Consider the following 55,705-nt stretch of genomic DNA (forward strand, 5'->3'; position numbering starts at 1 on the left):
TACCGCGGCAGCGTGGTGACCGTGAGCCACGACCGGGCATTCCTGGACCGGGTGGTCACCCGCATGGTCGAGCTCGATCGCGGCCGGCTGCTGAGCTACCCCGGCAACTTTGCCCAATACCAGTTGCTCAAGGAAGAACAACTGGCGCAGGAGGCGGTGATCAATGCCCGCGCCGACAAGCTGCTGGCGCAAGAGGAGGTCTGGATCCGCAAGGGCGTGGAAGCCCGGCGCACCCGCGCCCAAGGCCGCATCACCCGGCTGGAACGCCTGCGTGAGCAGCGCGCCCAGCGCCGCGACGCGGTCGGCCGAGTGCGCATGGAGGTGGCCAGTGGCGGAGCCAGCGGCAAGATCGTTGCCGAGCTCGACCGGGTGAGCAAGGCCTTCGCCACCACCGACGGAGGTCTGCGCACGGTGATCCGCGATTTCAGCGCCACCATCCTGCGCGGCGACAAGATCGGTCTGATCGGCCCCAACGGCGCGGGCAAGACCACCCTGCTCAAGATCATCCTGGGCGAGCTGGCACCGGACACCGGCACCGTTCGCCAGGGCAGCCAGATGAACGTGGCCTACTTCGACCAGATGCGCGACCAGGTGGACCTGGACGCCACGCTGGAGGACTTCATCAGCCCGGGCAGCGAGTGGATCGAGATCGGCAGCCGCCGCACCCACGTCAAAAGCTACCTGTCGGACTTCCTGTTCTCACCGGCCCGTGCCAACGCCCCGGTGCGCACCCTCTCGGGCGGCGAGCGCAACCGCTTGTTGCTCGCACGCCTGTTTGCGCGCCCGGCCAACGTGCTGGTGCTCGACGAACCGACCAACGACCTGGACATCGACACGCTGGAACTGCTGGAAGACCTGCTGCAGCAGTTCGAGGGCACGGTATTCCTGGTCAGCCACGACCGCCGTTTCCTGGACAACGTGGTGACCAGCACGCTGGTGAGCGAAGGCGACGGTGCGTGGCGCGAATACGTGGGCGACGTGCAGGACTGGCTGACCCAGTCGGCGCGGGCCCAGGAGCTGCGGCTGAAAGCCACACCGGCCGCCGCCCCCGCACCAGCCCCTGTCAGCGCTTCACCAGCCGCTGTGCCCGCCACGCCGGCGCCCGCCAAACGCAAGCTCAGCTACAAGGAGCAGCGCGAGTTCGACGCCCTGCCCGAACGGATCAAGGCGCTGGAGGCGGAACAGTCCGAGATCGACCGCTCGCTCAACAACGGCCAGCTTTTTGCCTCCGATCCCGCCCGTGCGACTCAACTGAGCGCCCGCCATGCCGAAATAGAGGAAGAATGGATGCTGGCTCTGGAGCGCTGGGAGGCGCTGGGCGGCTCCTGAACCCAGGGCAAACACACCCGCCCGGACCCAACATGTCTGACATTCCCCAACGTCTCGCCCTGGATCTCCAGCGCACCCAGCAGGAGCTGCAGCGCGAACGCGAGCGCACGCAGAAGCTGCTGACCGAGCTGGACCGGCAGAACGCCGAGCTCGACCGCCTGCGCAGCTCGGTGCACCGCGAATCGAACAGCCGCCTGCTGGCCGAAGAAGCGCTGGACGAAACGCGCGACCGCCTGCAGCTGGCCGTCGAGGCTGCCCGGCTGGCGCTGTGGGACTGGCAACTCCCCACGCAGCAGGTGTTCCTGACCGCCCGCTGGGGCGAGATGCTGGGCGATATCGCGATGGAGGGTTACTGGAGCAGCGCCGACCTGCAGGCGCGCATCCACCCCAATGACCGCGACCGGATCGACGCGATCAACCGCAGCCTGCTCAGCGGAACTCAGCAACACGCGGTGTCGCAGTACCGGGTGCGCACGGCCGACGGCTGGCTCTGGATCGAGAGCCATGCGATGGTGGCCGAACACGACACCCAGGGACGGCCGCTGCGCCTGATGGGCACCCTGGCCGACATCAGCGAACGCAAGCTGGCGGAAAGCGAATCCGAACAGGCGCGCGCCATGGCCGAGCAGGCCAGCCGCGCCAAGAGCGAGTTTCTGGCCAACATCAGCCACGAGGTCCGCACGCCGCTGAACGCGCTGATGGGCCTGACCCGGCTGCTGATGGATTCGCCGCTCAACCCGGAGCAGAAGAACTGGCTGGAGCTGATGGACAGCTCGGCCCATGCGCTGCTGGGCCTGCTCAACGACGTGCTGGACCTCTCGCGCATCGAGGCAGGCAAGCTCAGCGTCGAACAGGTGCGCTTCGACCTGCTCCAGGAATTGCGCGAAGTCGGGTCGCTGTACGCCGAACAGGCGCGCGCCAAGCCGCTGGAATGGTCGGTGGAGGTGTCACCCGCGCTGCCGGCGCAGATGCAGGGTGACCCCGGCCGGCTGCGCCAGGTGCTGACCAACCTGCTGTCCAACGCGCTGAAGTTCACGCCGCGCGGCGGCCGTATCCGGCTGGTTGCCGACCTGACGTCCTCTGCCGGCGGCGCGCGCCAGCTGCGGCTGCAGGTGCAGGACAGCGGTGTCGGCATCTCTCCCAAGCAGCAGGCCACCATCTTCGACGCTTTCACGCAGGCCGATGCCTCGACCGCTCGCCGCTACGGCGGCAGCGGCCTCGGGCTGGCCATCTGCTCGCGGCTGGTCAAGCTCATGGGCGGGGGCCTGGACCTGCAAAGTGCGCTGGGCCAGGGCAGCACGTTCACCGTGATCCTGCCGCTGGGCGACACCGCGCTGTCGGACCACACCCCGATGACGGCGCCGGCCGAGCTGGACGAACTGGCCCAGGCGGGCCAGCGCTTCGCCGGCAAGTGCGCCCTGGTGGCCGAAGACCACCCGGTCAACGAGCTGCTGATGACCCAGATGCTGCAGCGCCTGGGTTTCACCGTCCGCCATGCGCGCGACGGACAGCAGGCGCTCGAGCAATGGTCGCAGGGCGGCGTGGACATCGTGCTGATGGATGTGCAGATGCCCGGCACCAGCGGACTGGAAGCCACACGCCTGATCCGCGACCAGGAGATCCGCCGCAGCCTGCCCCACACGCCGATCGTGGCCGTGACCGCCAACGCGATGAACGGCGACCGCGAGGCCTGCCTGGCGGCGGGCATGGACGGCTACACACCCAAGCCCGTCAGCCCGCTGTCCCTGATCCGGGAGATGGACGACGCCTTGCTGCGCGCCTCCGGCATGCCCTCGCGCCTGCTGGCTTCCGAGCCGGCGCCACCGACCGCCAGGCACCACACTCCGGCCGCAGCCGGTGCGCTGGATGTCGACAAGCTGCGCCGCCGCCTGGATGGCGACGAAGAGACCTTGCGCCAGCTGGCACTGGCCATGCGCACCGACCTGGCAGAACGGCTGCACCAGCTGGGCCTGGCCTTGCAACGCCAGGACGCCGACCACGCCGTGGCCCATGCGCACGGCCTCAAGGGCTCGCTGGGCAGCATGACGGCCGAACGCGGCGCGCGGCTGGCCAAGGGCCTGGAGCTGGCGGCGCGCGCGAAAGACTGGAGCCTGTTCGGGCGCGCCATGCCGCTGATGCAGGCCGAGGCCCGCACGCTCGACGCCGCCCTCGGCGCATTGGTCAGCGGGACGCCGCCAGCCGCCTGAACACCTTCCAGAACGCCGCGTCCTGCGTGGTCGCGAAGTTGATGCGCATCAGCGTGGTGGGGGCCCTTGCGGCGTGGAACAGGGCACCCGGCGCAATCAGGTAGCCCTCGTCCAGCATGCGCTGCGCCAGCGCCTCGGTGTCGACGCCGGTATCGACCCAGCCGAACAGTCCCGAGGGTTCGGCCACGAATCGGCAGCCCGCCGCCTGCGCCAGCTTCACGCTGCGGCTGCGTGCTGCGTCCAGCCGGGTGCGGATGCGCTCGGCGTGGCGGCGCAGCTGACCGCTCTCGATGCACAGCGCCATCGCGCGCTCCAGCAGGCTCGGCGTGGTCAGTGTCGCCAGCAGCTTGGTGTCGAGCAGGCGCTCGTTCCAGGCCGGCGGCGCGACCAGAAAACCGACGCGCCAGTTCGGCGCCAGGATCTTGGCGAAACCGCTCACGTAGATCGTGCGCTGCAGGCCGTCGAGCACGCTCATGCGGGTGGCGTGTTCGGGCGCGATGTGGCTGTAGGTGTCGTCTTCGACGATGTGGAAGTCGTGCTGCTGCGCCAGCTGCAGCACGCGGTGCGCACTCGCCGGGCTCAGGCAGTAACCGGTCGGGTTGTGCAGCACGCTCACGCTGACGAAAAGCTTGGGCGCGTGCGCCTCGCAGTAGCGCGCCATCACCGCCAGGTCCGGCCCCAGCGGACCGCGCGGCACCGGCAGGATGCGCATGCCCAGCGCGTCCAGCCTTGCAAACTCCACCGCCCAGCCCGGCTCCTCGACCATCACCGCGTCACCCGGTTTGAGCAGGGTGCGGCTGACGATGTCCAGCGCGTGGGTGGCGCCGACGGTGGTGATGATCTGTCCCGGTTCGGCCGGCAGACCCATGCCCTGCAGGCGTGCCGCCAGCACGCGGCGCAGGTGACCGTCGCCTTGCGGTTCCCCATACCGCAGCGAGCTGTCGGACAGCGCCGCGCTGCCGGTCACCTTGCGCACCGCCGCGGCCATGAAGGTCGACTCCAGCCACTCCGGCGGGAACACGCCCATGCCCGGCTGCGGCTTGCCCCCCGTGGGGTGGAACATGCCGCGGATCAGCATGGCGGCGCTGATCGGCGCGGCGATGCGCGCGGCCTCGGCCGGTGCGGGCGAGGCCGCGATCTCGTTGCGCAGCGGCGCTCGCTCGCGCACGAAGAAGCCGCGGTTGCGCCGCGCCTCGACCAGCCCCTGCGCCAGCAGCAGGTCGTAGGCCGCCACCACGGTCGAGGGGTTGAGGCCGTGCTGGGCCGCACACTGGCGCACGCTCGGCAGGCGTGCACCGGGTGCGAGCAGGCGGTCGCGGATGCGCGCGGCAAAGCGGTCGGCGAGCTGTTCGGTCAGGGTCTGCGCGGCGGTGCGGGTGAGCGCGGGCTGGCTCAGCGGCGTGTCTTCCTCGGCGGGAGCGGCGGGATGCAGCATGGCGTGTATGGGCGTCGGGAGCCATACAGAAACCCCATCTGAACCGATGATCTGTATGGCTTGTGTATGGATACGAAAGGATAAAGTGTTCCCCATGTGCCCACAAGCCCCCACGGAGATCGCATGACCGCCAGCGAGTTCAGCGCCCTGCTGGTGCTGGCCACGGCCACCAGCTTCACACCGGGGCCGAACACCACGCTGTCCACCGCGCTGGCGGCCAACGGCGGTCTGCGGCGCGCGATGCGCTTCGTGTGCGCGGTGCCGGTGGGCTGGAGCCTGCTGCTGGCGCTGTGCACTGCGGGCCTGGGCAGCCTGGTGCTGGCCCAGCCGCTGCTGCGCAGCGCCATTCTGCTGGGCGGCTGCGCCTATCTGTTGTGGCTGGCGATCAAGCTCTGGGGCAGCCGGTCGCTGGCGCAGGTCGATGAAAAGCTCCTGCAGGTGGGTTTCGGCCAGGGCATCGCGCTGCAGTTCCTGAACATCAAGGCCTGGATGCTGGCGCTGTCCATCGTGGCCGGCTGGATCGCGGGACGGCCAGACGCCTGGACCCGTTTCGGCGAGGTGTTGCCGCTGATGCTCGTGTTCGCCTTCAGCAGCAACCTGCTTTACGCCACCGTCGGCTCACTGCTGCGCGAGTGGCTGGCCGGTCCGGCGATGGACGGCGTGGCCACCGGTGCTCGGCTGGCGGTATTCAACCGGGTGATGGCGAGTGCACTGGTGCTCACCGCCGGCTGGATGCTGTGGAACGGCCTGGGAGCACCAGCATGACCCACTCCACCGCCAGCCCGCACACCGGCATGAAACCGGAAACCCTGGGCCTGTGGCTCGGGCTGGTCGGCGTCACCGTGTTTGCGCTCACCCTGCCGATGACGCGCCTGGCCACCGGTACCACCGATGCGCCGCAGCTCTCGCCCTGGTTCGTCACCTGGGCCCGCGCCGCGCTCGCCGGCGGCCTGTCGGCGATCTACCTGCTGGCCACTCGCTCGCGCCTGCCGACCCGTGCCGAACGCGGGCCGCTGCTGCTCTCGCTGGTGGGCAACGCCATCGGCTATCCGCTGCTGCTGGGCTGGGCGCTGCGCCACGTGACGGCCAGTCACGCCGCCGTCATCACCGCCCTGCTGCCGCTGGCCACTGCGGCGGTCGCGGCCTGGCTGATGCACCAGCGCGCGCGCCTGGGCTTCTGGCTGTTCGCCGGGCTGGGCAGTCTGCTGGTGGCGGCCTACAGCCTGCTGCGCGCCGCGCAGGCCGGACATGGCTTCGGCCTGGCCTGGGCCGACGGACTGCTGCTCGGCGCCGTGATCGCGGCGGCGCTGGGCTACGTCGGCGGCGCCAAGGTCACGCCAGTCCTGGGCGCCGAACGCGTGATCAGCTGGGTCTGCGTGATGGCGCTGCCGGTCACCGTGCCGGGCGCGCTGCTGACGTGGCCTGAAAACACCATTGCCCCGTCGGCTTGGTGGGCGCTGCTCTATGTGGGCGTGTTTTCGATGTGGGCCGGCTTCTTCGCGTGGTTCCGGGGTCTCGCGCTCGGCGGCGCCCTGCGCGTGAGTCAGACCCAGCTGCTGCAGCCCTTCATCAGCATCCTGGCCGCCGTGCCGTTGCTGGGCGAGTCGCTGGACGCGCTGACCTTGCTGTTCGCGCTGGCGGTGGTCGCCACCGTGTTCATGGGACGGCGCATGGCCGCCCCACCCCGTCCGAAGGAGCACGCATGAAAGCCGACTTCCTGACCCACCTCGCGGCCCTGCCACAGGCGCCCGGCGGCGACTATCCGCACGGCACCCCATTCATCCGCGCGCTGGCGCATGGCAGCATGAGCGTCGAGCTGTTCGCGCCCGCCACGTCGGGCCTGGGGCGCGACATCCAGCAGCCGCACACGCAGGACGAGTTGTACATCGTGCAGCGCGGCCGTTCGGCGTTCCGGCTGCGGGACGAGCGCACCGAGGTGCAGACCGGTGACGTACTGTTCGTGCCCGCGGGTGCGCCGCACCGCTTCGAAGATTTCAGCCAAGACTTTGTGACATGGGTCGTGTTCTACGGCCCCCCAGAAGGAGAGAAACCATGACCTGGACGCTCGCGCAACGCGCCCACAAGATGAACCCGTCGGTGATCCGCGAGATCCTGAAGGTGACCGAGAAGCCGGGCATCATCAGCTTCGCCGGCGGCCTCCCGTCGCCCAAGACCTTCCCGGTCGACGCCTTCGCCGCAGCCTGCGAGACCGTCCTGCGCACCGACGGCAGCGCCGCGCTGCAGTACGCGGCCAGCGAAGGCCTGCTGGCCCTGCGCGAGTGGATCGCCGGCCAGCTGCCCTGGGACGTGTCGCCCGACCAGGTGCTCATCACCACCGGCAGCCAGCAGGGGCTGGACCTGGTGGCCAAGGTGCTCATCGACGAAGGGAGCAAGGTGCTGGTCGAGACGCCGACCTACCTCGGCGCGCTGCAGGCGTTCACGCCGATGGAGCCGGTGATCGCGAGCGTGGCCAGCGACGCGGAAGGCATCGACGTGGCCGACCTGGTCGCGAAAGCCACCGGTGCGCGTTTCCTCTACGTGCTGCCCAACTTCCAGAACCCGACCGGCCGCAGCATGAGCGAGGCGCGCCGCCAGGCTCTGGTGGACGCAGCGAAGGCTGCCGGCCTGCCCATCATCGAAGACAACCCCTATGGCGACCTCTGGTTCGACCAGCCGCCGCCCCGTCCGCTGACCGCGCGCAACCCGGAAGGCTGCATCTACCTGGGCTCGTTCTCCAAGGTGCTGGCGCCCGGCCTGCGGCTGGGTTACGTGATCGCACCCAAGACCATCATGCCCAAGCTGCTGCAGGCCAAGCAGGCGGCCGACCTGCACAGCCCCAGCTTCAACCAGCGCATGGTGGCCGAGGTGCTCAAGGACGGCTTCATCGACCGCCATGTGCCCACCATCCGCGCGCTCTACAAGGCGCAATGCCACGCCATGCTGGACGCGCTGTCGACGGAGATGGCCGGGCTGGACGTGCAATGGAACTCCCCCGACGGCGGCATGTTCCTCTGGGTGCGCCTGCCGGCCGGACTGAACGCGGTGGAGCTGCTGCCCAAGGCGGTGGACAAGGGCGTGGCCTTCGTGCCGGGCGCCGCGTTCTACGCCGACGAGCCAGATCCGCGCACGCTGCGCCTGTCTTTCGTGACGGCGAGCGAAGAACAGATCCGCATCGGCATCCAGGCGCTGGCCGATGCCATCCGCGACGCTGTGAAAGGCTGAGTCATGCTGCGGATCTGGGGTCGCATCAGCTCGATCAATGTGCGCAAGGTGGTGCTGTGCGCGCAGGTGCTGGGGCTGGAGTTCGAGCGCATCGACGCCGGTTTGGCCTACGGCGTCGTGAACACGCCGGACTACCGTGCAAGGAACCCGAACGGCCTGGTGCCGCTGCTGGAAGACGGTGACTTCACGCTCTGGGAGTCGAGCGTGATCGTGCGCTACCTCTGCTGCCGTGAAACCTCGGCCCTGTATCCGCAAGACATCCGGCAGCGCTTCGACGCCGAACGCTGGATGGACTGGCAGCAGACCGAGCTGAACCCGGCGACCAGCCCCGCCTTCAAGCAGTGGATCCGCACGCCGACCGAACAGCGCAATCCGCAGGTGATCGCCGCGTCGGTGGCGGCTGCGGAGCCGAAGTTCCAGCAACTCGATGATCACCTTGCGCAGCAGGCCTACATGGCCGGCGACGCGTTGACGATGGCCGACATCCCGATCGCTTGCGAGGTGCACCGCTGGTGGGGTCTGCCTCAGCCCCGCCCGGCCTGGCCGCACCTCGAACGCTGGTACGCGCAGTGGCTCGCCCACCCGGCCAGCCGTGGCGTGCTCGACCTGCCTTTGTCCTGACTCCGGAGACTGCCCATGTCCCAACAACGCCCCTTCAAACAGGTCGACGTCTTCACCACCACGCCCTACCGCGGCAACCCGCTGGCGGTGGTGCTCGACGGCAGTGGCCTGTCGACCGAGCAGATGCAGCACTTCACGAACTGGACCAACCTGTCGGAGTGCACCTTCCTGCTGCCGCCCACGCCCGAAGGCGCGGCCGCAGGCGCCGACTACCGGGTGCGCATCTTCTGCCCGGGCCGTGAGCTGCCCTTCGCCGGTCACCCGACGCTGGGCAGCTGTCACGCCTGGCTCGAGGCCGGCGGCGTGCCGCGCGGCGAACACGTGGTGCAGGAATGCGGCGTGGGGCTGGTGAAGCTGCGACGCGATGGCGAACGCCTGGCGTTCGCTGCGCCACCATTGATCAAGAGCGGGCCACTCGATGAATCCGACGTGGCGCTCATCGCCCGTGGTCTGGGCGTCGCGCGCGACGACATCACCGAGCACGCCTGGTGCGACAACGGCCCCAACTGGCGCGGCGTGATGTTGCGCAGCGCCGAACAGGTGCTGGCGCTCAAGCCAGACGCGGCCATCCTGGCCGGGCTGGACATCGGCGTGGTCGGCCCGCGCGGCAAGGTCGGTGTCATCGGCCCGCAGTCGGCCGCCGACACGCAGTTCGAGGTGCGCGCCTTCTTCCCGGGCAACAACGGCATGGCCGAGGACCCGGTGACCGGCAGCCTGAACGCCGCACTGGCGCAGTGGCTGATCGGCGCCGGCCTGGCGCCCGAACGCTACGTGGCCGCGCAGGGCACGGCGATGGCGCGCGAAGGCCGCGTGCACATCGAACGCGACGCCAGCGGCACGATCTGGGTCGGTGGCCAGTCCGTGACCTGCATCGAAGGCTCTGTGCGTCTCTGAAACACTGCCATCCGGAGAGTCCATGTCCCATCCTGCACCGCACCCTGTCGCCGTCCGTGCTGCCGACGTGCCGGCGCGCACCAAACCATCGACCTACCCGGAACCGTTCGCCTCAAGGATGGCCGGGCGCGAAAAACGGGTCCTGGGCGATCTGTTTGGCCTGAGCCATTTCGGCGTCAACCTCGTGCGTCTGGCCGCGGGCAGCGTGTCCAGCCTGAGGCACTCGCACACGCGACAGGACGAGTTTGTCTACATCCTGGAAGGCACCCCCACCCTGCACACTGACGCGGGGCCGACCCGGCTCCAGCCGGGCGATTGCGCGGGCTTCAGGGCGGGCACCGGCAATGGTCATTGCCTGAGCAACGACACCGACACACCGGTGGTGTATCTGGAGGTGGGTGACCGCACCCCAGGGGACGAGGGCCACTATCCCGACGACGATCTGAAGGCCGTCATGGGTGAAGGCGGCTGGCGGTTCCTGCACAAAGACGGAACGCCGTACGCATGAGCAGCGGGCAGACGCCCACCCACGCCCAGCTTGACCACCTGGTCATCGCCGCGCGCACGCTGGACGAAGGCGTGGCCTGGTGCGAGGCGACACTGGGTGTGGCGCCCGGCCCCGGCGGCGAGCATCCGCTGTTCGGCACCCACAACCGCCTGCTGCGCCTGGCTTGCTCCTTCGCGCCGCGGGCCTACCTTGAAATCATCGCCATCGACCCGGCGGCCGTGCCCCGCTGCGCCCCGGGCTGCAGGCGCTGGTTCGACCTCGACGACCCTGCCCTGCAAGCGCAACTGGCGCAGCAGGGTCCGCAGCTGGTGCACTGGGTGGCCGCGGTGCCCGATCTCGCGGCGGCCACGGCGGCGTGGCGTGCGCTGGGCATTGATCGCGGCCCGGCTCTCGCCGCTTCACGCCCCACGCCGGACGGCCTGCTGCAGTGGCAGATCACGGTGCGCGACGACGGGCAACGTCTGTACGGCGGCGCCCTGCCCACACTGATCCAGTGGGGCGTGACGCACCCGTCTGCCCGCATCACCGACGCCGGCCTCTCACTGCGCAGCCTGCAACTGCAGCACCCGCAGTCCGCAGTCCTGCAACAGGCACTCGCTGCGATCGGTCTGGGCGGCGTGGCGGTCACCGAGGGCGCGGCCGGCCTGACGGCCGTCCTGGGATCGCCCGACGGTCGGGAGCGGCGGCTGCAGTCTGCCGGTGTCGGCGTCAAGGCCGACGGACAGCCCGGCCACCCCCGGATCAATCCATCCGATCAGAAGCCGCCCCGCGTCCCCTGACGCCCATCCACCGGAAGCCCCATGCACCTGCCCAGCCTGACCGACATCGAAGCCGCCGCCGAGGTGGTCTACCGCGTGTTCCCGCCCACGCCCCAGTACCGCTGGGGCCTGCTGGGCGAGCGGCTGGGCGCCGACTGCTGGCTCAAGCACGAGAACCACACGCCGGTGGGCGCGTTCAAGATCCGGGGCGGACTGACCTACTTCGACCAACTGCGCCAACGCGGCGAGATGCCGCGCGAGGTCATCAGCGCCACGCGCGGCAACCACGGCCAGAGCATTGGCTGGGCCGCGCGCGAACACGGCGTGCGCTGCACCATCGTCGTGCCGCACGGCAACTCGCTGGAAAAGAACGCGGCCATGCGCGCGCTCGGCGTCGACCTGGTCGAACACGGCGGCGACTTCCAGGAAGCGCGCGAACACGCGATGCGGCTGGCGGCCGAGCGCGGCGCGCACATGGTGCCCAGTTTCCACCGCGACCTGTTGCGTGGCGTGAGCACCTACTGGTGGGAATTCTTGCGCGCGGTGCCGGCGCTGGACGTGGTCTACGTGCCGATCGGGCAGGGTTCGGGTGCCTGCTCGGCCGTGGCCGCCAAGCTGGCGCTGGGCCGCCATACGCGCATCGTCGGCGTGGTCAGCGCCCACGCCACCACCTACGCCGACTCGATCACCGCCGGGCGCGTGGTCGAAGCACCGGTGACCACCCTGCTGGCCGACGGCATGGCCTGCCGCGTCGCAGACGCCGAGGCACTGGCGGTTCTGGCGCCACAGCTGGACCATGTGGTGAAGGTCACCGACGACGAAGTCGCACAAGCCATGCGCCAGATCTTCGCCGACACCCACAACGTCGCCGAAGGTGCCGGCGCAGCCGCCTTTGCGGCGGCGATGCAGGAAAAGGAATCGCTGAAGGGCCAGTCCGTCGGCCTCAGCCTCAGCGGCGGCAATGTGGACAGCGAAATGTTCGCCAGGGTCCTATCCGGCGCAAGTGTCTGAATCGAGGATGCGGTGGAACCGGCTCCGCCGGGCCACTCGCATCGCCCCCTTGAGGGGGTGACGCCGCAGGCGCCGCGGGGGTGGACCTGACGAGGCCGGGGTGAACCGCCGTCAGGCGGGTCGCGCGGGGGCTACCAGTCTCGCGACGATTTCGCAAAAGGCCTCGACCGCGTCGGTCTTGAACACCACCTCGACCACGCCCGCAGCCGCGGCCTCGGCCTGCAGCTCGTCGCTGATGTAGCCCGAGGCCACCGCCACCGGCAGCTGCGGATTGATCTGCTGCACCTGGCGCGCCACGTCGATGCCCGACATGCCGGGCATGTTGTAGTCGGTCATCAGCAGGTGGAAGGCCTGCGGCTGGCTGCGCACCGCGTCGATCGCCGCCTGCTGGTCGCACAGCGCGGTGACCTTGTAGCCCCGTCGCTCCAGCAGCCGGCGCACCAGAAACACCAGGGTGTCGTCGTCGTCCAGATAGAGGATGTGTCGAGGTTCGGCGCTGCTCGTGTCGGACATGGCGAGGGACTCCGCGGGATGTTGGTCGGGCAAGGTGTCGGGGCCGCTGGGGATGTCGGGCATTGTGCCGCCTTTGGCACCGGCGGCGAGAGGATCGGCGGGGACAGGTTCGCCCGTCGACGGGAAAAACAGGGTGAAGGTGGTGCCTTCGCCGGGCCGGCTGTCGACCTCGATGGCGCCACCGTGGGCTTCGACAATGCCGAGCACGACCGGCAGCCCCAGGCCGGTGCCCTGGCCAACGCCCTTGGTGGTGAAAAACGGTTCGAAAATGCGGCTGCGCGTGGCTTCGTCCATGCCGCAGCCATCGTCGCGCACCCGGATGCGCACGGCACCATGGCCCGAGCGGCGGCAGTGCGTCGCCACCTCTTCGGGCAACACCGGATCGCCACCGTCGACCAGGTCGACGATGAACTCGATGTGCCCCGGGCGGCCTTGCAGGGCGTGCACCGCATTGGTCCCGAGGTTGAGCAGCACCTGACCCAGCCGGGTCGGATCGGCCAGGATCGCGGGCATGCCGGGCGCCACCGACGTCATCAGCTGCACCTGGGGTGCGATTGCGGTGCGCAGCAGGCTGCAGGTCTCGGCCACGATCGCCGCCGGGTCCACCGGCGTGCGCGCCAGCGGCTGCTGGCGGCTGAAGGCCAGGATCTGGCGCACCAGCTCGCGTCCGCGGCGGGCAGCGGCGCTGATCTCGTGCAGGCTCTGGCGCGAAGGCGCTTCGGGCGCCAGGTCCTGCCGCGCCAGATCGGCGTTGCCCAGGATGGCCGCCAGGATGTTGTTGAAGTCGTGTGCCACGCCGCCAGCCAGCGTGCCCAGCGCTTCCATCTTCTGCGACTGCGCCAGCTGCTGCTCCAGCGTGCGCTGCTGTTGCTGCATCTGGCGCAGCGCGGTGATGTCGACAAAGGTGAACACCACATGCCGCAGCCCGCCGAGCACATCGTTTTCCGGGTAGGCGTTGCACAGCGCCCAGCGGATCAGGCTGCCGTCGCCAATCCGCACCCCGCCCACCACGTCCGACACGGGCTGACCGGTGGCCAGCACGCGCTCGAACGGCACTTCGTGGCGCGGCATCGGATGTCCATCCGGACTCAGCAGTTGCCAGTCGAACGCAGCCTCCGGGTCCCGCTCCTCGGGCCAGTCGAGGAAACGGCGCGCCGCCTGGTTCACCCGCAGCAGCGTACGGTCGGGCCGGAACACCATCACGCCGGCGCCCAGGTGATCGATCAGCGCGCGCGATTCGGCCTCGCGCTCGGCCATGTTCACCCGCGCCTGGTCGGCATCGTTGCGCAGGCGCAGCGACACCAGCGCGCTGAACAGCAGCACCCGCAGGAACTTGGTCAGCAGGAAGAACAGGATGAACGCCGCCGCCACGCCATCCAGCGAGGAACGGCTGACCACGATCCAGGCGGTCATCGCCAGCAGCGCCAGCACCTCAGCACCGCTCAGCAGCGCCAGCGCACTGTATTCGGGCGGGAAGCGGTGGACACGCTGACCGAGCAGGTCGCGCAGCACCATCACGCCCATCACCAGCATGGTCAGCGCGTACACCATCTGGTACTGCTCGGGACGGTCGGTCAGCACGGCAATGCCCAGCTGCAGCGCGGTCATCAAGACCAGCATGGTCCCCAGCGTGCGCCACGGCAGGGGCAGGCGAAGGTAGCTGCGCAGGCCCACCCAGGCACTGGCGTGCGAAGCAAACAGCAGCACGGCGGACAAGGCCGCCGACCCCGGCCCCTCGCCCGCGACCCGCAGCATCAGGGTGACGGAACCGACGATGCTCATCACGGCACCCAGCGCCCACCAGCCCGGCCCGCCGATGGCCGGATAGCGGCGCATCTGCCCCCAGAAGGCGACGGCGGTGAGCACGTCGACCCCCAGCCGGACCAGCAGCAAGGTGGACAGGTCAGGCAGCATGGACCCAGGCAGTAAAAGGCATGGTCGGATTGAAGCACGCGGGCAGCCGATCGGGTGCGGGGAAAAACGAGTGCAAAAGGCCGCCATTTCCGGCTTGCGTGGCATGGGCGCGACCATCAGTCGCTGCCGGGACAAAGCGGGCCGTGGGGCTGCACACAGAATCGCGCTCCATGGGAACGCTCTATCTCGTCCGCCACGGACAAGCCTCATTCGGTGCCGCCGACTACGACCGACTCAGCGAACTGGGCGAGCGCCAGAGCGAGCGCCTGGGCCGCTATTGGGCCGCGCGCGGCCTGCGCTTCGACGCAGTGATCACCGGCACCCTGCGCCGCCACGCCCAGACCTGGGCCGGCATCGCGCGCGGCGCCGGCCTGGACCTGTCACCCCTGGAATGGCCGGGCCTGAACGAGTACGACAGCGAGGCCGTGATCCGCGCCATCCTGCCCAAGGGTCATGAAGACGCGCTGGGCAGCCCGAAGAGCCCGGAAGGCTACAAGGCGCACTTTCGCGTGCTGCGCGATGGCCTGCGGCAGTGGATGGCCGGCACGGTGAGCCCCGTGGGCATGCCCGACTACACCGACTTCGTGCACGGCGTGACCAGCGCGCTGGAACACGTGCGCTCCGGCCATGTCGGCCAGAACGTATTGCTGGTCTCCAGCGGCGGGCCGATCTCGACGGCCGTGGGTCATGTGCTGGGCCTGAGCCCGGACGCCACCATCGACCTGAACATGCGCATCCGCAACAGCGCGGTGACCGAGTTCCAGTTCAACCCCAAGCGCCACCACCTGCTGACCTACAACACGCTGCCGCACCTGGACAACGACGAGTGCCGTGACTGGGTGACTTTCGCCTGATCAGGTGAAGGCGGTCTTCTCGGTCAGGGTGTCGGGCGGCAGCTGGTCAATCTCGGCCAACAGGCGCGCCAGCGCGCGGCCGGCGGCATCCAGCAGCGCATAGCCCTTTTCCGCCGTCGCGGCCGACGCGTTCCCGACCGCCCCGTTGGCGTTGTAGTCCTGCATCATCCAGCCCAGCTTGGCGCTCTTGCCGTTGCCCAGCGTGGGGAAGCGTTCGGCGCGGTCCTGCGAGGTGGAGCGGAAGTACTCGGCCTTGTCCATGCGCACGCGGCCCGGCCGCAGCGCCAGCAGCATCGAGGTCTCGATGTCGCCCGCGTGGATGCCGAAGCGGTGTTCTTCGGCGCTGAAGCGGGCATTCACATCCTCTCCAGCCGCATCCAGCAGCGGCAGGCCGAACCAGTTGACGCTGTAGACCAGCATGCCCAGCCGGGCCCGCAGGTCGCGCGCGACAAGATCCAGCGCGCCGACCTGGCCGCCGTGGCTGTTGAGCAGCACCAGTTTCTTCACGCCGCTGGCGGCGACGCATTCGCCGATCTCGGTCCAGACGCGGATCAGCGTCTCGGCCTTGAGCGTCAGCGTGCCGGGAAAGCGGACGTGTTCGGGCGAAAAGCCGACCGCCTGGGTCGGCAGGAACAGCGCTGGCAGGTTGTGGGCCATGTGCGGCAGCGCCGCCGCCACCACGCCGTCGACGATGTCGGTGTCGACCGAGAGCGGCAGGTGCGGGCCGTGCTGCTCGGTCGCGGCGACCGGCAGGACCGCAATGGCACGCGATCGGTCGAGGGAGGCGAAGTCGGACGTGCTGAGGTCGGACCAGAAGCGGGACGGGGCGTTCATGCCCCACATCTTAGGTCGGCGCGCCGCCCCGGCGCCTTGACATATATTTGACCGCTGCCCGGCCCAGGGGCGGCGCCGGGAACTTGGCCGGACGCCCGGCCTCCTACCCGCCGGGCCTTTTGTTGCCCCCCGCACCGCTGTTGTCCCTGCCCGCCGGCCCGTCTTTCGAATTTCCCCGATGCCTTCGCCCTTCTCCCTGCTGCCGTCGTTCGCCCGCCAGGGTCTGCTCCTGCTGGCCTGTCTGCTGGCGGCTCCGGTGCCGCTGCTGGCCCAGGGACTGCTCGGCGCGGCCGGTTCGCCGGTCGTCCAGACGCCCCAGGTCCGCGCCGAACTGATGGCCCACGCCCCCGAAGGCGTCGCGCCCGGCGCCAGGCTCTGGCTGGGGCTGCAGCTGACCCACCAGCCCGAGTGGCACACCTACTGGAAGAACTCGGGCGATTCGGGTCTGCCGACCGAGCTGCAATGGACACTGCCCGCGGGCGTGAGCGCGGGCGAGATCGCCTGGCCCACGCCGCGCAAGATCCCGGTCGGCTCGCTGGCCAACTACGGCTACTCGGGCACGGTTCTCCTGCCGGTGCCGCTGACGGTGGACCCCGCGTTCGCCGGCCAGCAGCTGGATGTGACGCTGCACGCGGCCTGGCTGGTGTGCCGCAAGGAGTGCATTCCCGAAGAAGGCAACTTCAGGCTGAAGATCCCGGCGCAGGGGTCGACCGGCTTGAACGGTGCGGCGTTCGACGCGGCGTTCGACGCCGCCCCCAAGGACCGGGCCGCGGGCGCCAGCCAGGTACGCCCCGACGCCGGACATCTGAACGTGTCGGTCGATGCGCTGCCCGCCGCGTGGAAGGACAAGAAGCTCGAGTTCTTTCCCGAACCGGCCAGCCTGATCGACCCGGGGGCGCCCTGGACCCAGCGATGGGACGGCGCCCGCTGGACCGCGCAGTTGCCGCTGTCGGCGCAGCGGAGCACCAGCCCGGCCGAGATCGCTCTGGTCGTGGCCCTGGCCGACGCGCCGGGCGAAGGCCCGGGGCTGCCCGGTGTGCGCATGACGGTGCCGGTGCAGGGCCAGTGGCCCGCGGTGCAGGCAATGCCGGCGGCCGTGTCGCCGGCGCTGCAGGCCGCGCTGGATGCCAACGCCGCCCGCACCAGCGCGCCGGTGTCCGGCGGTGGCGGCGCACCGGTCACGTTGCTCGCGGCCTTGCTGGGCGCGCTGCTCGGCGGCCTGATCCTCAACCTCATGCCCTGCGTGTTCCCGGTGCTGGCAATCAAGGTGCTGGCGTTTGCGAAACACGCCGACGACCGCGCCGCGCACCGCCGCCACGGTCTGGCCTATACCGCCGGCGTGGTGCTGTCGTTTCTCGCGCTGGGCGGGCTGCTGCTGGGCCTGCGCGCCGCAGGCGAAGCGATTGGCTGGGGCTTCCAGCTGCAGAGCCCGGCCGTGGTCGCCACGCTGGCCACGCTGTTCACTGTGATCGGCCTGAACCTGGCCGGTCTGTTCGAGTTCGGCTCGGTGCTGCCGTCGGGCCTGGCCAGCCTGCAGGCGCGGCACCCGCTGGCCGACGCATTCCTGACCGGGGTGCTCGCGGTCGCGGTCGCCTCGCCCTGCACCGCCCCGTTCATGGGCGCCTCGCTGGGTCTGGCCGCCACACTGCCGACGGCGCAGGCGCTGGCCGTGTTCGCGCTGCTGGGCCTGGGCATGGCGCTGCCCTACCTGGCCGCCAGCTGGTGGCCCGCCATTGCGCGCACGTTGCCGCGCCCGGGCGCCTGGATGGAGCGTTTCCGCCAGTTCATGGCCTTTCCGATGTTCGCCACCGTGGTCTGGCTGCTCTGGGTGCTGGGGCAGCAAAGCGGCATCGACGGCGTGGCCGCGCTGCTGATGCTGCTGGTCGCGCTGACGCTGCTGATCTGGGCGTTGCGCCTGCAAGGCACGGCCGGCAAGGTGTTGCAGGGTCTGTCGGCACTGGCGCTGCTGGGCCTCCTGGTCGGCTTCGGCCCGCAGGTGATCCGGCTGCAGGCACCGGAGCATGCCGGCGCCGCGGTCGCCACGAGCATCGAAGGTCTGCGCTGGGAAGCCTGGAGCGCGGCCCGCCAGACCGAGCTGGTCACACAGGGACGGCCGGTGTTCGTCGACTTCACCGCCGCCTGGTGCGTGACCTGCCAGTTCAACAAGCGCAACGCGCTGGCCGACGAGGCGCTGCTGCACGACCTGGCTGCCAAGAACGTCGCCCTGCTGCGCGCCGACTGGACGCGCCGCGACCCCGCCGTCACCGCCGCGCTGGCCGAACTCGGCCGCAACGGCGTGCCGGTGTATGTGCTGCTGACCAAGGGTCAGCCCGCGCGCGTGCTGACCGAGGTGCTCAGCGTGTCCGAGGTGCGCGAGGCGCTGGCGGCGCTCTGAACGCAGCCAGCGCCTCGCGGTGTGTCACGGATTGCGCACCAGCCGAAGGTTCAGTGAGTTCGGAACGCGGTCCATCACCAGCACCAGCCCGAGGTTGAATGCCGCGGCGTACGCCATGTCACCCCCGGCGACGTAGGGCGTGGACGTCCACATATAGAACGCCAAGGCCCCTGGGAACGCCGTCGCGTTGATGCGGGCGCCGCTGCTCCGGCTCAACTCCATCAGGCTTTCCGTCTCCTTGACGTTGGGCACTCGCCAGCCAGGCTGTGTCGTGGCATGGGCAAGTGCCTGTTCATGGCTGAATCCGGTGGCAGCGCCGTCACAGGTCGTGCCATCCCAGACCCGGCCCTCTTCGCAGCGGCGCCATTGCAGCCCTGTCCAGCTGTCGTTGACCACGTTGTTGGCGGCGTCGCTGCCATAGGCCACGCTGCTGTAGCTGAACCGGGTGCCTGCCGAGGGCGTTCCGCGCACCAGGCGCACAGCCGCGATCGAGCTGCGCGCGCCGGCAGGCGTGTAGCCGCCGACGCTGCGCATGTCGACCATCCAGGCCTTGGTGCTGTCCTCGCTGACGGTTTCGGAGGCCCAGAAGATGGCGTTGCCGGAGGTGCCGAACCAGGTGGCGTCGGCCATGGGTGCGGCCACGACGCCGTACTTCACCAGCCCGAGCAGTTCGGTGCGCGTGGGCATCCGCCAGTCGGTATAGCCGCACAAGGCGGTGCCGTTGACCGCGGTCACGTACCCGCTGCTGTCGGTGGCCGCGCCGCCACCCTGGTGGGTGAACCGGTTGAGTTCGTCGCGCAACCCGCCATCCGAGGTCTTGCCTTCCCAGATCAGGCCGGTGACGCTGTCCTTGATGCAGTCGGTGATCGGGAAGCTGCCGCCGGCCGGATTGGCCACGGTGCTGTACGCCATCGCGTTGATGGCGACCCGGTGCCCGTCCTGCTGCGGGTTCAGGGCCGTCGCACCGGTGTCGCTGCAAGCGACCAGCACCGCGCTGCCGGCCTTGACACATTGCGCGGCGGTGATGCCGGTGTGAGGGAGTTTTTCGGCCTTCCAGTCCGCCGCCAGCACGTAGTAGCCGATGCCCTCGTAGTTGTACGTGGCCGAGAGGTTGGCCACGATGCTGTTTTTCTCCGTCTCGCTGGCCGTGTAAAAGTGAAAGCCCTTGGCCGGCATGTAGAAGCGGTACAGCGGCGTCAGCCCCGCGCCGGCCACCTGGCTGGCGTGGTAGGCAGTGCCCTCCAGCTGGAACTGCGGCAGGTTGGTCTGGATGCTGCTCTTCTCGGCTTCGCTGATGGTGTAGAAGTGAACGCCCGTCTGCGTGTTGTAGAAGCGATACACCGGACTGAGTCCGGGCGAGAAGGCGCTGGCCGCGCTGAACGCGGGGCCGTCGTAGCCAAACTGCGGCATCGTCGCCAGCACATTGGCCTTCTCGGTTTCGCTGGCGGTGTAGAAGTGGGCCGTGGTCTGGGTGTTGAAGAACCGGTAGACCTGCAGCCGCACCGTCGCCGCCTTGCGCGCCACCTTGCCGCTGGCGTAGTCGCTCCAGGCCGCCACCTGTCCTTCGGCCAAAGTCTCCAGGGGCGCCGCATCGGCCGACGTGCGCTTGGCCTGGGCCTCGGCCGCTTGCAGGGTCTGTGCGTTCAGGGCCGCTGGCGGCGCATTCTGGGCATTGGCGGCGGCCGACGAGCGCGTGTCGACGCTGCTCTCCCGGCTTCCGCCACAGGCGGTCAACAAGGCGCCCAGCAGCAGGGTCGGCCACAGCGCGGCCACAGAAGAACGGAGGAAGGGCGTCATATTGCTCACCTGCTGGTCGGGAAGGTGACCGAGAATTTAGGCAGGCTGGCGGGTAGTGCCTATATCTCCAAAGTAATGCCTCTCCCCCCGACGGGGCAGGCCTTTGGTACTCAGGATCCGCCGGGCAAACCCTTTCATGGCGTCCCACCAGCAACCCGACATGAACGCTCCCGCCACCGCCGACACCATGGACCTTCGGGTCCGGACCGAGCTGGTCGACCTGCTGTTTGCCGGATCGAAGGTCGCGGTGGCCACGACGTTTGTGGGGCCTGTGCTGGTGGGATGGATGTTCCTGCCACTGATCGGGCTGTGGATGACCGTCGTTCCGGCGCTCGCCATCCTCGGCCTGCACACCGAGCGCGCCCTGTTCATCGGCCGTTTCCAGCGTGCGCGCGCCCTGCCGGACTACCTGCCCGAACCCTGGGCCCGCGGCACGCAGCGCCGCCTGGCCATCATGGGCACCGCGATCAGCCTCTGGGTGCTGGTCGCGATGCTCACCCGCGATCCCCGGGGCATCTTCCACAGCGCCGCCCTGCTGGTGGTGCTGGCGGCGGGCAGCCTGCAATACAGCGTCTACCCCAGAACGGTCGAGCACTACCTCACGCCCCTGCTGCTGGGCTGCGCCGCACAACTGGTCTGGCTGGGCCGCGACTACTGGGTGTCGGCCTTCTTCCTGTGCATCGCCTGGCTGACCCTCACGGCGGCCAGCCGCCGCTTCGGTCGCTCCATGCGGCACAACATCGAGCTGCGCCTGCTCAACGAGCAGCTCAACGCCGAGTTGAAGGCGCAGAAGGCGGTGGTGGAGGAGGTCAGCGCGGCGAAGACACGCTTCCTGACCGCCGCCAGCCACGACCTGCGCCAGCCGGTGCAGGCCGTGATGCTGCTGAGCGAGGCCCTGCAGGAGCGCGGCGAGAACCCGGGCAACCGCACGCTGCTGCACAAGCTGCGCGCCGGCGTGAACCACTTCGCCAACTCGGTGGACGAAATCATGGACATCGCCCAGCTCGACGCCGGCAGCGTGCAGGTGCAGGCACAGCCGGTGCGGGTGCGCGACCTGCTCGACCGCGTGGACGGCACCTTCCGCGATGTGGCCGAGGCCAAGGGGCTGGGCCTGTTCATCCGTCCGCCGCGGCAGGCCGATGCAACGGTGCTGGTGGACCCGGCCCTGACCTGGCGCATCGTGAGCAATCTGGTGAGCAACGCCATCCGCTACACACCGGCAGGCACCGTCATGGTGGCGGTGCGCAACGCAGGCCGTTGCGCCGATGCGGCCGGCCGGTCGGTGGATGCGTTGCGGCTGGAGGTGCGCGACTCGGGCGTGGGCATTGCGCCGACGCTGCACGCCCAGGTGTTCGAAGAGTTCTACCAGGTCGACAACCTGCACCGCGACCGCCGCGAGGGGATCGGGCTGGGACTCGCCGTGTCGCGGCGGCTGGCGCTGCTGATGCAGCTTCCGCTGGCGCTGCGTTCGCAACCCGGGCAAGGCTCCGTGTTCTCGCTCACCATGCCGGTCTGCGACACCCCGGCCGACGAAGGCAGCGGGCCGGCCGAAGAGATCGCGCTCGATCGCCTCTGCGTGCTGGTGGTCGACGACGACAGCGCAGCGCGCGAGGCCACGGTGGCCCTGCTGACATCGTGGGGCGTCTGCGCGACAGCAGCCAGTAACGCCATCGAGGCTGCCGAGCAGGCGATGGCGCTGGTCGCTCAAGGCAAAATGCCGGATGCCTTGTTGACCGACCATTGGCTGCCCGAAGGACGGTCGAGCGAAGACGTGGACGCCCTGGTGCGTGAACGGATGTCGGCGCGGGATCCGCAGAAGGCGCTCCAGCTGTGCACCGGTGTGGTCACCGGCGACATCCGGCGTGAGACCCGTGACCGCATCCAGCAGCGCGGATGGGCTTTCTGGCAGAAGCCGGTGCGTCCCGCCCAGCTGCGACAGTGGCTGGGCGAAGTGGCCCGCCAGCAGCTGGCAGACACTGTGTGACGAGAGAGAACATCCAAGCTCCATCCGCCATGCTCGAAGAACAGACACTGCTGATCGCCGACGACCACGCACTGATCCGCATCGGGCTGCGCGCGCAACTCACGCATCTGGGCCGGTTCCGCGTGATCGAGGCCTGGGACATTCCGTCGCTGGACGCCTGCATGCGGCGCGAGCCGAAGATCGACCTGATCCTGCTGGACCTGATGATGCCGGGCACCCGGGACGAACACTGGGTGGAGAAATTCTGCGACGCGCACCCGCGCCACCGCGTGCTGCTGATCACCGGCATGCCGCTGGCGGCCGTGACGGTCCGCTACCGCCACGTTCCCAACGTATACGGCGTGATCGACAAGGGCCGGCCACCGGAAGATCTGCGCAAGACGGTGGACCTGGCACTGGCCGGGCAGATGGTCTGGCCGCTGCCCGGCGCCCTGACCCCCGGGCTGGTGCCCAAGCCGGCTGCCCGGGTCACGGTGCTCACCGACCGACAGCGCGAAGTGGCGCTGCTGGTGGCCGGAGGCCTGAGCAACCGCGAGGTGGCCGACGCGCTCGACCTGAGCGAAGGCACCGTCAAGAACCACATCAAGGACATCTTCCGGGCACTGGGCGTGACCAACCGGACGCAGCTGGCGCTGCAGATCCTTTCGCCGGAAGCCGGTGCCTGACCAAGCGCCGGCAGTGGTACCGGCCGGACGCAGGCCCGGTGCCACAATCGCCGCTCATCCCGACCCGGAGACCGCCCCATGGCCTACAACGACTTCCGCATGGACAACCAGTGGTTGCCCTTCACGCCCAACCGTGCCTTCCAGAAAGACCCGCGGGTCTTCACCGGCGCCGACGGCATGTACTTCACCACGCACGACGGCCGACAGGTCATCGACGGCATCTCCAGCCTCTGGTGTGTGGGCGCCGGCCACAACCGCAAACCGATCAACGAAGCGATCAAGAAGCAGCTGGACACGCTGGACTATTCGACCGCCTTCAGCATCAGCAACGACAAGGCCTTCCGCGCCGCCGAAATGATCGCGGCCATGGCGCCCGGTGACCTGAACAAGGTGCTGTTCTGCAACTCGGGCTCCGAGGCGGCCGACACCTCGCTGAAGGTTGCGCTGGCCTACCACCGCGCGCGCGGCGAGGGCCACCGCAACATCTTCATCGGTCGCGAGCGCGGCTACCACGGCGTCAACTTCGGCGGCATGAGCGTGGGCGGCATTCCGGCCAACCGCAAGGTCTACGGCGCCGCACTGCTGCCACGCGTGGACCACCTGCGCTTCATCCACGACCCGGTGAACCACGCCTACATCCACAACGAGCAGCCTGTGTGGAACGAGGACATCCTGCTGGAGCTGGAAAACCGCATCCTGCCGCTGCACGATCCGAGCAACGTGGCGGCCGTGATCGTCGAGCCGGTGGCTGGCAGCGCGGGCTGGTACATCCCACCCCAGGGGTACCTGAAGCGCCTGCGCGAGATCTGCGACAAGCACGGCATCCTGCTGATCTTCGACGAGGTCATCACCGGCTTCGGCCGCCTGGGCACACCCTTCGCCTCCGACTACTACGGCGTGCAGCCCGACATGCTGAACTTCGCCAAGGCGGTCACCAACGGCGTGATTCCGCTGGGCGGCGTGGTCTGCAGCGACCGCATCTACGACGCCATGATGAACGCCCACGGCAGCGCGCCGGAGCACGCCATCGAGTTCTTCCACGGCTACACCTACTCCGGCCACCCGGTGGCCTGCGCCGCCGCCATCGCCACGCTGGAGCTGTTCCAGCAGGAAGACCTGTTCGCCCGCGCCGGCGAGATGGGCAAGGTCCTGGGCGATGCCGCCCACAGCGCGATCAAGGGCCTGCCCAACGTGATCGGCATCCGCAGCCTCGGACTGGCGGTGGGCGTGGAGCTGGCGTCGATCCCCGGCCTGCCCGGCAAACGGGCCTACGACATTTTCCTGGACTGCTACCAGCGCGGCGTTCTCGTGCGAAATGCCGGAGAAAACCTGGTTTTTGCACCACCCTACATCGTGGAACGCGAACAGATTGATACGATGATCAATGTTCTGGCCGACGCCATCCGGCGCCACGCCTGACACCCCCCGACGAACCATCCCGCAGCACGGAGTCACCGCATGGCCATCCTGGATTTCCTGAACCGCCAGTTCATCGACGTCATCGAGTGGGTCGACGACTCGCGCGACACGCTGTCGTACCGTTACCCCGACGACGACAAGCAGATCAAGAACGAGGCCCAGCTGATCGTGCGCGAAAGCCAGATCGCGCAGTTCGTCTACGTCGGCCAGTTTGCCGACACGCTGGGCCCCGGCAAGCACACGCTCAAGACCGAGAACATCCCGATCCTGTCGGACCTGCTGGGCTGGAAATACAAGTTCCAGACGCCGTTCAAGGCCGACGTCTACTACGTCGTCACCCGCGTCTTCACCGGCAACAAGTGGGGCACCTCCAACCCGGTCATGATGCGCGATGCCGACTTCGGCGTGGTGCGCATGCGCGCCTTCGGCACCTACGACTTCAAGATCGTCGACCCGGTCAAGTTCCTCAAGGAAGTGGCCGGCACCGACCACCACTTCCGCCTCGACGAATTCGACAACGTGATGCGCTCGCGCCTGGTGAGCGTGTTCAGCGAGACCCTGGCCAAGTCCAAGGTCCCGGCGCTGGACGTCGCCACCCGTTACAGCGAGCTGGGCGATGCGCTGCTGGAACCGATCAACGTCGCCACGCGCGAGAAGTACGGCATCGAGCTGACCGCGTTCGTGGTCGAGAACGTGTCGGTGCCGCCGGAGCTGGAGCAGGCGATCGACAAGCGCGGCGCGATGACCGCGATCGGCAACCTCAACGACTTCGTCAAGTACAACATGGGCACCGCCCTGGCGGAAGGCAAGGCCGGCACCGCCGGCATCGGCGCCGAACTGGCGGCCGGTCTGGCCATGGGCCAATCCATGATGCAAGGCATGGGCGGCGCCGCACAGGTGCCCTCCCAGCAAGGCATGGTCCCGCCCGCACCGGCTCCGGCGGCCGCACCCGCCGCCGCTGCGGTGGCGCTGCTGACCCCCGAACAGGTGGCGCAGGCGCTGGGCGTGAGCCCGGCCGACGTGCAGCAGGAACTGGAAGCCGGCAACCTCAAGGGTCGCAAGATCGGCAGCCAGTGGCGCGTGCCGCAAGCCGCACTGGACGAATTCCTCAAGGGCTGATCGCACCGATGCAGTTGAGCGAACTCACCGCAAGCAAGAAACTGGCTTGTCCCGCCTGCGGCGGTGAGGCCCAGTGGAACCCGGCCAAGAAGGCGCTGGTCTGCGCCTTCTGCGGCACCGAATCCCCCTACGAAGTCAAGACCAGCGGCGAGATCGTCGAGCACGATCTCGTCGCGGCGCTCAAGGCCATCCCCAAAGATGCGCGCGGCTGGCAGGACGAGCGCCGCTCGGTGCGCTGCCAGCACTGCCAGGCCATCAGCACGTTCACCGCGGCACAGCAGGGCAAGGCCTGCGACTTCTGCGGCTCGACCTCACTGGTGCCGTTCGAAGAGACGGGCGACATCATCCGGCCCGAGAGCCTGCTGCCGTTCGAGGTCAACGAACCTTCGGCGCGCGACAAGCTGCGCCAGTGGTACAAGTCGCGCTTCTGGGCGCCCAACAACCTGGGCGGAAAAGCGCTGACCGACACCGTCAAGGGCGTCTACCTGCCCTACTGGACGTTCGATGCCGACGTCAACGCCAGCTACCGCGCCGAGGGTGGCGAGTACTACCAGAACCAGAAGGGCGAGCGCGAGGTGCGCTGGTTCCCGGTCAGCGGCCAGGTGCAGCACTTCTTCGACGACACCCTGGTCTGTGGCTCCAAGGGCGTGCATCCCTCGCTGGTCGAAGCGGTCGAACCGTTCCCGACCTCTTCCGAACGGCTCAAGCCCTACGACCCCGGCTACCTCAGCGGCTGGACGGTGGAGCGTTATCAGCTTGATCTGGTGGCGAGCGCGCAGCGCGGACGCGAGCGCATGACCGACGCGATCCAGCAGATGTGCGCGCAGGACATCCGCGCCGACACCCACCGCAACCTGCAGGTCTCTCCGAGCTTCGACCGCCAGACCTTCAAGCACGTGCTGCTGCCGATCTGGATGGTGGGCTACCGCTACGGCGCGAAGGATTACCAGGTGGTGGTCAACGGCGCGACCGGACAGGTGGCGGGCGAGTACCCCAAGAGCTGGGTCAAGATCGCGCTGGCGGTCATCGCCGCGCTGGTGGTGCTCTACATCTTCATGTCGCTGCAGGGCGGCCGCTGAGGCCACCGCAGCCGGGCCGTTTCAGCGGGTCATCTGCTGGCGCATTTCTGCGCAGTGGTCCTGGGGCCTGCGTGCCGGCGTGAACCAGATCCGGTCGGCCTGCGCGGCATCCAGCGCCGAAGCGGCGTCCTGCGACAGTGCGACCACCACGCGATGGGCCTGCCCTGCTGGCAGGTGGCGCGGCACGCCCAGGTCCTTGCGCACATGGCCGTTGCCGGCCACCAGCAGCACCGTTCGCCCCGGCCGCATCGCGGCCAGCGCAGTCTGCGCCATGGCCCGGTCGCGCGCGAGCTGGATGCGGGTCATGGGCGCGACCTGCGATTCCGGCAGCAACTGGCAGTGCCCTTCCCGAATGGCGTCGCGCTGCTGCTGCAGGGCAGCGGCAGGCAGGCTGTCGTCGAGCGCGACTTCCGCCATCACCGTCCTCATCTGCGCGCGCGGCAGGTTGCCACCCGTCACTGGCACGCCGGCCCGCACCGCCGCCATCACCACCGGACCATAAACCTCCCACGGCCAGCCGGCGGCATTGCGCGCGGCCGACCAGTCCAGCGCCTCGCGCACCTGCGTTTCGCCGGCATCGGGCGCCAGTCCTGTGGTCTGGCGGCCCTGCTCGACCATCTCCATCACCACCGCCGCCAGTTCGCCACGCGCCGCCAGCTGTCGCACCGTGTCGCGCTGCAGCGCCTGGTGTTCGGGCGCGTCGTGCAGCTCGCCGACCAGCAGCAGCGGCGTGGGCAGCAGGCCCTGCAGGTCGGCGTTCGCTGACGGCAGCGTGCCGCAGGCCGTGAGCAGCGCTGCCAGGCTGGCAACCACCCAATGGCGCCACATGGCAACGGTTCTGACAGCGGGTCGACAGTTCATGCACCGATACTACGCGGCTTGTTTCTGTTTTCCTGGTTGTCTCTGTGCGCGTGCTCCTGACGCTGGTCCTGGCTTTTGTGGCGGCACGCCTGTGCGTCTGGCTGCACACCCCCATCCCCTGGATGATCGGCCCGCTGGTTGCGACCGCGCTGGCCTCGGTGCTGGGCGCTCCGACCGCCAGCTGGATCCCTTTGCGCAACACCGGCCAATGGGTGATTGCCACGGCGCTGGGGCTGTACTTCACGCCCGCCGTGGGCGCGGCCGTGGTCGGTCTGTGGTGGGCGATCGCCCTGGGCATCGCCTGGGCGCTGGCGCTCGGATTCGGTTTCGGTGCCTGGTTGCGGCACGTGCACGCCACCCAGCTCGAACACCTGAGCCCGGAACAACTGCGCAGCACCACCTACTTCGCTGGCGCGATCGGCGGTGCCTCCGAAATGACGCTGATCGCCGAACGGCATGGCGCCCGCACCGACCTCGTGGCGGCAGCACACAGCCTGCGCGTGCTGCTGGTCACGGTCACGATCCCGTTCGCGATGCAGGCCTGGGGCGTGTCGGGCCTGGACCCGACACCACCGGGCGTGCGCGAGGTGCAGGCCGGCGGACTGGCGTTGCTGGGCGTGCTGACGCTCGCAGGTGCGCTGGTGATGCGCCGGCTCGGCCGTGCCAACCCCTGGTTCATGGGCTCGCTGGTGGTGACCATGGTGCTGACGCTTTCAGGCGTGACACTGTCGGCGATCCCGCCAGCACTCAGCGCGGCGGCGCAGCTGGTGATCGGCGTCAGCCTGGGTGTGCGCTTCACGCCGGCGTTCATGCACACCGCGCCGCGCTGGCTGGGTTCGGTGGCGGGCGCCAGCGTCTTCATGATGGTGATCTGCGCAGGCTTCGCCTGGCTGCTGGCTCTGGCGACTGGTCTGCACCCGGCCACCATGGTGCTGGGTACCTCGCCCGGCGGCATCGCCGAGATGTCGATCACCGCCAAGGTGCTGCAGCTGGGCGTGCCGATGGTGACGGCCTTCCAGGTCTGCCGCCTGGTGGCGGTGCTGATCCTGGCCGAGCCAGTGTTCCGCTGGTGGTCGGCGCGGCAGAGCACCACCGGCCAGTAAGCCCGTCAGTGGCGGAAGCGGCCTTCGCTGGTGACGATGGAGAGATCGACCAGCGACATGCCCGCGTGCTCGCCGCTGCGGTAGGCGATCTTCGTGCCCTCGACGTTCAGCTCGGCGTTGCGCAGACCGCTCACGAACGACTCCCGGCTCGGATTGGGTCCAGCAAGCCTGAGTGCCTCGACCAGCGCCCGCGCCGTGAGGTAACCCTCCAGGCTGCCATAGGAGAGTGCTTCACCCGGCTTCTCCCTGTTGAAGGCGTCCTGGTAGGCGCGGGTCAACGGGGTCTTGCGCTCCCAGGGACTGGGCATGACCTGCGAAAAGATCATGCCGTGGGCCTGATCGCCCAAGCGCTTGGCCAACTGCGTCGACCCGGAATTGACGCCGAAGAAGGCCGCTTTCACACCGACCTGGCGCGACTGGCGCACCAGCTTCTCGTACATGCCGGCACCGCCGTGGTTGAACACCATCTGCACACCGCCACTGGCGATCTTCTGTGCCATCGCCGCCAGCTGTGCATCGTTGATGTCCGACTTGAACGGCAGATCGGTGACCTCCGCGATCCCGACCTCCTTGGCCATGCGCTGGACGTTGGCCAGGTGCAGCTGCCCGGTTTCCGAGTCCGAGCGCACAAAGGCCACCCGGGTCATTCCCAGGCTCCTGGCTTGCGCCATGAGGGCGCGAAACTCTTCCTTGTGCTCGGCACGCACCGGAAACACCAGCGGCTGGTGCGGCTCACGCAAGGTCGGCGAGCCCGCCATCGGCCCGAAGAACGGCACCTTGAGATCGATGGCCGCCTTCATCACCGCGGTGGACGGCCCGCCCTCGATCGAACCGAACAGCAGGACCACCTTGTCCTGCGTCACCAGCTGGCGTGCATTCGCTTCGGCCTGTTCGGACTTGTTGTCGTCATCCAGCACCTTGAAGACCAGCTTGCGCCCGCCCACCCCGCCGCTGCGATTGGCCTGCGCGATCGCAGTTTCCACCCCTGCCCGGACCGCGGCACCGTATTCGTTCTTGCCGCCCTGCAGCGTCAGGGTCTGTCCGATCAGGATCTGGCTGGCAGTCACTCCGTCCGCCGCCTGTACCACCTGGGCCGTCAAGGGCACGAGCGTCGCCACCATCAGCCCGCGCAGCAGCCGCACAGCCCATCGTTCGCAGGTCATGGAAATACTCCTCCACTGTATGTAGCCCAGAGTGTAGGGAAGTCGCGACGCGCGGAAAACAAAAAAGCCGATGCAGGGCATCGGCTTTCCTGGCGGGCGTGCAGCGCGGGGGTCAGTGCATCACCACCGGCATCTGCGCGAGTGTTGCATAGCCTTCGAGGGTGTCTTCCACCTCTTCCTGCGAAGGCGTGTTCTGTTGCCAGGCCGTGATCTGCATCTGGAACATCTCGGCCCACGAGCCATCAAGGTAAACCTCCTTGCCCGCGCGTTTGTCCACGATCTCAAAACCGTGGCGGGGGATCTGGGGGCCGTCCAGGCGTTCGGCCTCGCCATCCACCGGCGCATTGGCCAGGATGTGAACCACCGCAAAACTGTCCGAGTCGTAGAGCATCTGCATGATGTATTTCCTTCCACAGGGCCAAACTCTGCGCCTGTTGTCCGTTATATCGGCAATTGGGCGCCGGGCTTCAGCCCCATGTGCATTTAGATGGCACTGGGGAGGGAAGTTTCAAGATGCGTGTGTTTTCCGGCACATTTCCGGGCTTCAGGGCACGTTGCCCTGGGCCGGCCCGAGGTTCAGCGCCGGGAACTCCTGCAGCTTGAGGTCCATGCTGTCGCCGTTGGGCTCGGTGATCCGGATATGCCCTGGCAGGTGGGCGTAACCCGGGAGCAGCCAGACCTCGACCTTTCGGTCGTATTCCTTGCGCGGGCTGCGGGTGAGCTTGCGGGCAGAAACTTCGCCTGCCGGCAGCGACTCGGTCGCGAGCGGACCGACCTGAAACAGCCAGACTTCTGCGGCGTCGACACTGGTGACAGGCAGACGCAGCATCTGCCCCTCGGCGTAGGCGTCGGGTCGGGCATTGAACAGGCCCGCCAGCTGGAGATTGACAGAGAGACGGTCCTGCGCGCCGGGCAGCAGTTTGGCGTCCGACGCATTGTTGCTGTAGCGGATGCGCTGGCCTTCACGGTCGAAGTGCGCCGCCCGCTCGCTGCTGCGCCGTTTGTCCGAGAAACGGTCTGGCACCAATCCTTTGTCATTCATCCGGCCGGCACTCGTCCACTCCAGCACGGTGAAAAGCAGGACCCGGGCCGCCAGCTTGGCCTCGTACTGTTGGCCGTCGTGCTGCCAGTCGAGCTTGCCGGAGCCGGAGTAGGTCGCGCCCTTGACGATCGCGGTGGCGGCATACCGAAGGCTCACGCTGGGCGGCGGCGAAGCTGGCGGCAATCCAGCCTCCGACAGGCCGGCACCCGCGCCGACGACCGTGCCGGCCGCAACCTCGGTGCCGGGCTGCAGGTCCGAGGCGGGTTCCTGCACCGCGGGCGGCGGCGTCTCGACCACCGGCGGCACGGGCGCGGCCACCGCGACCTCGACCGGCGGGGGCACCGGAGGGACCGGCTCGGCAACGACGGGCGGCGGCGCGGGCGGCTCGATCACGATGGGTGGCTCCGGCGGCGGCTTGACGAGCTTGGGTGGCGGCTCGGGTGCCTTCACCGGCTCGGGTGCTTTGGGCACGATCCAGCGCACACGGCTGATCTGTACCGGCGCTGGCAGTTCGTCGGGCAAGGGCGCGGCGGCGGTCGCAGGGTCTTGCTTCGCTGCCGCGGTGGGTGAGGGTCCGCCGGATGCATCGGTCGAGGTCGACACGAACATGTCCAGCGACAGGCCCGACAGCCCGCCACTGAGCAGGCTCAGGTGCGCCAGCAGCACACCAGCGCCCAGGCCGAACAGCACCCGCGGGCGCGGTGCGGCACGTTCCGGGGACAGGGGCAGACTCGCTGCGCTCATGGCTGCACGCGGTATCCCAGATCGGTGCTGAGTTGCTGCGCGCTTCGGCGCAGCGCCTGGGCCGGGGCACCGTTCCAGCCCGTGTCCAGCGTCGCCACCGAGCCCAGCACCACCAGACCCAGCGCCAGCCGGCCCTGGGCATCGAAGACCGGCGCACAGAAACCACCGACGCCGGGCAGCAGGCTGTGCACCACGCGGCCCAGGCCCTGCGCACGCGTCTCGTCCATGACCGCCTGCACCTCCTGCAGGGTCTGCGGGACGTCGACCGGCGGCACATCGCTGCGCGGCATCTTCTTCACCCGCGCCAGTTCCTCGCGGACCATGGGACCGATGCGCTGCGCGTCCGGGCCGTCCTGGCCCATGAAAGCGGCAAAGCAGCGGCCGGTGGCCGAGGTCAGCAGCGGCATCACGTCACCCAGGCGCAGCGTCACCGGCACCGTTTGCGGCGCTTCGGCCCAGTGCACCATGGTCGGCCCCTGGTTGCCCCAGACGGCGATCGCCAGCGTGTGGCCGGTTTCAATGAGGAGCGCTGGCACGCGGTCGCGCGCCAGCTTGACGGCATCCAGACGGCTCAGGCTGGCCAGCCCCAGGCGCAGCGCCGCGGGGCCCAGGTCGTAGCGGGTGCTCACCGGGTCCTGCATCACCAGACCCATGCGCTGGAAGCTCACCAGGTAGCGGTGGGCCTTGGCCGCGCTCATGCCGGCAGCAGCGGCGAGGTCGCGCAGCATCAATGCGCCCGGCGCCTGCGACAGCGCGTTGAGCAGCTCAAAGCCGACCTCGACCGACTGGATGCCGGCGCGCAGGTGTTCGGTGTCCTGGTCGGCGGCGTCGCGGCGGGCGGTGGCCTTGGGGGCGGGGGATTTCGCGGCAGGCATCGGCAAACGGGCGGAAAGCGGGCGGGATTTCAGGGGGTTTTCACACGCCGGCTGGCGTGCTGAACTAGAATGTCGGTTTTACGCATAGGTTAACGAATTTCACTATTCGTAATCAAGCCACCCCACACAACCCGCAGGAGACTCGCATGAAACTCGCCACCTACAAGGACGGCTCGCGTGACGGACAACTGGTGGTCGTCTCGCGCGACCTGTCGACCGCCCATTATGCGACGGGCATCGCCACCAGGCTGCAGCAGGTGCTGGACGACTGGAACTTCCTGGCGCCCCAGCTGCACGACCTGTATGTGACCCTGAACCAGGGCAAGGCGCGCCATGCCTTCCCGTTCGACACGGCCCTGTGCATGGCGCCGCTGCCGCGCGCCTACCAGTGGGCCGACGGCTCGGCCTACATCAACCACGTCGAGCTGGTACGCGCTGCCCGCAACTCCGAGGTGCCGGCCAGCTTCTATGAAGACCCGCTGATGTACCAGGGCGGCAGCGACGACTTCATCGGCCCGCGCGACGACGTGGTCGTGCCCAGCGAGGACTACGGCATTGATTTCGAGGCCGAGATCGCGGTCATCACCGGCGACGTGCCGATGTGCACCCCACCGGACCAGGCCACCGACGGCATCCGCCTGCTGATGCTGGCCAACGACGTCAGCCTGCGCAACCTGATCCCGGCCGAGCTGGCCAAGGGCTTCGGCTTCTTCCAGAGCAAGCCGGCCACCGCTTTCAGCCCGGTTGCCGTGACGCCCGACGAACTGGGCGACGCCTGGCAGGGCGGCCGTGTGAATCTCACCCTGCAGAGCACCTGGAACGGCCGCAAGGTCGGCATGTGCGAGGCCGGCCCCGACATGACCTTCCATTTCGGCCAGCTGATCGCCCACATCGGCAAGACCCGCAACGTGCGTGCCGGCTCCATCGTGGGCTCGGGCACGGTGAGCAACCGCGGCGTCGAGGTGGACGGCAAGAAAGAGTGGCCCAAGGGCTATTCCTGCATCGCAGAGAAGCGCGCGATCGAGACCATCCTGGACGGCAAACCCTCGACCGAGTTCATGAAGTTTGGCGACACCATCCGCATCGAGATGAAGGGCAAGGACGGGCAGAGCATCTTTGGCGCCATCGACCAGAAGATCGCGCCCCTGGAGAAATAAGCCCCCACGCTCCGCCGCTTCGCGGGTCGCTGCCCCCCGAGGGGGCGCGAATGCAGCTTGGGACGGCCCGGCGCTGCATTCCTCGCCTCCCCCGCCCGGCCCCCGCGGCGCATTTATGATCGGTCGCACCATGCCCACGGCGCGACCCTCTTCCTGCCCACACCTGCGTTCCCGAACCGGAGGCGTTCGTGGCTGAGGGCACGCAGCGCCGCTACGAAGCGCCCTGCCCCGGCTGCGGCGCGCCGGTTGCATTCCAGAGTGCGCAATCGACCCACGCGGTCTGCGCCTATTGCCACTCCAGCGTCGTGCGCACGGCCGACGCGCTGGCCCGCCTGGGCCGCATCGCCGACGAATTCACCGACTACAGCCCGCTCAAGATCGGCGCCACCGGACAGTGGCAGGGTCAAACCTTCACTCTGGTCGGACGGCTGCAGCTGGGCAATTCCCAGGCCCGCTGGACCGACTGGCAGGCGGTGTTCGACGACCAGCGCCTGGGCAGCCTGAGCGAAGACAACGGCAGCTTCGTGTTCAGCCGGCCCGTGCCCTCGCCCGGCAACATGCCGGCGTTCAAGGACTGGCGCATGGGCCTGCGCCACGCGCTGAGTGGCAAGAACTTTGCCGTCAGCGCCATCACCGAGGTGTCGGTGCTTGCCGCGCAGGGCGAACTGGGCCACCTGCCCGCGGCCGGCCAGCAGTTCGGCGTGGTCGAGCTGCGCAGCGACAGCGGCGAGGTCTGCAGCATCGACTACGCCAGCGATCCGCCGGCGGTCTGGACAGGCAGTGAAGTCCGGCTCGACGACCTGAAGCTCACCGGCCTGGCCGGCGACGCACTGCGCAAAGACGAAGGCCGCCACTTCAACTGCCCGAACTGCGCCGCCCGGCTGGAGGTCAAGCTCGACACGACCAAGAGCATGAGCTGCCCCTCGTGCGACACGCTGATCGACCTGTCGGCGGGCATCGGCGGCGAGCTCAAGCACGCGATCCAGAACGAGCCGGTGCGGCCGCTGATTCCACTGGGCTCCACCGGCCAGCTGCGCGGCATCGACTGGCAGGTGGTGGGCTACCAGCACCGCTCGGGCACGGCGCCGGGCGACGACGAGGTGTTCGGCTGGCAGGAATATCTGCTCTACAACCGCAAGGCGGGCTTCCAGTTCCTGGTCGACGCCGAAGACGGCTGGAGCCTGGTCAAACCGGCCACGGGTGCACCCCAAGTGACTGCCGCTGGCGCTGTCGCCACCTACCTGGGCAAGCGCTATTCACGCCAATACAGCTACCGCGCCGAGACACAGTACGTCGCCGGAGAGTTCTACTGGAAGGTCGAGCGCGGCCAGATCACCGACAACGTGGACTACGCGCAGGGCCACCACCTGCTGTCGCTGGAAAAGGCAGCGGACGAATGGACCTGGTCGGTTGGCGAGCGGCTGGACAGCGCGGCCGTGGCCAAAGCGTTCAAGCTCGACGACAAGAAAGACCTGTTCAAGCGCGGCGACGCGACGCCCTTGAGCGGCGAGAGCTGGTCGATCGGCAAGGTGGTTCTCATCGTCGTGATCATTCTCTTCATGGTGCTGCTGGAGCGCGCCTGCGACGACTGCGATCCGCAGGTCGAGAACTGCAGCTCTACGTCCGGTCGCTGGGGCAGCGGCTCCTTCGGCGGCAGCTCCAGCGGCGGCTTCCACAAATGATTTCCGGGCCCGTCCCGACCCCTCAACCCTGACAGGAGAAGACAGATGGACATTGAATGGCTCAGGCCCGCGGCGTTTCTGGGATCGATCCTGTTCGCGCTGATCGGCGTGGTGGTGTTCTGGATCGCCTTCGTGGTGATCGACAAGCTCACGCCCTACGACCTCTGGAAGGAACTGGTTGAGAACCGCAACACCGCGCTGGGCATGGTGGTGGCGGCGATGTGCCTGGGCATCTCGATCATCGTGGCTGCCGCGATACATGGGTGACCCCCCCGCGCCGCCTGCGGCGTCACCCCCCAGGTGGCGTCGTCTGCGGCCCGGCGGAGCCGGTTCCGCGACGACCTTGAACGGTCGCTCGTCGGCCACTGCGTTTTCATGACCACTGCCATTGAACCTAAACGAGCGTCTCCCGGGCCGGTGGAGGTCGCGCTGCTGGCCAGCGTGTTTCTGGTCGCGGCCTGCGGGCTGGTGTACGAACTGGTGGGCGCGGCGCTGGCTTCGTATGTGCTCGGCGACTCGGTGCTGCAGTTCTCGACCGTCATCGGCACTTACCTGTTCGCCATGGGCATCGGCAGCTGGCTCTCGCGCCATGTCGAGCGCCAGCTGCCGGCGCAGTTCCTGCGCATCGAACTGCTGATCGCGCTGGTCGGCGGCCTGCTGCCGGCCCTGCTGTTCCTCGCCAACGCTTACCTGCCCAGCGCCTTCCGTGGCCTGCTCTATGGCCTGGTGCTGCTGGTGGGCACCCTGGTCGGGCTGGAGATTCCGCTGGTGATGCGCATCCTGCGCCATCACGTGCAGCTCAAGGACCTGGTGTCGCAGGTGCTGACCTTCGACTACCTGGGCGCGCTCGCGGTGTCGATTGCCTTCCCGCTCTGGCTGGTGCCGCAACTGGGGCTGGTGCGCACCGGCCTGCTGTTCGGGTTGCTGAACGTGGCGGTCGCGTTCTGGGCGCTGTGGCTGTTTCGCGGCGAGATCCGCGCGCGCTCGGCACACACGGTAGCGGCGCTGATGGTGCTGGCAACGCTGCTGGGCACCTGGGCCATGGCCGGGCGCATCACGTCGACGTCCGAAGACCGCTTCTTCCAGGACAAGGTGGTGCGGGCCGAGACCACGCCCTGGCAACGCATCGTCGTCACGCGCGGCCCGCAGGGCCACCGCCTGTTCCTCAACGGCAACCTGCAGTTCGCCCAGAGCGACGAGTACCGCTACCACGAGGCCCTGGTCCATCCGGTCATGTCGGCCTACGCCACCGGCGGCGGCGCGCCGCGCCATGTGGCGGTGCTCGGTGGCGGCGACGGCATGGCGGTGCGCGAGATCCTCAAGTACCCGGGCGTGGAGAAGGTGACGCTGGTGGAGCTGGACCCGGCGATGACCCGGCTGTTTTCCACCGACGAGACGCTGCGCCAGCTCAACGGCGACGCGTTGAACGCGCCGCGCGTGCAGATCGTCAACACCGACGCCTTCCAGTGGCTGGAGCAAGGCAGTGAACAGTTCGATGTGATCGTGGTGGACTTCCCGGACCCGACCAACTTCGCGGTCGGCAAGCTCTACACCGAGTCGTTCTACGCGCTGCTGGCGCGGCGCCTGTCGGCCAGCGGTTTTGCCGTGGTGCAGACCACCTCGCCGTTGGTCGCGCGCCAGAGTTTCTGGACCGTCGCCGCGACCATCGAGGCGGCCGGGCTGCGCACCGCGCCGTACCACGCGCACGTGCCCAGCTTCGGCGAATGGGGCTTCATCGTCGCCAGCCGCCGCCCTTTCACCCCTGGCGGTGGCACCCTGCCCGCCGGCCTGCGCTTCCTCACGCCCGACACGCTCAAGCTGCTGTTCGACTTCCCGGCCGACATGGCGCGCGTGCCGGCCGAGGTGAACCGGCTGTCGAACCAGGTGCTGGTGCACACCTACGAAACCGAATGGGGCAAGGTGGCGAAATGACGGACCTATGGCGCTGACGCGGCGGGAGTGTCTGGCCTGGATGGGTGCGGCGGGTGCCGGTCTGGCGGGCTGCCGTCCGGCGCCGCACGAGATTCCCGGCGGTTTCACCGCGCCCGATCCGGCGCGTGGTCACCGCTGGCGCGACGCGGCGCGCACCAAGCCGGCGGTGCAGAAACGCACGGGGGTGCTGGTGCTGGGCGGTGGTGTCGCCGGGCTGGCGGCGGCGCGTTCGCTGACCCTGGCCGGGGTCGACGACTTCGCGCTGCTGGAGTTCGAAGACACGGCCGGCGGCAATGCCCGCGGCGGCCTGCTCGGCGGACTGCCGTGCCCGATGGGCGCCCACTACCTGCCGGCACCCTCGGACGACGCGCCCGAACTGCAGGACTGGCTCGAACAGCTCGGCCTGCGCCAGCGCATCGCCGGCCGCTGGGTCTGGGACGAGCGCCACCTCTGCCACAGCCCGCAGGAGCGCCTCTACTGGAACGGCCACTGGCAGGATGGCCTGCTGCCCATCGAAGGCGCCAGCGCCGCGACCCTGCAGCAGTACCGCCGCATGAGCCAACTGATCGGCGAGGCGAGGCGCACGCAGCGCTGGGCCATGCCGGCGCTGCGGTTGCCCGTGACCGACGCCATCCGCGGGCTGTGGGCGCAGAGCTTTGCGCAGTGGCTCGATGGCCACGGGCTCACCGACCCGCAACTGCGCTGGTACCTCGACTACGCTTGCAGCGACGACTACGGCGCAGGCGCGGGTGCGGTCTCGGCCTGGGCCGGCATCCACTATTTCGCCAGCCGCCACGGCTTTCCGGCGCCGGGCGAAGCCGGCGAGGCCGAGCCACTGCTGACCTGGCCCGAGGGCAATGCCTGGCTGACGCGCCAGCTGGCGTCCGGCCTCGGCGAACGGCTGCACACCGGCCAGGGCGTGCTGCGCGTGACCCCCGAACGCCACGGCGTGACCGTCGATGCGCTGTCGATGGCCGATGGCAGCGTCACCCGCTGGCAGGCTGGCGCGGTGGTGGTCGCGCTGCCGGTGTTCATTGCACAGCGCGTGATCGACCCGCTGCCGCCGCTGCTCGCGGCCCGGGCGAACGGCTTGTCGATGGCGCCCTGGGTGGTGGTCAACCTGCTGCTCGACGGGCCACCGAAAGACCGTGGCGGCGCGCACCCGAGCTGGGACAACGTGGTCTACGGCAGCGCGGGGCTGGGGTATGTCGACGCCAGCCACCAGTCGCTGGCGCGGGTGACCGGCCCGCGCGTCTGGACCTGGTACCGGCCGCTGGGCGACGAACCTTCCGCGCGCCAGACGCTGTTGCAGCAGCCCTGGACCCACTGGCGCGACCAGGCGCTGGCCGAGCTGTCCCCACCGCATCCCGATCTGCCGGGCCTCGTCACCGAAGCCTCGGTCACACGCTACGGCCACGCAATGGCGATTCCCGCGCCCGGCTCGCTCTACGAAGGCCCGACGCAGGACGGGCGCCTGTGTTTCGCCCACGCCGACTGGGCCGGCTATTCGGTGTTCGAAGAAGCCTTCACGCGCGGCCACCAGGCCGGGCAGCGGGCCGCGCAGTTGCTGCGCGCTTGAGCGGGAGCAGGTTCAGAGCGCCGGGGGTGCGCCACGCTCGACCGCCCGCTGCAGCGCCTCGCCCGGCTCGAACAGATCGAGCAGCGAACTCATCAGTTGCGTGGCGCGCGCCGAGTGGTCGGCGCCGAAGTTGCACACGTACACATCGAGGCTGACACTGCGGCTCTCAGGCCAGGTGTGCACACACAGGTGCGACTCGGCCAGCAGCACGGTGGCTGTCACACCACCCGGTCCGTGCCCCGTGTCGGGGAATCTGTGACCCAATTGCGCCACCGCCTGCAAACCGCTGGCCTGCACCCGCTGCACGCAGGCTGCGAGCAGGCGCGCCTCGTCGGTCAGCCAGGCGATGTCGCAGCGGCAGTGCCGCAGGTCGGCGGTCAGGTGCAGGCCGTTCACGGGTTCAGGTGGCGAAGATGGCGTCGGTGGTGGCGAAACCCTTGACCTCGATCGGATTGCCGAACGGATCGCAGAAGAACATCGTCCATTGCTCGCCCGGCTGGCCTTCAAAGCGCACCTGCGGTGGCAACACGAAATCCACACCGGCGGCCGTCAGCCGCTCGGCCAGCGCGCGCCACGCGGGCAACAGCAGGACCAAACCGAAGTGCGGCATCGGCACCAGATGGTCGCCGACCTTGCCGGTGCGCGTGGTCTTGAACGGTTCGCCCAGGTGCAGCGAGATCTGGTGGCTGAAGAAATCGAAATCGACCCAGGTGTCGGTGCTGCGGCCCTCGGTGCAGCCGAGCACACCGCCGTAGAAACGCCGCGCGACTTCCAGGTCGGTGACGTGGAAGGCCAGGTGGAACAGGCTGCGCGCCGGCAGGGTGGTGTTGCTCATCGCGTCAGGATATCAAAGCGCCCGAGCCCCAAAAGAAAAAACCGCCCGGTGCGAAGCACGGGGCGGTCAGGGCACAGGCTGGCGCGTCAGCGCTGTGCGGGATCGACGGCCTTCTGGTCGTACTTGGTGAAATACTGCCGCGCCATCGCCACCACCTGGGCATCGGTCGGGTGGTCGGTGTTGACCACATCGACCACCGCCTTGTCGACGGCGTGGGCGTTGTGCTTGCACCAGTCGCGGAACTCGATCTTGGCGTTGGCCGGGCCGGTCAGCAGCACCTCGGTCACGCCTTCAAGCGAGGTCGCGATGGCCTTGAAGAAGTCCTTGTCGGCGCCGACATGGCCGTGCTTGGGCGTGTGTTGCTGGCGCGCCTTGACGCGCTGGGCCTCAACGTGTTCGCGGTCGAACATCAGCACATGGGCTTGGGTGTGGTCCATCCAGACAACGGCGTGGAATGTGGTCATGCAAAGCTCTCCTGAAAAAAGTGGATGGAAAAGAAATCAGTAGCCGGCCGGCTTGCTGGCGCCGCTGGCGTGTTCGGCCTTGTCCTGGCAGCCCAGGCAGCGCATCGCCACCGGGTTGGCGTGCAGGCGGGCGGCCGCAATCGCGTCGCCGCAATCCACGCACATCCCGTAGCTGCCGTCGGCCACGCGCTTGAGCGCCTCGTCGATGGCGACCAGTTCGGCCGATTCGCGTTCTTCGAGCGCGAAGGCCAGGTCGCGTTCGGCGTCGGCCTGCGCCCAGTCGTCGCTTTCGGTTTCGCGCGCATTGGCGGCCGCTTCGGCGCGACCGATCTTGCCGCCACGCTGTGCCCGCAACTGGGCCAGCACGTCGGCTCGCATCTCGCGCAGCTGACGGCCGTAGGTGTCGGAGATGGGTGTGTTCATGGGTTCTCCTCTGGGTTTCGGTGTCGGTCTTTCGGGTCCCGGGGACCACGACTTCATGGTGCGCCTGCGCCCGTGCACTTGCATTGATCGGCGTCAAGCGCCGTCCGCAACAAGGCCATCCCTCAGGGCAAATCCCCGGCGGATTTCCAGCGGTTTCCCCGCAGAATCGGATGCTTCAAACACCCGAAATTGCGAGGAGAAACAACGATGTCCGCTGTCGACTACGGCCGCTACCAGACCCTGGAAATCACCCGACGCGGACCAACGGTCGATGGCGTGCCTTCCGTGCTCGACATCCGCATGAAGGCCGATGGCCCCGGCGGCAACGGCAAGCTGCCCACCGCCGGCCACGAAGGCCACTGGGAGCTGAGCGAGATCTGGCGCGACGTGGGTCGCGACGACAGCGTGCGCTGCGCCGTGCTGCGCGGCAGTGGCCTGGGCTTTTCGGGCGGCGGCGACCTGGCGCTGGTGCAGGACATGGCGACCGACTTCGAGGTGCGCACGCGGGTTTGGAAGGAAGCGCGCGACTTGGTCTACAACGTCATCAACTGCGACAAGCCCATCGTCAGCGCCATGCACGGCCCGGCCGTGGGTGCGGGCCTCGTGGCGGGCCTGCTGGCCGACATCTCGATTGCCGCGAAGAGCGCCAAGATCGTCGACGGCCACACGCGCCTGGGCGTCGCGGCCGGGGATCACGCGGCCATCGTCTGGCCGCTGCTGTGCGGCCTGGCCAAGGCCAAGTACTACCTGATGCTGTGCGACCCGATCAGCGGCGAAGAGGCCGAGCGCATTGGCCTGGTCTCGCTGGCGGTCGAGGACGAGGCGCTGCTGCCCAAGGCGTACGAGGTCGCAGACCGCCTCGCGGCGGGCAGCCAGACCGCCATCCGCTGGACCAAGTACTCGCTCAACAACTGGCTGCGCCAGGCCGGCCCGGCGTTCGACACCTCTCTGGCGCTCGAATTCATGGGTTTTGCCGGCCCTGATGTGCGCGAAGGTGTGGCATCCTTGCGTGAGCGCCGCGCGCCGCGTTACGGCGCCGACACCTGATCCCCCTATCTCAGGAGACAACCATGAGTGACGCCAGCGGATTCGGCAAGTTCGTCCCCGGTTTCGAGTTCCTGCAGAACCTCGCGGGGCAGGCCGCCGGCGGCGTCGCGCAGGGCCTGGGCAAGAGCCTGCCGCAGATGCCCAACCTCGGGCACTGGGTGGCGCCGACCTTCAACGTCGAAGATCTCGAGAAACGCATCGAGGAGCTCAAGGCGGTGCAGTTCTGGCTCGACCAGAACGCCAAGGCTCTGAGCGCGACCATCCAGGCGCTGGAAGTCCAGAAGATGTCGCTGGCCACGTTGAAGGCGATGAACTTCAACCTCGGCGACGTGGCCAATGCGCTCAAGGTGAAGGCCGCCGAAACCGTGTCCGGCTTTGCCGGCAAGCTGCCGACGCAGTTCGCAGGACTGGAGATTCCTGAACGCACCTACGGCAACCCCGCGGCAGCACCCGCGGAAGCCGAGGCCGAAGCGGAAGCCGAGCCCGACGAGGAGCCGGAAGAAGCCCCCGAACCGCCAAAGAAGCCGCGCAAAACCGCCTCGCCCAAGGCCGACGCTCCCGCCGCCGCGGCGCCTGGCGTGGTCGACCCGATGGCCTGGTGGGGTGCGCTGTCGCAGCAATTCCAGCAGATCGCCAGCACGGCCATGAAAGACATGGCCAAGCAGGGTGCGCTCGACGCGACCCGCCACGTGGCCAGCGACCTGACCGAGCAGGCGGTCAAGACCGCCGCCGACATGGCCGCCAAGGCGGGCCGCAGCGTGGGCGACTCGGTGGCCCGCAACGTCGGCCGCGCGGCAGGCATGGGCTCCGCCGCTGTGCGGGCCGTTGCTGGCGCAGGACGCAAAAAGCCAGCAGCTGCCCCCAAGAAGCCGGTGGCCAAGGTGGCCGTCAAAAAGGTCGCCCCAAAACGCGCCACCAAGACCGCTGCACCCACACCTGCACAGCCAATGGGTGCGGGCGACTGGCCCATGCCGACGGCCTTCTTCCCGGGCTTCATGCCGACCCCCGCCAAGAGCGCCCCGAAAGCCCCCGCCAAAAAGGCTCCGGCAGCCCAAAAGGCACCGGCCAAGAAGACCACCACCCGCCGCCGCTGAGCCGGCCTGGGGCGTCCGCATGCAACTCTTTCCCCACGCGCACGCCACGCACCCGCAGTGGCGCATGGCCGCCGCGCTGGTCCTGGCGCAGCTGCGCGCACAGATGGCGTTGCCCGGCTACGCCGCCACGCCGTCGCTGGCACTGCTCTACATCACCGACCACTACGCGACGCACGCGCAGGAGATCCTTGATCACCTGAGCGCCGAGCTGCCCGAAGTCACCGACTGGTCGGGCACAGTCGGCGTCGGCATCTCGGCCAACAACGCCGAATACTTCGACGAACCTGCGCTCGCGGTCATGCTTTGCGACCTCAGCCCCGACCAGTACCGCGTGTTCAGCGGCGTCGCTCCCTTGCCGCCGGGCGGTAGCGACTCCTCCGGTTTCGTGGCCCACACCGCGTTGCTGCATGCCGATCCTGGCGCGCATGACCTGGGTGAGCTGATTGTCGAGATGGCTGAGCGCACGCAATCGGGTTATGTCTTCGGTGGCCTGGTCGGCAGCCGTTCGGCCAGCGTGCAGTTCGCCGCCAGCAGCACCGGGCATCTGCGCGGCCAGGGTGCGGTCGGCGGCGTGTTCACTGGCGGCATCAGCGGTGTCGCGTTCGGACCCGAGGTCGCGCTGATCTCGCGCGTGACGCAGGGTGCGCAACCGATTGATCGCGAACGCGAAATCACCGCCGTCGATGGCAACCTGGTGCTCACGCTCGACGGTGAACCCGCGCTGGACGTGCTGCTGCGAGAGCTGGGCGTGTCGCTGGCGCAACCCCAGCAGGCCATGGAACGGCTGCGCCGAACACTGGTGGGCCTGACGCTGCCGCAACACCGGCTGGACGACGCACCGGTGCTGCGCCGCGGCCAGTTCGGACCGGAAGTCATGGTCCGCCACATCATCGGTCTGGACCCGGCGCGACACGGTGTCGCGATCGCCGAGCACCCGCCGCTGGGTGCCCGCCTGGCGTTCTGCGAGCGCCACGCCCAGGCCGCGCGCGCCGACCTGATCCGCGTCTGCAGCGAGATCCGCGAGGAACTGGAGCCCGAAACCCTGGGCATGGGCGGCATGGACACCGAGCCGCCGCTCGAGCCAGACCCGGCGCAGTCGCGGCGCATCACCGGTGCCGTCTACGTCAGCTGCTCGGGCCGCGGCGGCCAGCACTTCGGCGCCCCCAGCGCCGAGCTGCAGATCGTGCGGCGCGCGCTTGGCGACGTGCCACTGGTGGGATTCTTCGCCGGCGGCGAGATCGCGCACCAGCAGCTCTACGGCTACACCGGCGTGCTGACGGTGTTCACCGCCGCAGCATAGAAAAAGCTTCGAACTCCCAGCTGCGCATCGCCAGCACCAGCGTGTAGCCCTCGCGGTCTTTCTGGGCCAGCTTCTGGTCGGTCTGGTGCTGCTGCGCAAAGTCCTGCGCCACGCGCTGCAGGCGCTCGAGGAACACCGGCGCCAGCGCCCGGCTGACCGAGCCATGCACCAGCATCAGGCCTTCGCCACCGCCGTCGAAACCACCGGCGAAGTAGTCAAGCAGCGCGTGCTCGCGGAAGTAGTTCATCACCGGCCCGTGCGGCCGCCAGCGGAAGGTCTTGGCCAGCTTGAGGCGGTAGCGGTTGAGTGGGCGCAACTCGATGATGCCGATGCGGTCCAGCTGCGCCAGGTACTTCACGCACTCGGCTTCCGTCAGCCGGTAGGCGGCCGTCATCTGCTCCAGCGTCCATTGGCTGAGCACGCAAATCGCGACCAGCAGCAGCTTCTTGTCGGCCACCACCGCCCGCTCCTGCTCGGCGGTCATCTCCTTGAGCAGCGGCTGTGCGTCGGCCACCCGGCGCGCCAGCTCGGCGAAGTCGATCTTGAGCGCACGGCAGATTTCATCCACCCGCGTGAGCGACATGTCGCCCTTGGCGAGCATGCGCTTGACGCTGGACTCGGCCATGCCCAGTGCCGCCGCGAGGTCGGCGTAGGTCATCTGCGCGGCCTTGAGTTCCTTCTTGATGGTGGCGACGAGGTCGAGGGTGGTGCTCATGGCGCATCGGGTACCGCCTAGCGATACCAGCGGTGAATGGAAGGGCCACTGTATCGCAGAACAAGTCTCTTGCAGGCAAGCGGTCGCGACACTGCGGCCGCCGTTCCACCCCTCAGGAGTTCCCCATGCGATTGCCCTCCTCCAACCCCCACCCAGCGTTTTCCGCCTGGGCCACCGTCCTGCTCTCCCTGTGGCTGATCGCCCTCTGGGCCGGACCGGCGATGCTCGCCGCCCTGGAAGTCAGCGCCGGCATCGCGCTGAACCCGCACGGCCACGCCCACCTCTACGCACACGGCCATCCCTTCGTCGACGCGCGCGCCCTGCTGGGTCTGCCCAATGCCATGGACGTGCTGAGCAACGCGCCGATTGCGCTTGCCGGCCTGTGGGGACTGCTGGTGCTTCGGCACCACCCACGCCCCAGCGCGACGCGACTGGCCGCGCAGGTGTTCTTCATCGGCCTGCTGCTCACCGGCTTCGGATCGGCCTGGTACCACCAGGCGCCCGACGCGGATGGCCTGGTCTGGGACCGCCTGGGCATGGCCGTGACCTTTGCCGGCGCACTCGCGCTGGCGGTGTCCGAACGCGCGGGAGTGACGCCAGCCCGTCAGACGCTCGGGGTCGCGCTGCCTCTGGCGGTGCTTTCGGCGGTGCTGCCCGCGGCGAACGGCAACGTACTGCCCTGGGCCGTGGTGCAGTTTGGCGGCATGGCACTCATCGTCTGGCTGGCGCTGCGCAGGCCCGTCGTCGGCGCCGCCGGCATCCGCCTGGGCGCGCTGATCGGCCTCTATCTGCTGGCCAAGGTACTGGAGCTGGGCGACGCCGCCGTGTTCCACGCGACCGCTGAAACGGTCTCCGGCCACAGCCTCAAGCACCTTGCCGCTGCCTGCGCCGCCTGGCCTGTCATTGCCGCGCTCAGTCCGCGAGGCAGCAAAGCCCCTGCGCGCCTGCGGCAGAATGCAGCGGGCCGCGCCGCGTGAACCCCACCCGCAGGAACCCACAGGAGGAGACCCGAATGTCCACCCCGCAAGCCGCGATGACCGCCGACACCGGCGCGCACGCCGCCCACAGCAACCAGTTCGCCCTGCTCACGCAACGCCGCTTTGCGCCATTTTTCTGGGTGCAGTTTCTCGGCGCCGGCAACGACAACGTCTTCAAGTTCGCCTTCACCGTGCTGGTGACCTACCAGCTGCAGGTGCAGTGGCTCGATCCGTCGATGGCGGGGCTGGTGATCGGCGCACTGTTCATCCTGCCCTTCCTGCTGTTCTCGGCGACCAGCGGCCAGCTGGCGGACAAGTACCCCAAGGAGGTGTTGATCCGCTTCGTCAAGAACCTGGAAATCGGGGTGATGCTGCTGGCAGGCTGGGGCTTCATGCAGCAGAACGTGCCGGTGCTGCTGGGCTGCGTCTTCCTCATGGGACTGCACTCCACGCTGTTCGGCCCGGTCAAGTTCGCCTACCTGCCGCAGCACCTGTCCGAGCGCGAACTCACGGGCGGCAACGGCATGGTCGAGATGGGCACCTTCGTCGCCATCCTGCTGGGCAACGTGGCGGGCGGACTGCTGATCGCACTGCCCCTGGTCGGCCCGAGCTACGTTGCCGCGGCCTGCGTGCTGCTGGCGCTGATGGGCCGCGCGCTGGCCCAGGCCGTGCCGGTGTCCCCGGCGACCGACCCCAGGCTGCAGATCAACTGGAACCCCTTCACCGAAACCTGGCGCAACCTCCAGCTTGCGCACGGCAACGTGGTCGTCTTCCGCTCGCTGCTGGGCATCAGCTGGATGTGGTTCTTCGGCGCCGTGTTCCTCGCCAACTTCCCGGCCTTCGCGCGCGACACGCTGCACGGCGACGAACAGGTCGCGTCGCTGCTGCTGGTGGTGTTCTCCGTCGGCATCGGCGCGGGCGCGCTGCTGTGCGAAATCCTCAGCCGCCGTCACGTGGAGATCGGTCTGGTGCCGATGGGCGCGATCGGCATGACCGTGTTCTCGGTCGACCTCTATTTCGCCTCGCGCGGCCTGCCACCGCACACCGTCGCACTCACGCTCGGCCAGTTCCTGGGTGAGCCGGTCCATTGGCGCGTGCTCGCCGACCTCGCGCTGCTCTCTCTGTTCGCCGGTATCTACAGCGTGCCCATGTATGCGCTGATCCAGATGCGCAGCCAGCCCACACACCGCGCCCGCATCATCGCGGCCAACAACATCCTCAATGCGCTGTTCATGATCGCCAGCTCGTTGCTGGCTGGCGCGCTGCTCAGCGCAGGCTTTTCGATCAGCCAGCTGTTCCTGATCATCGGCCTGGCCAACGCGGTGGTCGCGTTCTACATCTTCTTGCTGGTGCCCGAGTACCTGCTGCGCTTCGTGGCATGGATCGCCTCGCGCTTCGTCTACCGTTTCAAGGTCACGGGCGACCTCAACATCCCGACCGAGGGCGCAGCGGTGCTGGTCTGCAACCACGTCAGCTTCGTCGACGCCGTGCTGCTGATGGCAGCCAGCCCGCGCCCGATCCGCTTCGTGATGGACCACCGCATCTTCAAGGTGCCGGTGCTCGGCTGGCTGTTCAAACTCGCCAAGGCGATCCCGATCGCACCGCAGAAGGAAGATCCTGCCACTTACGAGGCAGCATTCCGCGAGGCGGCGAAAGTGCTGCGCGAAGGCGATCTGCTGGGGATCTTCCCCGAAGGCGGCATCACGCGGGACGGAACGCTGCAACCCTTCAAGGGCGGCATCATGAAGATTCTCGAACAGGCCAAGGCCGACGGCGTGCACGGAGTGACCGTGATCCCGATGGCACTGACCGACCTCTGGGGCTCCTACTTCAGCCGCATCGAACTCAGCGGCGGCCAACCGACCGCGATGGTCAAACCATTCCGGCGCGGACTGTTCAACCGGGTGGGGTTGAATGTGGGGGAGGCGGTGGCGGCGGAAGGCGTGACGCCGGAGGGGTTGCGGGAGCGGGTGGCGGGGTTGATGCGGGCTTGAGTTTCAGGTTTCGGCCATGAGCGGTCTTCGCTGAGCCGTGGAAGCCGTCGTTCAACGTCAGAATTCAGCGGACGCCGAAGGCGGTCCAGCGGAAATGCCTGTTAACCATTGAAGAATGGCCCGAGGTCAGTTCGAGCGTGCTGGACAGCGTACTCGACGACTGCCAGCGGAACGGCCTCGACGTGTTGAAGAAATGACCACTCCCTTCTCCCATCGAACCGAACCACTTCAAAAACCAGCTTCTCATTGTTGCCGTCAACAAGGTAACACTCCCATTGCATGGCGTCACGGTCGACATCCGTCGCAATTACCACCCTGTAGTCGCGTCCTTCGATGTGCATGTCGGTTAACGTCGGCCGTGAATGGGCCACAACGGCGCACTCAGTTGCAAAGAATGGCGACCAAGAAGGCCGCCGTTGTGGGCCCATTCGACGAACCCGTTAGACCTCGTGGCCATAGCGCTTCCCCGTGGTCAATGCGGCGACTAGCTCTCGCGCAACTGCCTCTTCCGCGCCGGCTGTGCCAATCACCGTCTCCAGGTGGGCCGCGATCAACTCGGCCTGAGCCCAGTCTACTTCCCAGCTCTTGCCGGTGCTTTGGTCACGAAGTGAAGGGTGCATGTACCCAGTGAATTCGCCCGGATACCCGGCGCCAGGCAAAAAGAGTTCATAGCTCGCTGCTTCACCCGCAAATACCACCAAGTACGAGCGATCGCCCTGGTGCTTCGCGGTGAGAATCTTTGAGAGCGCCGTGATCTGCATGCGAGGTCTAACGTGAAGGTGACCGGCCGCCGTAGGCGGTCCGGTCGACTGACCTGTTATGCATGGCCGCTGCTTCGTTCGAGCCAATACAGCCCGTCGTGGTGGCCAACGAGCACATCCGAACTGCAAGGCAAGGTAACCTCCAAATCGCCGCCGGATTGTTGACCCTCTTCTATCGAAGAAAGGATCAAAGACTCGAGTTCATCGACCGTCATACGCACTTCAGTTCGAGTCTCCGTCTTGTTCTTGTACCTGATGCGAACAACGGTGATCGTCTCACCTTGGGGAAAAGACGTGAGCACGGATCGCACCTCTTCATCGGACAAGAAGCGTGGCAGGTCAACTGGAGGCATAACGTAATGTATGCCGCAGAACCTGCGGGATAAGCTGGGCGGTGCGGCATATTCTGGTCACATCAACCTCCAGAAAACGCAATCAAATCAAAGGGTTGGACGCGAAGGCCTGACTTCTATTCAGGTATAAGTAAACCACGAAACCCGGCATCCACATCCACCCGGTGACCGCTTCGCTCAGAGTCCTTGCATGACCGCAACGGGTCGCAAGCAGCCATGCTTTCCGTCCTGCTCCATCGGGTCACTCCTTTTGAAAGTATCGAAAACCGAACCCGCTAGGTCGACGGCGCAATCCCGCTAGTTAAACCCAGGGTCGTAGCCGTACGGCCCGCCCCACCATCCGCCCCATGTTCAACAACCTATCGAGGTTTCACATGGCAAGCGGCTCCCGCTCCCCCTTCATCGTGATGCGCGACACCCGCGCCTGGCAACTCCAGGTATGGGTGTCGTTCGGCATTGCCGTCTTTCTCTGCGCCACCGGCCTGGCATGGCTGCCCGGCCAGGACCTGGACCGCGCGTTCATGGTGATGGGCTATGTGTTCTGCCTGTCGACGGTGTTCGTGCTGTCGAAGGCAGTGCGCGACACGCAGAAGGCCAGCCTGTCGGGTGAGGCCGAGACGCCGATGTGGCGCTTCGTGGTCTGGGGCGGCTTCGCCGTGGCGATGGGGCTGACGGCCTGGGGGCTGCTGCGCATGGAGATCAACGAGACCTACAAGGCTTACCTGGGCGTGAGCTGGCTGTACCTCGTGACCTCGGCGTTCACGCTGGCCAAGACGCTGCGCGACCGCCATGAAGCCGACCTGATCGACCACCACCGCAATCACACCCACGTGAAGGAGCAATGACATGAAACACACCTTCTTCAAACACGTGTTGTTGACAGCCAGCCTGAGCGCGGCCCTGGTGAGCGTCCCGGCGCGAGCGCAGAGCGAAGCCTCCCTCGTGCTGTCGGCGTTGCCGGTGGCGTCGGTGGTGGGCGCGGGTTCGGCGGTCGCGGGCAGCGCCGCGGCCGGTGCGGTGGCGGTGAGTGCCGTGCCGGCGGCACTGGCGGTCAGCGGTGCGGTGCTGGTGGTGAAGACGGTCGAGGTGTCGGCGCGCGGCACGGTGATCGTGCTGGAGCGGGCGTCGGACGGAGCACGGGCCAGCGTGGAACTGACCGGGCGCGCGGTGTCGGGCGCCTCGGTGTTCGCCGGGCAGTCGGCGGTGGTGACGGTGATCGGTGCGGGTGTGCTGCTGTCGGCGGCGGGCGAGGTGCTGTGCTTCATCCCCAACGAACTGGGACGCGCGCTGCTGCACAACGAGCGGCTGACCTACTGAGGAGCGATCATGAAGAAGACTCTGACTGCTGTTCCACATGCGCTGGCGCTGGCTGTGCTGCTGCTCGGCGCCACGGCCGCCCACGCTGGCCGATCCTGCGAACAGCGACCGCTGACGCCACAGACGTTGACCCGGGGCCTGGAGCTGGCGCAGCGCACGTCACAGGCGCTGGACGCCGAATTCGCCCGCAGCGGCGCGCGGGTGGTGGCGCTGGGCCGCGCGGGGCAGGACCTCTCGAAATACCAGCTTCACTATTCGCACCTGGGCTGGGCCTACAAGACCGCCGAGGGGCCGTGGCGCGTGCTGCACAAGCTCAACCAGTGCGGCACGGCCACCGGATCGATCTACCGCCAGGGGTTGGGCGAGTTCTTTCTGGACGACCTCTGGCGCCACGAGGCGGTGTGGTCGGTGCCGGCGCCGCAACTGCAGGCGCCGCTGTATACGCTGCTGAACGACCGCGGACGCAGCCAGCGCCTGAACGAGCGCGACTACAACATGGTGGCTTACGCCTGGGGCACGCGCTACCAGCAGTCCAACCAGTGGGCGATCGAAACCATGGCGATGGCGGCGGAACCGGGTGTCACCACGCGACAGCAGGCGCAGGCCTGGCTGGGCTTCAAGGGCTACCAGCCGAGCACACTGCACCTGGGGCCGCTGACGCGGCTGGGCGCGAGCGCCGGGTCCGCCCACATCCGCTTCGACGACCACCCGAACGACAAACGCTTCTCCGACCGCATCGAGACCGTGACGGTCGACTCGGTGCTCGACTGGCTGGCGCGCACCGGGCTGGGCTCGGCGCCGCAGCGGATTTCGCTGTGAATCCTCCGGGCGAGGGCACGACCATGACTTTTGGCACTTCCTGCGAAACCCGGAGCAGGGTACCGTCGGCGGCTACGAAATCCCCGTCAGGAGCCCGCCGTGCAACGCCCCACCAGCCACTTCCGAGCAGCATGGATCACCACCATGGCCCTGGCCCTTGCAGCCTGCGGCGGTGCAGACACCACCACAACCACCAAAGCGGCCAGCGCGCCATCGGCATCGGACAGTGCAAAGACACCGGATGCACCCGATGCCACCCTGACCGCGCAATCGCTCTTGCTGGCCGAAAAGCGGGCACAGGAGGCAGACCCTTCGATCCCGATTGAAAACGTTCCGGCCGGCAAGATCGCTGCCAAGCAGGCGTATGCGCTGGGCGATGTGGCGCGCAAGGCGGTGGCGCTGCGCATTCCGGTGTACCGCTTCTACAACTCGCAGACCGGCGCGCATTTCTACACCACCAGCGAGGCCGAGAAAGCATCCATCCTGGCCACGCTGCCGCAGTTCCACCTCGATGGCGTGGCGTTTCACGGCGCCAGCACTTTCTCACCTGGACTGAGTCCGGTCTACCGCTTCTACAACACGCAGACCGGCGTGCACTTCTACACCATCAGTGAAACCGAGAAAAACAGCATCCTGGCCACCCTGCCGCAATACCAGCTGGACGGACCGGCCTACCACGCCAGCCAGGTCGCAGGAGCTGGCCTGACGCCGCTGTTCCGCTTTTATGTGCCCAGCCGGGGCTTCCACTTCTACACCGCCAGCGAAGCGGAAAAGAACAGCATCGTCGCCACCCTGTCTTCGGTTTACTCGTATGAGGGCCCCGCCTACTACGTGCTGGCCTCCGAGTGGAAGAACGAAAAGGTGCCGCACACCGGCGTGACCAACCAGCAGTGCTATGCGCCCAGCCTCAATACGCCCGTCGACTGCAGCCAGGTCAACGTCACCACACTGAACTCGCAACAGGACGGCCACCGCACCGCGGTCAACCCGATGAGTTACAGCGCCTACGGCGCCTACCCGACCACCGCCTGCATCAAGGACAACGTAACGGGCCTGATCTGGGAAGCGAAAACCACAGATGGCGGCCTGCACGACAAGGACAAGGTCTACACCAAGCTCAACAACGGTCTCGCGACCGATGTCTACCCCTTCATCGCCGCGGTCAATGCCAGCAACTTGTGCGGTTTCAGTGACTGGCGCCTGCCGACCCGCGACGAACTGCTGGGGCTGGTCGACTACAGCTCGCAGGTTGCCCCGCGTGCGCAACTGGCGAACACCGGCATCGACAAGCACTGGACGTCCACCCTGGCGGTCGGCTACACGCAGAGCTCCTACTACGTCGACTTCTCCTACGGAGACTCGGCCGTCTACGACCACAGCTATTCCCACCGCGCCCGCCTGGTTCATGGCACGGTCCAGACCGGCCCCCGCTCCATCGTCAGCACGGTCGCCTACGGCAGCGACGCCGCCAACAACACCGTCAGCGACACGCGCAGCGGCCTGCAGTGGCGCCGTTGCGAAGAAGGACGCACCTGGAACGGCAGCACCTGCACCGGCACCGTGACCTCCTTCGGCACCCACGAATCGGCCCTGGCCCATGCGCAGAGCAAGGCCGGCTGGCGCCTGCCCAACGTCAAGGAGCTGGCCAGCCTCACGGACCTGACCCGGACCCCGGCTTCACTGGACACCACCGTGTTCCCGGGCGACCAGACGAACTACCACTGGTCCTCCACCCCGGAAATGCTGGCCACATCCCCCGGTTACGCATGGGCGGTGCTGTTCAACGGCGGCTACGTCACCCGCGGCACCCGCTCCGGAAGCCCCTTTGCCGTGCGCCTGGTGCGCGACATCCGCTGAGGAGCCCCGACGGAGACCGCCGGGTTCATGGGCTGCGACAATCGCAACCCATGAACCACTCCCATGTCCTCACCCTTTCCTGTCAGGACCGCCCGGGCATCGTGCATGCCGTCTCGGGGTTCCTGCTGGAGCGCGGCGGCAACATCGAAGAAGCCGCCCAGTACAACGACCACGACACCGGCCTGTTTTTCATGCGGGTGCAGTTCACCTGCGCGACCCTGAGCGCGGACGAGCTGCGCACCCACCTGGGCGCGTTCGCCGAGCCCTTCGCGATGCGCTGGAGCCTGAACCCGCTGGCCGAGCCGATGAAGACCGTGCTCTTTGTCAGCAAGGAAGGTCACTGCCTGAACGACCTGCTGTTCCGCTGGAAGAGCGGCCTGCTGCGGCTGGACATCCGCGCCATCGTCAGCAACCACCGCGACTTCTACCAGCTGGCCGCCAGCTACAACATCCCCTTCCACCACATCCCGCTCACCGCCGCCACCAAGGCGCAGGCCGAGGCGAAGGCGCTGGAAGTGATCCGCAGCGAGGGCGCTGAACTGGTGGTGCTGGCCCGTTACATGCAGATCCTGTCGGACAACCTCTGCCGCGAACTGTCGGGCAAGGCCATCAACATCCACCACAGCTTCCTTCCCAGCTTCAAGGGCGCCAGGCCCTACTACCAGGCCCACGACCGCGGCGTGAAGCTGATCGGCGCCACCGCCCACTACGTGACGGCCGACCTCGACGAAGGTCCGATCATCGAGCAGGACGTGGCCCGCGTGGACCACACCGACACGGTGGAGGATCTGACCGCCCTGGGCCGTGACACCGAGAGCCAGGTGCTGGCCCGCGCGGTGAAGTGGCACAGCGAGCACCGGGTCCTGCTCAACGGACACAAGACGGTTGTATTCAAGTGACCATCCGCATCCCGCCCATCCAGTGTCTGCTGACGTTTGAAGCGCTGGCGCGCCTGCGCAGCGTGACGCAGACCAGCGAAGAGCTGTGCGTCACGCCCAGCGCCGTGAGCCACCGCATCCGGCAGCTGGAACAGATCCTGGGCACCAAGCTGTTCGGGCGGGCGGATTTTTCCCTGACGACCGACGGCATCGAGTACCTCGCACAGGTGCGCGAAGGCCTGACCGCGCTGCAGAAGTTCCCGAGCAACACGGCGTCGCCCGGCCGGCGAAAGCTCAAGCTGGCGGTGACGCCGACCTTCGCGCGCTCCATCCTCCTGCCGCGCCTGAAGCAGTTCTCGGACGCCTACCCCGAGATCGACCTGACGCTGCAGGTCAGCATTCCGCTGCTGGACGTGGTGGCCGAAGACGCCGATCTCACGATTCGTTTCGGCACCGGCCGCTACGCCGACGTGGAACACGTCTGCCTGATGAAGGACGAGATCACGCCGCTGGCCTCACCGGTCTTCGCCCGCGAGCATGGTCCGTTCGAAACGCCCCAGGACCTGGAGGGTGTGCCGCTGCTGCGCAGCCCGCTCGAACCCTGGCGCACCTGGTTTGCGGCGCACGATCTGGACTGGCCCGAACCGGTGGACGGCTCACAGTTCAACGACATCGGCCTGATGTGCGACGCCGCTGCCGTGGGCATGGGCATTGCGCTGGTGCGGCTGAAGCTGGCGGCACCCTGGCTGGAGAACGGCACGCTGGTGCCGCTGTACCCGCGCCATGTGCCTAGCCCGCACGCGCACTACCTGTGCTGGCGGACCGGCACCATGGACCGATGGGAATGCGCCGCCTTCGCCGAGTGGCTGCGCAACTCGCTCAGCTGATCACTCGATGTTCAGCCGCTGGCCGGCCAGCGCCAGCTTCTTGGGCAGCGCCAGCGTCAGCACTCCGTTCTCGTACTTCGCCTTCGATTTCTCGTTGTCGATGTCGGTGGCCAGCTGGAAGCTGCGCGCCACCGCGCCGTAGTAACGCTCGGTGCGCAGCACCTTCTCGTCCTGGGTCTGGCTGTCCTGCTGCTTGATCTCGGCGCGCAGGGTCACCACGCTGCCTTCGACCGTCACATGGATGTCTTCCTTGGCCACGCCCGGCACTTCGGCCACCACGGTGTAAGCCGACGGCGTCTCCTTCACATCGATCTTGATCTGCGAGGGCGACGGCAGGTTGTCACCGTGCAGGGGACGGACATAAAAGCCGGGCGCGACGTCCTTGAAGAAGTCGTCGAACAGGCCGGTGCGGGCAATCAGATGGTTCATGGTGGACTCCTGAAATCGGGTGGTGGGTTCGAAGGGGCGGAGGTTCCGGCCCCGTGTGGATCAGATAGAACCTGGCGCGCGCTTTTCAAGACCCTGCGGATCAGTGGCAGCGCAAAGGGCTGCTCAAGTCCGCTCAACCGGAGCTGCAAGTTTCTTCAATGTGCAACCGGGCAGCCCGCCGTACACTGCCGCGCATGAACGCCCCCACTGTCCCGTCCGAAGTCACCCGCGCCGAGCGCGCTGCCCGCCAGGTCGAGGTGGTGCGTGCGCTGCAAACCGTGCTGCCGGCACATGCCCTGCTCTGGCAAGCGGAGGACACGGTGCCCTATGAATGCGACGGACTCACCGCCTACCGCGAACGGCCGCTGGTGGTGGCCTTGCCCGAGACCGAGGCCCAGGTCGCGGCCGCCCTCAAGGCCTGCCACACACTGAACGTGCCAGTGGTGGCGCGCGGCGCCGGCACCGGCCTGTCCGGTGGCGCCATGCCGCACGCCATGGGCGTGACACTGTCGCTGGCCAAGTTCAACAGGATCGTCTCGGTCGATGCGCGATCACGCACGGCCGTCGTCCAGGCCGGCGTGCGCAACCTGGCCATCAGCGAAGCGGCGGCTCCGCACGGCCTGTACTACGCGCCGGACCCCAGCAGCCAGATCGCCTGCACCATCGGCGGCAACGTGGCCGAAAACTCCGGGGGCGTGCACTGCCTCAAGTACGGCCTGACGGTGCACAACGTGCTGCAGGTGCGCGGCTTCACCATCGAGGGCGACCCCGTCACCTTCGGCGGCAACGCGCTGGACACGCCAGGGCTGGACCTGTTGTCGCTGGTGATCGGCAGCGAAGGCATGCTGGCCGTGGTCAC

At 68.1% G+C, this 55,705-nt stretch carries 53 protein-coding genes (2 of these 53 cut by a window edge); 36 read left to right on the forward strand and 17 right to left on the reverse strand.

The genetic code is table 11. The features are described from left to right. Positions 1–1,329 carry the 3' portion of a ribosomal protection-like ABC-F family protein gene (gene abc-f, locus ACLIJ1_RS14000; protein WP_411366143.1) on the forward strand. The gene continues 573 nt to the left of window position 1, outside the view, so 1,329 of the gene's 1,902 nt are visible here — the last part of the coding sequence; the start codon falls outside the window, past its left edge; its stop codon occupies positions 1,327–1,329. A gap of 32 nt (positions 1,330–1,361) precedes the next feature. Further along, positions 1,362–3,536: an ATP-binding protein gene (locus tag ACLIJ1_RS14005; protein ID WP_411366144.1), complete on the forward strand. Its 2,175-nt coding sequence runs from the start codon at positions 1,362–1,364 to the stop codon at positions 3,534–3,536. On the opposite strand, the gene ACLIJ1_RS14010 is transcribed toward ACLIJ1_RS14005, so the two are convergent. Continuing rightward, the gene (locus tag ACLIJ1_RS14010) at positions 3,511–4,971 is read right to left on the reverse strand and encodes a PLP-dependent aminotransferase family protein (RefSeq protein WP_411366145.1); all 1,461 of its coding nucleotides are present in this window, start codon (positions 4,969–4,971) and stop codon (positions 3,511–3,513) included. The genes ACLIJ1_RS14005 and ACLIJ1_RS14010 overlap by 26 nt on opposite strands. 123 nt (positions 4,972–5,094) lie before the next feature. On the opposite strand from ACLIJ1_RS14010, the gene ACLIJ1_RS14015 reads away from it, so the two are divergent. From ACLIJ1_RS14015 to ACLIJ1_RS14055, 9 genes are read left to right on the forward strand one after another with little or no spacing between them, the layout of a single operon-like run. Next, the gene (locus tag ACLIJ1_RS14015; RefSeq protein ID WP_411366146.1) at positions 5,095–5,736 is read left to right on the forward strand and encodes a LysE family translocator; all 642 of its coding nucleotides are present in this window, start codon (positions 5,095–5,097) and stop codon (positions 5,734–5,736) included. Next, positions 5,733–6,677, forward strand: a complete 945-nt coding sequence (locus ACLIJ1_RS14020) for a DMT family transporter (protein ID WP_411366147.1) — start codon at positions 5,733–5,735, stop codon at positions 6,675–6,677. The genes ACLIJ1_RS14015 and ACLIJ1_RS14020 overlap by 4 nt, the downstream gene beginning before the upstream one ends. Then, complete coding sequence (locus ACLIJ1_RS14025) at positions 6,674–7,027, forward strand: cupin domain-containing protein (RefSeq protein WP_411366148.1); 354 nt, start codon at positions 6,674–6,676, stop codon at positions 7,025–7,027. Before ACLIJ1_RS14020 ends, ACLIJ1_RS14025 begins: the two co-directional genes overlap by 4 nt. Then, entirely contained in the window at positions 7,024–8,193 is a 1,170-nt protein-coding gene (locus ACLIJ1_RS14030; RefSeq protein WP_411366149.1) for a PLP-dependent aminotransferase family protein, read from the forward strand. The genes ACLIJ1_RS14025 and ACLIJ1_RS14030 overlap by 4 nt, the downstream gene beginning before the upstream one ends. A 3-nt stretch (positions 8,194–8,196) precedes the next feature. After that, complete coding sequence (locus ACLIJ1_RS14035; protein ID WP_411366150.1) at positions 8,197–8,814, forward strand: glutathione S-transferase family protein; 618 nt, start codon at positions 8,197–8,199, stop codon at positions 8,812–8,814. Positions 8,815–8,829: 15 nt separating this feature from the next. Continuing rightward, complete coding sequence (locus ACLIJ1_RS14040; RefSeq protein ID WP_411366151.1) at positions 8,830–9,708, forward strand: PhzF family phenazine biosynthesis protein; 879 nt, start codon at positions 8,830–8,832, stop codon at positions 9,706–9,708. 22 nt (positions 9,709–9,730) lie between these two features. Continuing rightward, positions 9,731–10,216, forward strand: a complete 486-nt coding sequence (locus ACLIJ1_RS14045) for a cupin domain-containing protein (RefSeq protein ID WP_411366152.1) — start codon at positions 9,731–9,733, stop codon at positions 10,214–10,216. After that, on the forward strand, positions 10,213–10,995 hold the full coding sequence (locus ACLIJ1_RS14050) for a VOC family protein (RefSeq protein WP_411366153.1): 783 nt from the start codon (positions 10,213–10,215) through the stop codon (positions 10,993–10,995). The genes ACLIJ1_RS14045 and ACLIJ1_RS14050 overlap by 4 nt, the downstream gene beginning before the upstream one ends. A gap of 21 nt (positions 10,996–11,016) precedes the next feature. Next, a complete protein-coding gene (locus ACLIJ1_RS14055; protein ID WP_411366154.1) occupies positions 11,017–11,985 on the forward strand; it encodes a threonine dehydratase in 969 nt (322 codons plus the stop codon). Between the two features lie 111 nt (positions 11,986–12,096). Here the strand turns inward: ACLIJ1_RS14055 and ACLIJ1_RS14060 are convergent, their stop codons facing one another. Further along, entirely contained in the window at positions 12,097–14,412 is a 2,316-nt protein-coding gene (locus ACLIJ1_RS14060; RefSeq protein ID WP_411366155.1) for an ATP-binding protein, read from the reverse strand. A 170-nt stretch (positions 14,413–14,582) separates the two neighbouring features. Between ACLIJ1_RS14060 and ACLIJ1_RS14065 the strand changes: the two genes are divergently transcribed. Beyond that, the gene (locus tag ACLIJ1_RS14065; RefSeq protein ID WP_411366156.1) at positions 14,583–15,266 is read left to right on the forward strand and encodes a histidine phosphatase family protein; all 684 of its coding nucleotides are present in this window, start codon (positions 14,583–14,585) and stop codon (positions 15,264–15,266) included. Here the strand turns inward: ACLIJ1_RS14065 and ACLIJ1_RS14070 are convergent, their stop codons facing one another. Continuing rightward, positions 15,267–16,100 (reverse strand): creatininase family protein, encoded by an 834-nt coding sequence (locus ACLIJ1_RS14070; RefSeq protein WP_411366157.1) that lies wholly within the window; start codon positions 16,098–16,100, stop codon positions 15,267–15,269. 178 nt (positions 16,101–16,278) lie between these two features. Here ACLIJ1_RS14070 and ACLIJ1_RS14075 point away from each other — a divergent pair, with 178 nt between their 5' ends. Next, complete coding sequence (locus ACLIJ1_RS14075) at positions 16,279–18,495, forward strand: protein-disulfide reductase DsbD family protein (RefSeq protein ID WP_411366158.1); 2,217 nt, start codon at positions 16,279–16,281, stop codon at positions 18,493–18,495. Between the two features lie 24 nt (positions 18,496–18,519). On the opposite strand, the gene ACLIJ1_RS14080 is transcribed toward ACLIJ1_RS14075, so the two are convergent. After that, positions 18,520–20,292, reverse strand: coding sequence for a DUF1566 domain-containing protein (locus ACLIJ1_RS14080; protein WP_411366159.1), 1,773 nt, complete (start codon positions 20,290–20,292; stop codon positions 18,520–18,522). A gap of 160 nt (positions 20,293–20,452) precedes the next feature. Between ACLIJ1_RS14080 and ACLIJ1_RS14085 the strand changes: the two genes are divergently transcribed. The 5 genes from ACLIJ1_RS14085 (at position 20,453) to ACLIJ1_RS14105 (ending at position 26,558) form a co-directional block, all read left to right on the forward strand. Further along, positions 20,453–22,276 carry a hybrid sensor histidine kinase/response regulator gene (locus ACLIJ1_RS14085; protein ID WP_411366160.1) on the forward strand — a complete coding sequence of 608 codons (1,824 nt, stop codon included), beginning with the start codon at positions 20,453–20,455 and terminating at the stop codon, positions 22,274–22,276. A gap of 29 nt (positions 22,277–22,305) precedes the next feature. Continuing rightward, a complete protein-coding gene (locus ACLIJ1_RS14090) occupies positions 22,306–22,941 on the forward strand; it encodes a response regulator transcription factor (protein ID WP_411366161.1) in 636 nt (211 codons plus the stop codon). Positions 22,942–23,019: 78 nt separating this feature from the next. After that, positions 23,020–24,360: an aminotransferase class III-fold pyridoxal phosphate-dependent enzyme gene (locus ACLIJ1_RS14095; protein ID WP_411366162.1), complete on the forward strand. Its 1,341-nt coding sequence runs from the start codon at positions 23,020–23,022 to the stop codon at positions 24,358–24,360. A 39-nt stretch (positions 24,361–24,399) separates the two neighbouring features. After that, entirely contained in the window at positions 24,400–25,479 is a 1,080-nt protein-coding gene (locus tag ACLIJ1_RS14100; protein ID WP_411366163.1) for an SPFH domain-containing protein, read from the forward strand. A gap of 8 nt (positions 25,480–25,487) precedes the next feature. After that, entirely contained in the window at positions 25,488–26,558 is a 1,071-nt protein-coding gene (locus ACLIJ1_RS14105) for a zinc ribbon domain-containing protein (RefSeq protein ID WP_411366164.1), read from the forward strand. 21 nt (positions 26,559–26,579) lie between these two features. Here the strand turns inward: ACLIJ1_RS14105 and ACLIJ1_RS14110 are convergent, their stop codons facing one another. Continuing rightward, positions 26,580–27,386, reverse strand: a complete 807-nt coding sequence (locus ACLIJ1_RS14110) for a ChaN family lipoprotein (protein ID WP_411366165.1) — start codon at positions 27,384–27,386, stop codon at positions 26,580–26,582. Between the two features lie 77 nt (positions 27,387–27,463). Between ACLIJ1_RS14110 and ACLIJ1_RS14115 the strand changes: the two genes are divergently transcribed. After that, positions 27,464–28,522: an AbrB family transcriptional regulator gene (locus ACLIJ1_RS14115; protein WP_411366166.1), complete on the forward strand. Its 1,059-nt coding sequence runs from the start codon at positions 27,464–27,466 to the stop codon at positions 28,520–28,522. Between the two features lie 5 nt (positions 28,523–28,527). On the opposite strand, the gene ACLIJ1_RS14120 is transcribed toward ACLIJ1_RS14115, so the two are convergent. From ACLIJ1_RS14120 to ACLIJ1_RS14135, 4 genes are all read right to left on the reverse strand, one after another. Next, positions 28,528–29,685 carry an ABC transporter substrate-binding protein gene (locus ACLIJ1_RS14120; protein WP_411366167.1) on the reverse strand — a complete coding sequence of 386 codons (1,158 nt, stop codon included), beginning with the start codon at positions 29,683–29,685 and terminating at the stop codon, positions 28,528–28,530. 112 nt (positions 29,686–29,797) lie between these two features. Continuing rightward, a complete protein-coding gene (locus ACLIJ1_RS14125) occupies positions 29,798–30,082 on the reverse strand; it encodes a DUF3567 domain-containing protein (protein WP_411366168.1) in 285 nt (94 codons plus the stop codon). Positions 30,083–30,229: 147 nt separating this feature from the next. Then, the gene (locus ACLIJ1_RS14130) at positions 30,230–31,471 is read right to left on the reverse strand and encodes a DUF3108 domain-containing protein (protein ID WP_411366169.1); all 1,242 of its coding nucleotides are present in this window, start codon (positions 31,469–31,471) and stop codon (positions 30,230–30,232) included. Next, entirely contained in the window at positions 31,468–32,346 is an 879-nt protein-coding gene (locus ACLIJ1_RS14135) for an IclR family transcriptional regulator (RefSeq protein WP_411366170.1), read from the reverse strand. The genes ACLIJ1_RS14130 and ACLIJ1_RS14135 overlap by 4 nt, the downstream gene beginning before the upstream one ends. 146 nt (positions 32,347–32,492) lie before the next feature. Between ACLIJ1_RS14135 and ACLIJ1_RS14140 the strand changes: the two genes are divergently transcribed. From ACLIJ1_RS14140 to ACLIJ1_RS14160, 5 genes are all read left to right on the forward strand, one after another. Continuing rightward, on the forward strand, positions 32,493–33,503 hold the full coding sequence (locus ACLIJ1_RS14140; RefSeq protein WP_411366171.1) for a fumarylacetoacetate hydrolase family protein: 1,011 nt from the start codon (positions 32,493–32,495) through the stop codon (positions 33,501–33,503). A gap of 188 nt (positions 33,504–33,691) precedes the next feature. Continuing rightward, the gene (locus tag ACLIJ1_RS14145) at positions 33,692–35,185 is read left to right on the forward strand and encodes a DUF4178 domain-containing protein (protein WP_411366172.1); all 1,494 of its coding nucleotides are present in this window, start codon (positions 33,692–33,694) and stop codon (positions 35,183–35,185) included. A 45-nt stretch (positions 35,186–35,230) separates the two neighbouring features. Then, positions 35,231–35,452, forward strand: coding sequence for a DUF350 domain-containing protein (locus tag ACLIJ1_RS14150; protein ID WP_411366173.1), 222 nt, complete (start codon positions 35,231–35,233; stop codon positions 35,450–35,452). Positions 35,453–35,560: 108 nt separating this feature from the next. Then, positions 35,561–37,117, forward strand: a complete 1,557-nt coding sequence (locus ACLIJ1_RS14155) for a polyamine aminopropyltransferase (RefSeq protein WP_411366174.1) — start codon at positions 35,561–35,563, stop codon at positions 37,115–37,117. Between the two features lie 7 nt (positions 37,118–37,124). Continuing rightward, complete coding sequence (locus ACLIJ1_RS14160) at positions 37,125–38,696, forward strand: FAD-dependent oxidoreductase (protein WP_411366175.1); 1,572 nt, start codon at positions 37,125–37,127, stop codon at positions 38,694–38,696. A 12-nt stretch (positions 38,697–38,708) separates the two neighbouring features. Here the strand turns inward: ACLIJ1_RS14160 and ACLIJ1_RS14165 are convergent, their stop codons facing one another. From ACLIJ1_RS14165 to ACLIJ1_RS14180, 4 genes are all read right to left on the reverse strand, one after another. After that, the gene (locus tag ACLIJ1_RS14165; protein WP_411366176.1) at positions 38,709–39,092 is read right to left on the reverse strand and encodes an S-adenosylmethionine decarboxylase family protein; all 384 of its coding nucleotides are present in this window, start codon (positions 39,090–39,092) and stop codon (positions 38,709–38,711) included. A 4-nt stretch (positions 39,093–39,096) separates the two neighbouring features. Continuing rightward, complete coding sequence (locus ACLIJ1_RS14170) at positions 39,097–39,531, reverse strand: VOC family protein (RefSeq protein ID WP_411366177.1); 435 nt, start codon at positions 39,529–39,531, stop codon at positions 39,097–39,099. An 86-nt stretch (positions 39,532–39,617) separates the two neighbouring features. Further along, complete coding sequence (locus ACLIJ1_RS14175) at positions 39,618–39,995, reverse strand: hypothetical protein (protein WP_411366178.1); 378 nt, start codon at positions 39,993–39,995, stop codon at positions 39,618–39,620. Between the two features lie 36 nt (positions 39,996–40,031). Then, on the reverse strand, positions 40,032–40,418 hold the full coding sequence (locus ACLIJ1_RS14180) for a TraR/DksA family transcriptional regulator (RefSeq protein WP_411366179.1): 387 nt from the start codon (positions 40,416–40,418) through the stop codon (positions 40,032–40,034). Positions 40,419–40,625: 207 nt separating this feature from the next. Between ACLIJ1_RS14180 and ACLIJ1_RS14185 the strand changes: the two genes are divergently transcribed. From ACLIJ1_RS14185 to ACLIJ1_RS14195, 3 genes are read left to right on the forward strand one after another with little or no spacing between them, the layout of a single operon-like run. Continuing rightward, a complete protein-coding gene (locus ACLIJ1_RS14185; protein ID WP_411366180.1) occupies positions 40,626–41,465 on the forward strand; it encodes an enoyl-CoA hydratase/isomerase family protein in 840 nt (279 codons plus the stop codon). Positions 41,466–41,488: 23 nt separating this feature from the next. Then, positions 41,489–42,559: a PhaM family polyhydroxyalkanoate granule multifunctional regulatory protein gene (locus ACLIJ1_RS14190; protein ID WP_411366181.1), complete on the forward strand. Its 1,071-nt coding sequence runs from the start codon at positions 41,489–41,491 to the stop codon at positions 42,557–42,559. A gap of 19 nt (positions 42,560–42,578) precedes the next feature. Continuing rightward, the gene (locus ACLIJ1_RS14195) at positions 42,579–43,859 is read left to right on the forward strand and encodes an FIST N-terminal domain-containing protein (protein ID WP_411366182.1); all 1,281 of its coding nucleotides are present in this window, start codon (positions 42,579–42,581) and stop codon (positions 43,857–43,859) included. Here the strand turns inward: ACLIJ1_RS14195 and ACLIJ1_RS14200 are convergent. Next, complete coding sequence (locus ACLIJ1_RS14200) at positions 43,843–44,574, reverse strand: helix-turn-helix domain-containing protein (RefSeq protein ID WP_411366183.1); 732 nt, start codon at positions 44,572–44,574, stop codon at positions 43,843–43,845. The two genes, ACLIJ1_RS14195 and ACLIJ1_RS14200, sit on opposite strands and share 17 nt — an antisense overlap. 125 nt (positions 44,575–44,699) lie before the next feature. Between ACLIJ1_RS14200 and ACLIJ1_RS14205 the strand changes: the two genes are divergently transcribed. Beyond that, complete coding sequence (locus tag ACLIJ1_RS14205; RefSeq protein ID WP_411366184.1) at positions 44,700–45,551, forward strand: hypothetical protein; 852 nt, start codon at positions 44,700–44,702, stop codon at positions 45,549–45,551. A gap of 35 nt (positions 45,552–45,586) precedes the next feature. Then, positions 45,587–47,545 carry an MFS transporter gene (locus tag ACLIJ1_RS14210; protein WP_411366185.1) on the forward strand — a complete coding sequence of 653 codons (1,959 nt, stop codon included), beginning with the start codon at positions 45,587–45,589 and terminating at the stop codon, positions 47,543–47,545. A 101-nt stretch (positions 47,546–47,646) separates the two neighbouring features. Here the strand turns inward: ACLIJ1_RS14210 and ACLIJ1_RS14215 are convergent, their stop codons facing one another. Beyond that, positions 47,647–47,886, reverse strand: a complete 240-nt coding sequence (locus ACLIJ1_RS14215; protein ID WP_411366186.1) for a hypothetical protein — start codon at positions 47,884–47,886, stop codon at positions 47,647–47,649. Positions 47,887–47,985: 99 nt separating this feature from the next. Next, the gene (locus ACLIJ1_RS14220; RefSeq protein WP_411366187.1) at positions 47,986–48,306 is read right to left on the reverse strand and encodes a hypothetical protein; all 321 of its coding nucleotides are present in this window, start codon (positions 48,304–48,306) and stop codon (positions 47,986–47,988) included. 727 nt (positions 48,307–49,033) lie between these two features. On the opposite strand from ACLIJ1_RS14220, the gene ACLIJ1_RS14225 reads away from it, so the two are divergent. The 6 genes from ACLIJ1_RS14225 (at position 49,034) to ACLIJ1_RS14250 (ending at position 54,417) form a co-directional block, all read left to right on the forward strand. Further along, entirely contained in the window at positions 49,034–49,504 is a 471-nt protein-coding gene (locus tag ACLIJ1_RS14225; protein WP_411366188.1) for a YiaA/YiaB family inner membrane protein, read from the forward strand. Between the two features lies 1 nt (position 49,505). Next, complete coding sequence (locus ACLIJ1_RS14230; RefSeq protein WP_411366189.1) at positions 49,506–49,976, forward strand: hypothetical protein; 471 nt, start codon at positions 49,506–49,508, stop codon at positions 49,974–49,976. 9 nt (positions 49,977–49,985) lie between these two features. Further along, positions 49,986–50,795, forward strand: a complete 810-nt coding sequence (locus tag ACLIJ1_RS14235; protein ID WP_411366190.1) for a DUF2145 domain-containing protein — start codon at positions 49,986–49,988, stop codon at positions 50,793–50,795. 99 nt (positions 50,796–50,894) lie between these two features. Continuing rightward, positions 50,895–52,652: a DUF1566 domain-containing protein gene (locus tag ACLIJ1_RS14240; protein WP_411366191.1), complete on the forward strand. Its 1,758-nt coding sequence runs from the start codon at positions 50,895–50,897 to the stop codon at positions 52,650–52,652. Between the two features lie 50 nt (positions 52,653–52,702). Continuing rightward, positions 52,703–53,551, forward strand: coding sequence for a formyltetrahydrofolate deformylase (purU, locus tag ACLIJ1_RS14245; protein ID WP_411366192.1), 849 nt, complete (start codon positions 52,703–52,705; stop codon positions 53,549–53,551). Continuing rightward, positions 53,548–54,417 carry a LysR substrate-binding domain-containing protein gene (locus ACLIJ1_RS14250; RefSeq protein WP_411366193.1) on the forward strand — a complete coding sequence of 290 codons (870 nt, stop codon included), beginning with the start codon at positions 53,548–53,550 and terminating at the stop codon, positions 54,415–54,417. The genes purU and ACLIJ1_RS14250 overlap by 4 nt, the downstream gene beginning before the upstream one ends. On the opposite strand, the gene ACLIJ1_RS14255 is transcribed toward ACLIJ1_RS14250, so the two are convergent. After that, the gene (locus ACLIJ1_RS14255) at positions 54,418–54,846 is read right to left on the reverse strand and encodes an Hsp20/alpha crystallin family protein (protein ID WP_411366194.1); all 429 of its coding nucleotides are present in this window, start codon (positions 54,844–54,846) and stop codon (positions 54,418–54,420) included. Between the two features lie 194 nt (positions 54,847–55,040). Here ACLIJ1_RS14255 and ACLIJ1_RS14260 point away from each other — a divergent pair, with 194 nt between their 5' ends. Then, positions 55,041–55,705, forward strand: the start of a protein-coding gene (locus ACLIJ1_RS14260; RefSeq protein WP_411366195.1) for an FAD-linked oxidase C-terminal domain-containing protein. 838 nt of this gene lie beyond the right edge of the window; 665 of the gene's 1,503 nt are visible here — the first part of the coding sequence; it begins with the start codon at positions 55,041–55,043; its stop codon lies beyond the right edge, outside the window.

It is taken from the genome of Hydrogenophaga sp. RWCD_12 (genome assembly GCF_046604225.1).
Classification (GTDB): Bacteria; Pseudomonadota; Gammaproteobacteria; order Burkholderiales; family Burkholderiaceae_C; genus Hydrogenophaga.

Bases quoted from the DNA above. Each gene is read 5' to 3' on its own strand.
- ACLIJ1_RS14005 (WP_411366144.1), top strand. From the start codon at position 1,362: ATGTCTGACATTCCCCAACGTCTCGCCCTGGATCTCCAGCGCACCCAG.
- ACLIJ1_RS14010 (WP_411366145.1), bottom strand. From the start codon at position 4,971: ATGCTGCATCCCGCCGCTCCCGCCGAGGAAGACACGCCGCTGAGCCAG.
- ACLIJ1_RS14015 (WP_411366146.1), top strand. From the start codon at position 5,095: ATGACCGCCAGCGAGTTCAGCGCCCTGCTGGTGCTGGCCACGGCCACC.
- ACLIJ1_RS14020 (WP_411366147.1), top strand. From the start codon at position 5,733: ATGACCCACTCCACCGCCAGCCCGCACACCGGCATGAAACCGGAAACC.
- ACLIJ1_RS14025 (WP_411366148.1), top strand. From the start codon at position 6,674: ATGAAAGCCGACTTCCTGACCCACCTCGCGGCCCTGCCACAGGCGCCC.
- ACLIJ1_RS14030 (WP_411366149.1), top strand. From the start codon at position 7,024: ATGACCTGGACGCTCGCGCAACGCGCCCACAAGATGAACCCGTCGGTG.
- ACLIJ1_RS14035 (WP_411366150.1), top strand. From the start codon at position 8,197: ATGCTGCGGATCTGGGGTCGCATCAGCTCGATCAATGTGCGCAAGGTG.
- ACLIJ1_RS14040 (WP_411366151.1), top strand. From the start codon at position 8,830: ATGTCCCAACAACGCCCCTTCAAACAGGTCGACGTCTTCACCACCACG.
- ACLIJ1_RS14045 (WP_411366152.1), top strand. From the start codon at position 9,731: ATGTCCCATCCTGCACCGCACCCTGTCGCCGTCCGTGCTGCCGACGTG.
- ACLIJ1_RS14050 (WP_411366153.1), top strand. From the start codon at position 10,213: ATGAGCAGCGGGCAGACGCCCACCCACGCCCAGCTTGACCACCTGGTC.
- ACLIJ1_RS14055 (WP_411366154.1), top strand. From the start codon at position 11,017: ATGCACCTGCCCAGCCTGACCGACATCGAAGCCGCCGCCGAGGTGGTC.
- ACLIJ1_RS14060 (WP_411366155.1), bottom strand. From the start codon at position 14,412: ATGCTGCCTGACCTGTCCACCTTGCTGCTGGTCCGGCTGGGGGTCGAC.
- ACLIJ1_RS14065 (WP_411366156.1), top strand. From the start codon at position 14,583: ATGGGAACGCTCTATCTCGTCCGCCACGGACAAGCCTCATTCGGTGCC.
- ACLIJ1_RS14070 (WP_411366157.1), bottom strand. From the start codon at position 16,100: ATGAACGCCCCGTCCCGCTTCTGGTCCGACCTCAGCACGTCCGACTTC.
- ACLIJ1_RS14075 (WP_411366158.1), top strand. From the start codon at position 16,279: ATGCCTTCGCCCTTCTCCCTGCTGCCGTCGTTCGCCCGCCAGGGTCTG.
- ACLIJ1_RS14080 (WP_411366159.1), bottom strand. From the start codon at position 20,292: ATGACGCCCTTCCTCCGTTCTTCTGTGGCCGCGCTGTGGCCGACCCTG.
- ACLIJ1_RS14085 (WP_411366160.1), top strand. From the start codon at position 20,453: ATGAACGCTCCCGCCACCGCCGACACCATGGACCTTCGGGTCCGGACC.
- ACLIJ1_RS14090 (WP_411366161.1), top strand. From the start codon at position 22,306: ATGCTCGAAGAACAGACACTGCTGATCGCCGACGACCACGCACTGATC.
- ACLIJ1_RS14095 (WP_411366162.1), top strand. From the start codon at position 23,020: ATGGCCTACAACGACTTCCGCATGGACAACCAGTGGTTGCCCTTCACG.
- ACLIJ1_RS14100 (WP_411366163.1), top strand. From the start codon at position 24,400: ATGGCCATCCTGGATTTCCTGAACCGCCAGTTCATCGACGTCATCGAG.
- ACLIJ1_RS14105 (WP_411366164.1), top strand. From the start codon at position 25,488: ATGCAGTTGAGCGAACTCACCGCAAGCAAGAAACTGGCTTGTCCCGCC.
- ACLIJ1_RS14110 (WP_411366165.1), bottom strand. From the start codon at position 27,386: ATGTGGCGCCATTGGGTGGTTGCCAGCCTGGCAGCGCTGCTCACGGCC.
- ACLIJ1_RS14120 (WP_411366167.1), bottom strand. From the start codon at position 29,685: ATGACCTGCGAACGATGGGCTGTGCGGCTGCTGCGCGGGCTGATGGTG.
- ACLIJ1_RS14125 (WP_411366168.1), bottom strand. From the start codon at position 30,082: ATGCAGATGCTCTACGACTCGGACAGTTTTGCGGTGGTTCACATCCTG.
- ACLIJ1_RS14130 (WP_411366169.1), bottom strand. From the start codon at position 31,471: ATGAGCGCAGCGAGTCTGCCCCTGTCCCCGGAACGTGCCGCACCGCGC.
- ACLIJ1_RS14135 (WP_411366170.1), bottom strand. From the start codon at position 32,346: ATGCCTGCCGCGAAATCCCCCGCCCCCAAGGCCACCGCCCGCCGCGAC.
- ACLIJ1_RS14140 (WP_411366171.1), top strand. From the start codon at position 32,493: ATGAAACTCGCCACCTACAAGGACGGCTCGCGTGACGGACAACTGGTG.
- ACLIJ1_RS14150 (WP_411366173.1), top strand. From the start codon at position 35,231: ATGGACATTGAATGGCTCAGGCCCGCGGCGTTTCTGGGATCGATCCTG.
- ACLIJ1_RS14155 (WP_411366174.1), top strand. From the start codon at position 35,561: ATGACCACTGCCATTGAACCTAAACGAGCGTCTCCCGGGCCGGTGGAG.
- ACLIJ1_RS14160 (WP_411366175.1), top strand. From the start codon at position 37,125: ATGGCGCTGACGCGGCGGGAGTGTCTGGCCTGGATGGGTGCGGCGGGT.
- ACLIJ1_RS14170 (WP_411366177.1), bottom strand. From the start codon at position 39,531: ATGAGCAACACCACCCTGCCGGCGCGCAGCCTGTTCCACCTGGCCTTC.
- ACLIJ1_RS14175 (WP_411366178.1), bottom strand. From the start codon at position 39,995: ATGACCACATTCCACGCCGTTGTCTGGATGGACCACACCCAAGCCCAT.
- ACLIJ1_RS14180 (WP_411366179.1), bottom strand. From the start codon at position 40,418: ATGAACACACCCATCTCCGACACCTACGGCCGTCAGCTGCGCGAGATG.
- ACLIJ1_RS14185 (WP_411366180.1), top strand. From the start codon at position 40,626: ATGTCCGCTGTCGACTACGGCCGCTACCAGACCCTGGAAATCACCCGA.
- ACLIJ1_RS14190 (WP_411366181.1), top strand. From the start codon at position 41,489: ATGAGTGACGCCAGCGGATTCGGCAAGTTCGTCCCCGGTTTCGAGTTC.
- ACLIJ1_RS14195 (WP_411366182.1), top strand. From the start codon at position 42,579: ATGCAACTCTTTCCCCACGCGCACGCCACGCACCCGCAGTGGCGCATG.
- ACLIJ1_RS14200 (WP_411366183.1), bottom strand. From the start codon at position 44,574: ATGAGCACCACCCTCGACCTCGTCGCCACCATCAAGAAGGAACTCAAG.
- ACLIJ1_RS14205 (WP_411366184.1), top strand. From the start codon at position 44,700: ATGCGATTGCCCTCCTCCAACCCCCACCCAGCGTTTTCCGCCTGGGCC.
- ACLIJ1_RS14210 (WP_411366185.1), top strand. From the start codon at position 45,587: ATGTCCACCCCGCAAGCCGCGATGACCGCCGACACCGGCGCGCACGCC.
- ACLIJ1_RS14215 (WP_411366186.1), bottom strand. From the start codon at position 47,886: ATGCACATCGAAGGACGCGACTACAGGGTGGTAATTGCGACGGATGTC.
- ACLIJ1_RS14220 (WP_411366187.1), bottom strand. From the start codon at position 48,306: ATGCAGATCACGGCGCTCTCAAAGATTCTCACCGCGAAGCACCAGGGC.
- ACLIJ1_RS14225 (WP_411366188.1), top strand. From the start codon at position 49,034: ATGGCAAGCGGCTCCCGCTCCCCCTTCATCGTGATGCGCGACACCCGC.
- ACLIJ1_RS14230 (WP_411366189.1), top strand. From the start codon at position 49,506: ATGAAACACACCTTCTTCAAACACGTGTTGTTGACAGCCAGCCTGAGC.
- ACLIJ1_RS14235 (WP_411366190.1), top strand. From the start codon at position 49,986: ATGAAGAAGACTCTGACTGCTGTTCCACATGCGCTGGCGCTGGCTGTG.
- purU (WP_411366192.1), top strand. From the start codon at position 52,703: ATGAACCACTCCCATGTCCTCACCCTTTCCTGTCAGGACCGCCCGGGC.
- ACLIJ1_RS14255 (WP_411366194.1), bottom strand. From the start codon at position 54,846: ATGAACCATCTGATTGCCCGCACCGGCCTGTTCGACGACTTCTTCAAG.